General features: G+C 67.4%; 46 protein-coding genes and 1 riboswitch (2 of these 47 only partly in view). Of the genes, 38 read left to right on the top strand and 8 right to left on the bottom strand.

The features are described 5' to 3' along the window. The 14 genes from cueR to K7G19_RS14220 form a co-directional block, all read left to right on the top strand. Positions 1 to 392, top strand: partial view of a Cu(I)-responsive transcriptional regulator gene (gene cueR, locus K7G19_RS14285; protein WP_149317460.1) — the 3' portion only. 103 nt of this gene lie to the left of the window's left edge; only the last 392 of its 495 coding nucleotides appear in the window; its start codon lies off the left edge, out of view; it ends in the stop codon at positions 390 to 392. Between the two features lie 50 nt (positions 393 to 442). Further along, positions 443 to 1,333, top strand: coding sequence for an alpha/beta hydrolase (locus K7G19_RS14280; RefSeq protein WP_149317461.1), 891 nt, complete (start codon positions 443 to 445; stop codon positions 1,331 to 1,333). A 185-nt stretch (positions 1,334 to 1,518) separates the two neighbouring features. Then, positions 1,519 to 3,138 (top strand): GMC family oxidoreductase, encoded by a 1,620-nt coding sequence (locus K7G19_RS14275; protein WP_226107817.1) that lies wholly within the window; start codon positions 1,519 to 1,521, stop codon positions 3,136 to 3,138. A gap of 482 nt (positions 3,139 to 3,620) precedes the next feature. Beyond that, positions 3,621 to 4,397: an ABC transporter ATP-binding protein gene (locus K7G19_RS14270; RefSeq protein WP_149317463.1), complete on the top strand. Its 777-nt coding sequence runs from the start codon at positions 3,621 to 3,623 to the stop codon at positions 4,395 to 4,397. A gap of 20 nt (positions 4,398 to 4,417) precedes the next feature. Further along, on the top strand, positions 4,418 to 5,143 hold the full coding sequence (locus K7G19_RS14265; RefSeq protein ID WP_149317464.1) for an ABC transporter ATP-binding protein: 726 nt from the start codon (positions 4,418 to 4,420) through the stop codon (positions 5,141 to 5,143). A 93-nt stretch (positions 5,144 to 5,236) separates the two neighbouring features. Continuing rightward, a complete protein-coding gene (locus K7G19_RS14260; RefSeq protein WP_149317465.1) occupies positions 5,237 to 6,445 on the top strand; it encodes an ABC transporter substrate-binding protein in 1,209 nt (402 codons plus the stop codon). A gap of 156 nt (positions 6,446 to 6,601) precedes the next feature. Further along, positions 6,602 to 7,486, top strand: a complete 885-nt coding sequence (locus tag K7G19_RS14255) for a branched-chain amino acid ABC transporter permease (RefSeq protein WP_149317466.1) — start codon at positions 6,602 to 6,604, stop codon at positions 7,484 to 7,486. A 149-nt stretch (positions 7,487 to 7,635) separates the two neighbouring features. Further along, positions 7,636 to 8,553: a branched-chain amino acid ABC transporter permease gene (locus tag K7G19_RS14250; protein ID WP_223819598.1), complete on the top strand. Its 918-nt coding sequence runs from the start codon at positions 7,636 to 7,638 to the stop codon at positions 8,551 to 8,553. A 303-nt stretch (positions 8,554 to 8,856) separates the two neighbouring features. After that, complete coding sequence (locus K7G19_RS14245; RefSeq protein ID WP_223819578.1) at positions 8,857 to 9,396, top strand: hypothetical protein; 540 nt, start codon at positions 8,857 to 8,859, stop codon at positions 9,394 to 9,396. 166 nt (positions 9,397 to 9,562) lie between these two features. Next, a complete protein-coding gene (locus K7G19_RS14240; RefSeq protein WP_149317467.1) occupies positions 9,563 to 10,321 on the top strand; it encodes a TSUP family transporter in 759 nt (252 codons plus the stop codon). A 476-nt stretch (positions 10,322 to 10,797) separates the two neighbouring features. After that, positions 10,798 to 11,946 carry an ABC transporter substrate-binding protein gene (locus K7G19_RS14235; protein ID WP_149317468.1) on the top strand — a complete coding sequence of 383 codons (1,149 nt, stop codon included), beginning with the start codon at positions 10,798 to 10,800 and terminating at the stop codon, positions 11,944 to 11,946. 257 nt (positions 11,947 to 12,203) lie between these two features. Beyond that, positions 12,204 to 13,256 (top strand): branched-chain amino acid ABC transporter permease, encoded by a 1,053-nt coding sequence (locus tag K7G19_RS14230; RefSeq protein WP_226107816.1) that lies wholly within the window; start codon positions 12,204 to 12,206, stop codon positions 13,254 to 13,256. Further along, positions 13,256 to 15,157 carry an ATP-binding cassette domain-containing protein gene (locus K7G19_RS14225; RefSeq protein WP_223819597.1) on the top strand — a complete coding sequence of 634 codons (1,902 nt, stop codon included), beginning with the start codon at positions 13,256 to 13,258 and terminating at the stop codon, positions 15,155 to 15,157. The genes K7G19_RS14230 and K7G19_RS14225 overlap by 1 nt, the downstream gene beginning before the upstream one ends. Positions 15,158 to 15,168: 11 nt before the next feature. Beyond that, entirely contained in the window at positions 15,169 to 15,912 is a 744-nt protein-coding gene (locus K7G19_RS14220) for an ABC transporter ATP-binding protein (protein WP_226107815.1), read from the top strand. 156 nt (positions 15,913 to 16,068) lie between these two features. Here K7G19_RS14220 and K7G19_RS14215 read toward each other — a convergent pair whose 3' ends face one another. Beyond that, entirely contained in the window at positions 16,069 to 17,013 is a 945-nt protein-coding gene (locus tag K7G19_RS14215; protein ID WP_226107814.1) for a LysR substrate-binding domain-containing protein, read from the bottom strand. 188 nt (positions 17,014 to 17,201) lie between these two features. Between K7G19_RS14215 and K7G19_RS14210 the strand changes: the two genes are divergently transcribed. The 24 genes from K7G19_RS14210 to K7G19_RS14095 all read left to right on the top strand — a co-directional run bounded on the left by K7G19_RS14210 (position 17,202) and on the right by K7G19_RS14095 (position 48,611). Next, a complete protein-coding gene (locus tag K7G19_RS14210; protein ID WP_149317471.1) occupies positions 17,202 to 18,218 on the top strand; it encodes a tripartite tricarboxylate transporter substrate binding protein BugE in 1,017 nt (338 codons plus the stop codon). Beyond that, positions 18,218 to 19,072 (top strand): N-formylglutamate amidohydrolase, encoded by an 855-nt coding sequence (locus K7G19_RS14205; protein ID WP_226107813.1) that lies wholly within the window; start codon positions 18,218 to 18,220, stop codon positions 19,070 to 19,072. The genes K7G19_RS14210 and K7G19_RS14205 overlap by 1 nt, the downstream gene beginning before the upstream one ends. Positions 19,073 to 19,381: 309 nt before the next feature. Further along, on the top strand, positions 19,382 to 21,325 hold the full coding sequence (gene mnmG, locus K7G19_RS14200; RefSeq protein ID WP_226107812.1) for a tRNA uridine-5-carboxymethylaminomethyl(34) synthesis enzyme MnmG: 1,944 nt from the start codon (positions 19,382 to 19,384) through the stop codon (positions 21,323 to 21,325). Further along, positions 21,326 to 22,078, top strand: coding sequence for a 16S rRNA (guanine(527)-N(7))-methyltransferase RsmG (gene rsmG / locus K7G19_RS14195; protein ID WP_226107811.1), 753 nt, complete (start codon positions 21,326 to 21,328; stop codon positions 22,076 to 22,078). Between the two features lie 25 nt (positions 22,079 to 22,103). Continuing rightward, positions 22,104 to 22,886: a ParA family protein gene (locus K7G19_RS14190; protein WP_149317475.1), complete on the top strand. Its 783-nt coding sequence runs from the start codon at positions 22,104 to 22,106 to the stop codon at positions 22,884 to 22,886. 34 nt (positions 22,887 to 22,920) lie between these two features. Next, a complete protein-coding gene (locus K7G19_RS14185; RefSeq protein ID WP_149317476.1) occupies positions 22,921 to 23,823 on the top strand; it encodes a ParB/RepB/Spo0J family partition protein in 903 nt (300 codons plus the stop codon). 291 nt (positions 23,824 to 24,114) lie between these two features. Further along, entirely contained in the window at positions 24,115 to 24,672 is a 558-nt protein-coding gene (locus K7G19_RS14180) for an ATP synthase subunit I (protein WP_149317477.1), read from the top strand. Positions 24,673 to 24,935: 263 nt separating this feature from the next. Next, entirely contained in the window at positions 24,936 to 25,799 is an 864-nt protein-coding gene (gene atpB / locus K7G19_RS14175; protein WP_149317478.1) for a F0F1 ATP synthase subunit A, read from the top strand. A gap of 64 nt (positions 25,800 to 25,863) precedes the next feature. Beyond that, the gene (atpE, locus tag K7G19_RS14170; RefSeq protein ID WP_006579745.1) at positions 25,864 to 26,130 is read left to right on the top strand and encodes a F0F1 ATP synthase subunit C; all 267 of its coding nucleotides are present in this window, start codon (positions 25,864 to 25,866) and stop codon (positions 26,128 to 26,130) included. Positions 26,131 to 26,228: 98 nt separating this feature from the next. Continuing rightward, entirely contained in the window at positions 26,229 to 26,699 is a 471-nt protein-coding gene (locus tag K7G19_RS14165) for a F0F1 ATP synthase subunit B (protein ID WP_149317479.1), read from the top strand. Positions 26,700 to 26,701: 2 nt separating this feature from the next. After that, the gene (locus K7G19_RS14160; protein ID WP_053822841.1) at positions 26,702 to 27,244 is read left to right on the top strand and encodes a F0F1 ATP synthase subunit delta; all 543 of its coding nucleotides are present in this window, start codon (positions 26,702 to 26,704) and stop codon (positions 27,242 to 27,244) included. A 41-nt stretch (positions 27,245 to 27,285) separates the two neighbouring features. After that, positions 27,286 to 28,827: a F0F1 ATP synthase subunit alpha gene (gene atpA, locus K7G19_RS14155; RefSeq protein WP_149317480.1), complete on the top strand. Its 1,542-nt coding sequence runs from the start codon at positions 27,286 to 27,288 to the stop codon at positions 28,825 to 28,827. A gap of 84 nt (positions 28,828 to 28,911) precedes the next feature. Next, positions 28,912 to 29,787, top strand: coding sequence for a F0F1 ATP synthase subunit gamma (gene atpG, locus K7G19_RS14150; RefSeq protein WP_149317481.1), 876 nt, complete (start codon positions 28,912 to 28,914; stop codon positions 29,785 to 29,787). Between the two features lie 45 nt (positions 29,788 to 29,832). Then, a complete protein-coding gene (gene atpD, locus K7G19_RS14145) occupies positions 29,833 to 31,236 on the top strand; it encodes a F0F1 ATP synthase subunit beta (RefSeq protein ID WP_023264072.1) in 1,404 nt (467 codons plus the stop codon). Positions 31,237 to 31,323: 87 nt separating this feature from the next. Next, positions 31,324 to 31,740 carry a F0F1 ATP synthase subunit epsilon gene (locus tag K7G19_RS14140; protein WP_149317482.1) on the top strand — a complete coding sequence of 139 codons (417 nt, stop codon included), beginning with the start codon at positions 31,324 to 31,326 and terminating at the stop codon, positions 31,738 to 31,740. A gap of 696 nt (positions 31,741 to 32,436) precedes the next feature. Continuing rightward, positions 32,437 to 32,862 (top strand): CoA-binding protein, encoded by a 426-nt coding sequence (locus K7G19_RS14135; protein ID WP_226107809.1) that lies wholly within the window; start codon positions 32,437 to 32,439, stop codon positions 32,860 to 32,862. Positions 32,863 to 32,941: 79 nt separating this feature from the next. Then, positions 32,942 to 33,904 carry an alpha/beta hydrolase gene (locus K7G19_RS14130; protein WP_226107807.1) on the top strand — a complete coding sequence of 321 codons (963 nt, stop codon included), beginning with the start codon at positions 32,942 to 32,944 and terminating at the stop codon, positions 33,902 to 33,904. A gap of 183 nt (positions 33,905 to 34,087) precedes the next feature. Then, positions 34,088 to 35,188 (top strand): uroporphyrinogen decarboxylase, encoded by a 1,101-nt coding sequence (gene hemE / locus K7G19_RS14125; protein ID WP_226107805.1) that lies wholly within the window; start codon positions 34,088 to 34,090, stop codon positions 35,186 to 35,188. Positions 35,189 to 35,706: 518 nt separating this feature from the next. After that, positions 35,707 to 38,289 carry a primosomal protein N' gene (locus tag K7G19_RS14120; protein WP_226107803.1) on the top strand — a complete coding sequence of 861 codons (2,583 nt, stop codon included), beginning with the start codon at positions 35,707 to 35,709 and terminating at the stop codon, positions 38,287 to 38,289. Positions 38,290 to 38,534: 245 nt separating this feature from the next. After that, positions 38,535 to 42,524, top strand: coding sequence for a trifunctional transcriptional regulator/proline dehydrogenase/L-glutamate gamma-semialdehyde dehydrogenase (gene putA / locus K7G19_RS14115; protein WP_226107801.1), 3,990 nt, complete (start codon positions 38,535 to 38,537; stop codon positions 42,522 to 42,524). A 206-nt stretch (positions 42,525 to 42,730) separates the two neighbouring features. Continuing rightward, a complete protein-coding gene (locus tag K7G19_RS14110) occupies positions 42,731 to 43,882 on the top strand; it encodes a branched-chain amino acid ABC transporter substrate-binding protein (protein WP_149317487.1) in 1,152 nt (383 codons plus the stop codon). Between the two features lie 304 nt (positions 43,883 to 44,186). Next, entirely contained in the window at positions 44,187 to 46,115 is a 1,929-nt protein-coding gene (locus tag K7G19_RS14105) for a tetratricopeptide repeat protein (protein WP_226107799.1), read from the top strand. Between the two features lie 157 nt (positions 46,116 to 46,272). Beyond that, a complete protein-coding gene (locus K7G19_RS14100) occupies positions 46,273 to 47,496 on the top strand; it encodes a cation:proton antiporter (protein WP_226107797.1) in 1,224 nt (407 codons plus the stop codon). After that, positions 47,496 to 48,611, top strand: a complete 1,116-nt coding sequence (locus K7G19_RS14095; protein WP_149317490.1) for a YbdK family carboxylate-amine ligase — start codon at positions 47,496 to 47,498, stop codon at positions 48,609 to 48,611. Before K7G19_RS14100 ends, K7G19_RS14095 begins: the two co-directional genes overlap by 1 nt. Positions 48,612 to 48,695: 84 nt before the next feature. On the opposite strand, the gene K7G19_RS14090 is transcribed toward K7G19_RS14095, so the two are convergent. The 7 genes from K7G19_RS14090 to gcvT form a co-directional block, all read right to left on the bottom strand. After that, positions 48,696 to 49,436, bottom strand: a complete 741-nt coding sequence (locus K7G19_RS14090; protein ID WP_226107795.1) for an MBL fold metallo-hydrolase — start codon at positions 49,434 to 49,436, stop codon at positions 48,696 to 48,698. Between the two features lie 32 nt (positions 49,437 to 49,468). Further along, positions 49,469 to 50,629 (bottom strand): Rpn family recombination-promoting nuclease/putative transposase, encoded by a 1,161-nt coding sequence (locus tag K7G19_RS14085; RefSeq protein ID WP_226107793.1) that lies wholly within the window; start codon positions 50,627 to 50,629, stop codon positions 49,469 to 49,471. Positions 50,630 to 50,721: 92 nt separating this feature from the next. Further along, on the bottom strand, positions 50,722 to 52,098 hold the full coding sequence (locus K7G19_RS14080; RefSeq protein ID WP_226107791.1) for an L-serine ammonia-lyase: 1,377 nt from the start codon (positions 52,096 to 52,098) through the stop codon (positions 50,722 to 50,724). Positions 52,099 to 52,172: 74 nt separating this feature from the next. After that, a complete protein-coding gene (locus K7G19_RS14075) occupies positions 52,173 to 52,706 on the bottom strand; it encodes a DUF421 domain-containing protein (RefSeq protein ID WP_149317494.1) in 534 nt (177 codons plus the stop codon). A 150-nt stretch (positions 52,707 to 52,856) separates the two neighbouring features. Beyond that, positions 52,857 to 55,775 carry an aminomethyl-transferring glycine dehydrogenase gene (gcvP, locus tag K7G19_RS14070; RefSeq protein WP_226107789.1) on the bottom strand — a complete coding sequence of 973 codons (2,919 nt, stop codon included), beginning with the start codon at positions 55,773 to 55,775 and terminating at the stop codon, positions 52,857 to 52,859. 76 nt (positions 55,776 to 55,851) lie between these two features. Further along, a complete protein-coding gene (gcvH, locus tag K7G19_RS14065) occupies positions 55,852 to 56,232 on the bottom strand; it encodes a glycine cleavage system protein GcvH (RefSeq protein ID WP_006576219.1) in 381 nt (126 codons plus the stop codon). A 107-nt stretch (positions 56,233 to 56,339) separates the two neighbouring features. Next, entirely contained in the window at positions 56,340 to 57,467 is a 1,128-nt protein-coding gene (gene gcvT, locus K7G19_RS14060; RefSeq protein WP_226107787.1) for a glycine cleavage system aminomethyltransferase GcvT, read from the bottom strand. 100 nt (positions 57,468 to 57,567) lie between these two features. After that, positions 57,568 to 57,671: riboswitch (glycine riboswitch) on the bottom strand (it continues 43 nt past the right edge of the window).

Here is a 57,671-nt window from a genome sequence, read left to right as displayed (position 1 = left end):
GCTATCGGCGCTACGACGAGCGCGCGCTGCATACCTTGCGCTTCGTACGGCGCGCCCGTAATCTCGGGTTCTCGCTGGACGAGATCCGCAACCTGCTGCTGCTGTGGCAGGACCGCGGGCGCGCCAGCGCCGACGTCAAGGCACTGACGCTGCGCCATGTCGCCGAGCTGGAAACGCGCATCGCGGAACTGGCGGCCATGCGCGACACGCTGCGCGCGCTGGCCGAGGCGTGCAGCGGCGACGAGCGGCCGGATTGCCCGATCCTCGCCGACTTCGCCGAGCCCGGGAGCGCGCCGTCAGCGGGGGATAGGCGTCACGGCAGTTCGCGCGACGGCAATGCGGACGATGGCAATGCGTCCGACGGCAATGCGCGCCACGCCTGCCACTCTTGAACGCTGACCGGCGCGCGGCCGCGCCGCGCGCCGACGAGGAGAGCGATCGCATGGAAGCATCCAGGCCCGCCGCCATCGCGCCGGCCGACAGCCGCCAGCGCATGCGCGACGGCACCGAGCTGCTGCTGCGCACCTGGCTGCCCGACCCGCAACTGTGGCCCGAACCGTCGGGCACGCTGCTGCTGGTACACGGGCTGGCCGAGCACTGCGGCCGCTATGCGCATGTGGCGGCGCGCCTGTGCGCGCTGGGCCTGCGCGTGGTGGCCTACGACCAGCGCGGCCACGGCGCCAGCGGCGGCGCGCGCATGGTGGCCGAGCGGCCCGATGTCTTCCTCGACGACCTGGTGGAGATCTACGACGGCGTGGTGCAGCGCTGGCCCGAACTGCCGATCGTGCTCGGCCACAGCATGGGCGGGCTGGTCGCGGCGCGGCTGGCGACCTCGCGCGTGCGGCCGGTGCGCGCGCTGGTGCTGTCCTCGCCCGCGCTGGCGCTGCGCATCAGCGGCGCGATGCTGACGCTGCAGCGGATGCTGCTGACGCTGGCGCCGAACCTGCGCGTACCGAGCCCGATCCGTCCGACCGACCTCAGCCACGATCCCGCCGAAGTCGCCAGCTACCGCAGCGATCCGCTGGTACAGCGCACGCTGACGGCCGGCATCCTGCAGAGCATGCTGCTCGGCATCGAACGCGCGCAGGCCGACGCGCCGCTGCTCGAGGCACCCACGCTGCTGCTGGTGGCGGGCGCCGATCGCGTGGTCGATCCGGCGGGCAGCCGGCGCTTCTGCGACAATGCGCCGGCCGACCTGCACGAATGCATCTGGTTCGAGCACGCCTACCACGAGATCTTCAACGAGCAGGCGGCGTTGCGGGCGGAGGTGCTGGACGCGCTGAGCGACTGGCTGCGCCGTCATCTGCAGCCGGTGACGGATGCGGGTCGCTGACGCGCGCCACGCGTAGGCCGACGTGTATGCCGACGTGTATGCCGACGCGATGGCCGATATCGACGCAGCGCACGAAGACCAACGCAGGACGCACGACGCATAATCCCTGACGCCTCACGCTTGCCGGCCGTCCTCCCGCGGCGGACGGCCGTACCCCGATCGACTACCCAACCCAGAAGAAGAGCATGGAGACCTACGACTACATCATCGTCGGCGGCGGCACCGCGGGCTGCGTGCTGGCCAACCGGCTGACGCAGGACGCCGACGTCAGCGTGCTGCTGCTCGAGGCGGGCGGCAAGGACGACTACCACTGGATCCATATTCCGGTGGGCTACCTGTACTGCATCGGCAATCCGCGCACCGACTGGATGTACCGCACGGTCGCCGAGCCCGGGCTGAACGGCCGCTCGCTGATCTATCCGCGCGGCCGCGTGCTGGGCGGCTGCTCGTCGATCAACGGCATGATCTACATGCGCGGGCAGCGCGAGGACTACGACGAGTGGGCGCGCATCACCGGCGATGACGGCTGGCGCTGGGACAACGTGCTGCCGCTGTTCAAGCGCAGCGAGGACCATCACCGCGGCGCCAACGAGTTCCACGGCGCCGGCGGCGAATGGCGCGTCGAGCCGCAGCGCCTGCGCTGGGACATCCTCGAGCGCTTCATCGACGCGGCCGAGCAGACCGGTATCCCGCGCACCGACGACTTCAACCGCGGCGACAACTTCGGCGTCGGCTACTTCGAGGTCAACCAGCGCCGCGGCATTCGCTGGAATACCTCGAAGGCGTTCCTGCGGCGCGCCTCCGAACGGCCGAACCTGACCATCGTCACCGGCGCGCAGGTCAGCGAGCTGACCTTCGACGGACGCCGCTGCAGCGGCCTGCATTACGTCGGCGGCGGCCAGCCGCATACGGTGGCCGCGCGGCGCGAGGTGATCCTCGCCGCGGGCGCGGTCAACACGCCGCAGCTGCTGGAACTGTCCGGCATCGGCCAGCCCGAACGGCTGCAGGCGCTCGGCATCCCGGTGCGGCAGGCGCTGCCGGGCGTCGGCGAGAACCTGCAGGACCATCTGCAGCTGCGCATGATCGTCAAGGTCGAGGGCGTGCGCACGCTGAACACGCGGGTCGGCAACTGGTGGGGCAAGCTGGGCATCGGGCTGCAGTATGCGTGGAACCAGAGCGGGCCGATGAGCATGGCGCCGTCGCAGCTCGGCGCGTTCGCGCGCTCGGATCCGGAGCAGACGCGGCCCAACGTCGAGTACCACGTGCAACCGCTGTCGCTCGACAAGTTCGGCGAGCCGCTGCACACCTTCAACGCCTTCACCGCCAGCGTCTGCAATCTGCGGCCGACCTCGCGCGGCAGCGTCCACATCGACAGCCCGGACTTCCGCCAGGCGCCGGTGATCGCGCCCAACTACCTGTCGACCGACGAGGACCGCAAGGTCGCGGCCGACTCGCTTCGGCTGACCCGCCGCATCGTCGCCGCGCCGGCACTGGCGCCGTACCGGCCGCAGGAATGGCTGCCGGGTCCGCATGTCGAGGACGACGAATCGCTGGCGCGCGCGGCCGGCGATATCGGCACGACGATCTTCCATCCGGTCGGCACCTGCCGCATGGGCAGGCCCGACGATCCGCAGGCGGTGGTCGACCAACGGCTGCGCGTGATCGGCGTGCAGGGCCTGCGGGTGGTCGATGCCTCGGTGATGCCGCTGATCACCTCGGGCAATACCAACTCGCCGACCATCATGATCGCCGAGCGCGCCAGCGACATGATCCGCGAGGACTGGCGCAGCGGGGCGCGCGGCTGAGGCGGCAGACGCTGCGCCACGGTCTCGGCGCCACCGTCGGCACCGCCCGCGCGCGGCGCCGCACCGCACCGCCCCCTGCGCCCCCGCAGCGGTGTGGCAGCTTCTCCGAAGCTTGCCCATGTCCTGCTTGCGGCTTTCCCGCAGCCAGCCCGCACACGGCGGCCGCGCTGCCTGACAAACATGACAGCTGGTTCATGTTTCAGGCTCAGTGCAAACCCGGATGTTTTGCGACGCAACAGGTGCCCACAATAGACGCCGGACAGTCGTGATGCTGCGCTCACATCTGCGCATGCATCGGCGCTTGCATCCGACCGTGCCGCCGCTGCCACCCAGCGCGCTGCCACACACACCAATAAGACATTGCAGACAAGGCGATCCCCACCCGCGCTGATATTCGCGCAGCGCCGGCCGGGGTCGCGGGTCGAATCCGGGCACGACGGGCCAGAAGCCGGCGTCGCGCCGAACGAGGACGGGCAGGAGACATGAACCAGCAGGAAACCATCCTGGAGACGCGCAACCTCACCAAGGAGTTCAAGGGGTTTACCGCGGTCAGCGACGTCAATCTGCGGGTCAGGCGCGGGTCCATCCATGCGCTGATCGGCCCCAACGGAGCGGGCAAGACCACCTGCTTCAATCTGCTGACGAAGTTCCTGGTGCCGACCACCGGCACCATTCTGTTCAACGGCATCGACATCACCGGCGAGAAGCCCGCGCAGATCGCGCGCCGCGGCGTGATTCGCTCGTTCCAGATCTCGGCGGTGTTTCCGCACCTGACCGTGCGCGAGAACGTGCGCATCGGGCTGCAGCGCAAGCTCGGCACCGCCTTCCACTTCTGGCGCAGCGAACGCACGCTGTCGGTGCTCGACGACGAGGCGATGGCGCTGCTCGAGCAGGTGGGGCTGACCGAGTTCGCCGACACCGTGACCGTCAACCTGCCGTACGGCCGCAAGCGCGCGCTGGAGATCGCCACCACGCTGGCGATGGAGCCCGAGCTGATGCTGCTCGACGAGCCGACCCAGGGCATGGGTCACGAGGACGTCGACCGCGTCACGCAGCTGATCAAGAAGGTCTCGGCGGGCCGCACCATCCTGATGGTCGAACACAACATGAACGTGGTGTCGTCGATCGCGGACACGATCACCGTGCTGCAGCGGGGCGCGATCCTCGCCGAAGGGCCGTACGAGCAGGTGTCGAAGGACCCGCGCGTGATGGAAGCCTATATGGGCACGGCCGACGCCGAGCTGCAGGGCGCGCACTGAGAGCAATGCGGAGCGACGACATGACGACTGACAACACGCCCGCCCTCGAGATCCGCGGCCTGCAGGCCTGGTACGGCGAATCGCACATCCTGCACGGGGTCGACCTGACCGTGAACCGCGGCGAGGTGGTCACGCTGCTGGGCCGCAACGGCGCCGGCCGCACCACCACGCTGCGCGCGATCATGGGCCTGACCGGCACGCGCAAGGGCTCGATCAGGATCAACGGGCACGAGACGATCCATCTGCCGACGCACAAGATCGCGCACTACGGCATCGGCTACTGCCCCGAGGAACGCGGCATCTTCGCCAGCCTGTCCTGCGAGGAGAACCTGCTGCTGCCGCCGCAGCTCAAGGGCGCCGGCGCGCAGCAGGGCATGAGCGAGGCCGACATCTACGAGATGTTCCCGAACCTGGCCGAACGCCGGCAGAGCCAGGGCACGCGGCTGTCGGGCGGCGAGCAGCAGATGCTGGCGGTCGGGCGCATCCTGCGCACCGGCGCGAACCTGCTGCTGCTCGACGAGATTTCGGAAGGATTGGCACCGGTGATCGTGCAGGCGCTGGCCCGCATGATCCGGATGCTGAAGCAGAAGGGGTACACGGTGGTGATGGTGGAGCAGAACTTCCGCTTCGCCGCGCCGCTGGCGGACCGCTTCTATGTGATGGAGCACGGCACCATCGTCGAGCGCTTCGGCGCCGGCGAGCTCGAACAGAAGATGCCGGTGTTGCACGAACTGCTTGGGGTCTGATCCTTCGGGGTCGCAGGCATGGTCGAAGGTACGGTCGAACGTACGGTGGCAGGAACGGGCGGCGCGAGGCCGCCGAAACACAGGAGACAAGCAATGAAGATCAAACGGCTCGCAGCCGCGATGGCGGCCTTGGTGACGGGCATGGCGGCCGGAGCGGCCTCCGCGCAGGTATCGGGTGACTCGGTCAAGATCGGCTTCATCACCGACATGTCCAGCTTGTACGCGGACATCGACGGCAAGTCGGGCGTCGAGGCGGTCAAGATGGCGATCGAGGACGCCGGCGGCAAGGTGCTCGGCAAGCCGATCGAGCTGCTGTCGGCCGACCACCAGAACAAGGCCGACATCGCCGCGTCGAAGGCGCGCGAATGGATGGACCAGCAGGGCCTGGACATGCTGCTGGGCGGCACCAACTCCGGTACCGCGCTGGCGATGAACAAGGTCGCGCAGGAAAAGAAGAAGGTCTACATCAACATCGGCGCGGGCACGGCCCGCCTGACCAACGAAGAGTGCTCGCCGTACACGGTGCACTACGCCTACGACACGGTGGCGCTGGCCAAGGGCACCGGCAGCGCGGTGGTCAAGCAGGGCGGCAAGTCGTGGTTCTTCCTGACCGCGGACTACGCCTTCGGCCATTCGCTGGAGAACGACACCTCGGCGGTGGTCAAGGCCAATGGCGGCACGGTGGTCGGCTCGGTGCGCCATCCGCTGTCGGCGTCGGACTTCTCGTCGTTCCTGCTGCAGGCGCAGGCCTCGAAGGCGCAGATCCTGGGCCTGGCCAACGCCGGCGGCGACACGATCAATTCGATCAAGGCGGCCAAGGAATTCGGCATCACCAAGAACATGAAGATCGCCGGCCTGCTGATGTTCATCAACGACGTGCACAGCCTCGGACTGAAGAACACCGAAGGCCTGCTGATGACCGACAGCTGGTACTGGGACATGAACGACGAGACCCGCAAGTTCGCCAACCGCTTCTTCGCCAAGAACAAGAAGATGCCGAGCAGCCTGCAGGCCGCCGACTACTCCGCGGTGCGTACCTACCTGAAGGCGGTCGAGGCGGCCAAGACCGACGATCCGGACAAGGTGATGGCCGAGCTGAAGAAGGCGAAGATCGACGACTTCTACACCAAGGGCTATATCCGCGCCGACGGCCGCGCCATTCATGACATGTACCTGATGCAGGTCAAGAGCCCGGCCGAGTCGAAGAAGCCCTGGGACTACCTGAAGGTCGTGGCGACGATCCCGGGCGACCAGGCCTTCACGACGCCCGCCGAGTCGAAGTGCGCGCTGCTGAAGAAGTAAACGACGCCGGCCCGGCGGTGCGCGCCTCGCGCATCGCCGCGGCCCGATGAACGACCGGCGCCGCGTGCGCGTTCGCTGCCGCCGGCCCATGCCTTCCTCGACGGAGGGCGGGCCGGCGCGGAACGGGCCCGCGGCGCCGCATAGCTGACGCCTGCGATGGACATCTTCGGTATTCCCTTGCCCGCCATGTTGTCCCAGCTGTTGCTCGGGCTGGTCAACGGGGCTTTCTATGCGATGTTGAGCCTCGGCCTGGCGGTGATCTTCGGCCTGCTCAACGTCATCAATTTCGCGCACGGCGCGCTCTTCATGCTCGGCGCGGTGCTGGCCTGGATGGGCATGGAGTACGCCGGGCTCAACTACTGGGTGATGCTGCTGCTCGCCCCGGTAGTGGTCGGCGTGATCGGCGTGGTCATCGAGAAGACCATGCTGCGCTGGATCTACAAGCTCGACCATATCTACGGCCTGCTGCTGACGCTGGGCATCACGCTGGTGATCGAGGGCGTGTTCCGCTCGATCTACGGCGTGTCGGGCCTGCCGTATTCGACGCCGGAACTGCTGGCGGGCGCGACCGACCTGGGCTTCATGATCCTGCCGAACTACCGCGCCTGGGTGGTGGTGGCCTCGCTGGCGGTGTGCCTGGCGACCTGGTACATGATCGAGAAGACCAAGCTCGGCGCCTATCTGCGCGCCGGCACCGAGAACCCGAAGCTGGTCGAGGCCTTCGGCGTCAACGTGCCGCTGATGGTCACGCTGACCTACGGCTTCGGCGTCGCGCTGGCCGCCTTCGCCGGCGTGCTGGCCGCGCCGGTGATCCAGATCTCGCCGCTGATGGGGCAGAACCTGATCATCGTGGTGTTCGCGGTGGTGGTGATCGGCGGCATGGGTTCGATCCTGGGCTCGATCGTCACCGGTCTTGGCCTCGGCGTGATCGAGGGCCTGACCAAGGTGTTCTATCCGGAAGCGTCGTCGACCGTGGTGTTCCTGATCATGGTGATCGTATTGCTGCTGCGGCCGGCCGGGCTGTTCGGGAGGGAGAAGTGATGGACGGACAAAGCGCATCGCGCACACAGGGGCCCCAGGGCACGCAGGCTTCCGCGCCGGTGGAGGCGGGCGCCGCGCGCCGCGGCGTGCCGCGCACCGTGCCGCTGCTGTTGTATGGGCTGCTGCTGCTCGCGCTGATTGCCGCGCCGATGGCCGGCGCCTATCCGGTGTTCGTGCTGAAGGTGCTGTGCTTCGCGCTGTTTGCCTGCGCGTTCAACCTGCTGATCGGCTACACCGGCCTGCTGTCGTTCGGCCACGCGGCCTTCTTCGGCGGCGCCGGTTATGTGGCCGGGCATGCGATGAAGGTGTGGGGCGTGACGCCGGAGGTCGGGCTGGTGCTCGGCACGCTGGCAGGGGCGGCGATCGGCTACGTGGTCGGCGCGCTGGCGATCCGGCGGCAAGGCATCTACTTCTCGATGATCACGCTGGCGCTGGCGCAGATGCTGTTCTTCTTCTGCCTGCAGGCGCCGTTCACCGGCGGCGAGGACGGGCTGCAGGGCATTCCGCGCGGCAAGCTGTTCGGCGTGCTGTCGCTGTCGGACGACCTGACGCTGTACTACGTCGCGCTGGCGATCATCGTGCTGGCCTTCGCGCTGATCGTGCGCACGGTGCATTCGCCGTTCGGGCAGATCCTGAAGGCGATCAAGGAGAACGAGCCGCGCGCGATCTCGCTGGGCTACGACACCGACCGCTTCAAGCTGATGGCCTTCGTGCTGTCGGCCGCGCTGTCGGGGCTGGCCGGCGCGATCAAGGCGCTGGTGCTGGGCTTCGAGACGCTGACCGACGTGCACTGGTCGATGTCGGGCACGGTGATCCTGATGACGCTGGTCGGCGGCCTGGGTACCTTGTCCGGTCCGATCGTCGGCGCCTTCGTGATCGTCGCGCTGGAGAACAAGCTGGGCGATATCGGCAGCTTCCTGGCCTCGGCCACCGGCGTCGAGTGGTTCAACTCGCTGGGCGAGTCGGTGACGATGGTGACCGGCGTGATCTTCGTGATCTGCGTGCTGCTGTTCCGCCGTGGCATCATGGGCGAGCTGCAGGCGCTGTTCAGCCGGAGCCGGCATTAGCGCACCTCCGGAGGCCGCGGCGGGGAGTGGCCGCCGCGGTACATGCCCGTTTTTAGGGCTAGGGTTTTTTCTAGCTTGTTGGATACGCACCGCTTCGTTACATTGGAGCCACGGTTTTCGCAGGTTAAATGGAGGCGGAAGCGAGGAGACGACAGGCGCGCACCCACGATGAGCATTCCGTGAGGAAGCAGCGTTAAATAAGGAAAGGGCGTTGACGGGTGATCCTCGGCAACGCCCTTTTTAATTTGTGGCTTATTTGTCCGGTTCCTCCGTGAGACAATGCGCGCCTTGCCCGCGACCGCCATGCCGTCTCCGTCCGATCCCATTCTTTCCGGTTCCTCCGGTGCCCCCGGCGCCTCTGCGCCAACTCCCAACTATCTGATTCGACAGGCTTTTCCGGCCGACCAGCCGATGCTGGCGGACTGGTTGCAGGCGTGCGCGCCGGCGCCGGTGCTGCTGCAGCGCGGCCGCGCCGCGATGCTCGAGCGGCTGCTGCAACGGCCCGAGCTGGGCCTGTGCCTGCTGGCGTGGGAGGGCGCCGCGCTGGTCGGCTGCCTGCCGGTCCAGCTGGTGCCGCGCCTCGATCTGGGCGGTTTGGCGGCGATGGCCACCGAAGCCTGGTGCTTGCCCGGCACGCACGAAAGTGGTGCAATCCTCGCTTCTTGCCGCGACTGGCTCGCCGACTGGTGCCGCGCGCATGGCGTGCGCCATCTGCTGTGGGCCCCGGGCCTGCCCGCTGCCGGGGAGTCTGGCGAGCCCGGGAAGTCGGATCACGGCCTGAGCCGGCTGCCGTGCGGCCTGTGGCATCGCGACCTGGCGCCGGCGGTCAAGCAGCTGTCCTGATCCGACCGCGGAGTCCTTGCCCGTTCCTGTGTTTGGCGACGGCCCCGGATAGTCCGTCACACGCCGTCGCCTGCCCGGCCTGCGTCCGCCCCACGCCGTCGCCCGCTTTCGCTTCCTGCTTTCGTTTCTTTACCCCTGACTCGCTGACGCTTTCCCGGATGTTCCAATGGAGTTCGCCTTCCTGTTTGCCGCCGCCTTCCTGGCCGGCCTGATCGATGCGGTCGCCGGCGGCGGCGGCCTGGTGCAGATTCCCGCCATCTTCAGCGCCTACCCGAGCCACGCGCCGGCGACGCTGATCGGCACCACCAAGGTCGCCTCGATGGCCGGCACCTTCAACGCCGCGGTGCGCTACGCGCGCAGCGTGCGGATCTACTGGGGTGCCACCGGGCCGGCGGTGGCGGCTGCCTTCCTCTGCTCGATGGCCGGCGCCTACACGCTGACGCTGGTGCCGGCCGAACCGCTGCGCAAGCTGCTGCCCTTCGTGCTGGCGATCCTGCTGATCTATACGCTGGCCAGGAAGGACCTCGGTGCCGAGCACGCGCCGACGCTGTCGGGCGCGCGCGAGCGTTGGGTCGCGCTGATGGGCGGCGCGGCGATCGGCTTCTACGACGGCATCTTCGGACCCGGCACGGGCAGCTTCCTGATGATCATGTTCGTGCGGCTGTTCGGCTACGACTTCCTGCACGCCGCGGCCTCGACCAAGCTGGTCAACCTCGCCACCAATGTCGCGGCGCTGATGCTGCTCGGCTTCAAGGGGCACGTCTGGTGGGAGCTCGGCCTGGTGATGGCGGTGGGCAACGTCATCGGCAGCCAGCTCGGCAGCCGGCTTGCGCTGAAGCACGGCAGCCGTTTCGTGCGCAAGGTCTTCCTGCTGGTGGTCAGCGCGCTGATCCTGAAGACCGCCTGGGACGCCTTCGTCGGCTGAGGGCGCGCACGGCCTTCGCGTAGCCGCCGGGTACGTTTCGCGCAGGTCTCCGCGCGCTCCTCGCGGACGTCCCGAGGCAGGTCGCCGCGTGGTCCTGGGGCACGTCCCCACGCGGGTCCTCGCTGACGTCCCCGCGCACCGGTCGCTCCGCCGAAAGACGCGCCGATGCTGGCGATGCGGGTTAATCCTGCCTTGGCGGCAAGGGGCGCTGTGTTAGACTCGGTGCGAATTCCCGACCGCTCGGTCGGCGAATCAAATCCGGCGCCGGCCGCCTCCTCGCAAGCCTGTCTTCAGTACGGATTGCGCTGGAAGATCGGCCGCGACCCTTCGAAAAAAGAGGGCACGCGCGGACGGGATCGGGCACGACGGCGAAGCGCGGCGATCAAGCACCGCGGATCCGTCGGAACAACAAGCCAGGCGCGGACCGGCCCCAAGCCGGCTCGATGCCGACCGGTTTGAGAGAAGAAGGAGACACGATGAATTTCAAGCGCGCCAGCATGCTGGCCTTCGCCGCCGCCTGTCTGTGCGCCGGCGCTGCCCAGGCCCAGATCAAGATCGGGGTCACGGTATCGGCGACCGGTCCGGCGGCTTCGCTGGGCATCCCGGAAAAGAACACCTTCACGCTGCTGCCCAAGGAAATCGCCGGCAAGAAGGTCGAATACATCGTGCTCGACGACGCCTCGGACAGCACCACCGCCGTCAAGAACACCCGCAAGCTGATCAGCGAGGACAAGGTCGACGCCGTGGTCGGCTCGACCGTGACGCCGAATTCGCTGGCGATGGTCGACGTGGTCGCCGAGAGCGGCACGCCGATGATCACGATGGCGGCGTCGGCGCGCATCATCGAACCGATGGACGCCAAGCGCGCCTGGGTCTTCAAGACGCCGCAGAACGACTCGCACATGGCGACGGCGATCTCCGAGCACATGAGCAACAACAACGTGAAGACGGTGGCCTTCATCGGCTTCGCGGATGCCTACGGCGAGAGCTGGTCGCAGGAGTTCGCCAAGGTGGCGGACATCCGCAAGATCAAGGTCGTCGCCAACGAGCGCTTCGCCCGCACCGATACCTCGGTCACCGGCCAGGTGCTGAAGATCATGGCCAGCAATCCGGACGCGGTGCTGATCGCCGGTTCCGGCACGCCGTCGGCGCTGCCCGCCAAGGCGCTGAAGGAGCGCGGCTACAAGGGCAAGATCTACCAGACCCACGGCGTCGCCAACCCCGACTTCCTGCGCGTCTGCGGCAAGGACTGCGAAGGCGCGCTGCTGCCGGCCGGTCCGCTGCTGGTCGCCGAGCAGCTGCCCGACAGCAATCCGGTCAAGAAGCCGGCGATGACCTACAAGACCGCCTACGAGAAGGCCTTCGGCGGCCAGGTGTCGACCTTCGGCGGCCATGCCTGGGACGCCGGCCTGCTGCTCGAGCGCGCGATTCCGGTCGCGCTGAAGAAGGCGCAGCCGGGCACGCCGGAATTCCGCAAGGCGCTGCGCGATGCGCTGGAGCAGACCAAGGAGCTGCCGGTCTCGCACGGCATCATGACGATGAGCCCGACCGACCATCTGGGCCTGGACCAGCGCTCGCGCGTGATGGTGCAGATCGTCGACGGCAAGTGGAAGCTGCAGAAGTAGGAACGCCTGGCAGCTTCGCCGCGCGGCAGGGCGCATGGACGCACCATGCGCCTTTTTTGTTTTGCGGCCCCGGGGAAGGGGAACCGGTGAGGCAGAACCGGTGAGGCAAAACCGGTGAGGCAAAACCGGTGAGGCAAAACCGGTGAGGCAAAACCGGTCAAGCGGAACCGGGCGCTAGGGTTCGCGCGGATTTCCTCGAAGCGTAAGACCTTTACTATTTCGTAATTCGCTGCATCGCGGCAACCCCCGAGGAGATCATGGACCTCTCGATTGCGGCCATCCTGGCACAGGACGGCATCACCTCCGGCGCGATCTACGCGCTGTTGGCGCTGGCCCTGGTGCTGGTGTTTTCGGTGACCCGCGTCATCTTCATCCCGCAAGGGGAGTTCGTCGCCTACGGCGCGCTGACGCTGGCCGTGATGCAGGCGGGCCATGCGCCGCAGACCTCGTGGCTGCTGGTGGCGATGGGGGTGCTGACCTTCGTCTACGAGGGCGCCACCGTGCCGCGCAGCGCAGAACTGCGCCGCAGCGCCGGCCGCCGGCTGGCGGTGCTGGCCGGCAAGTACCTGGTCTTTCCGTTCGCGGTGCACTGGCTGACGCAGGCCTATGGCGCCCAGCCGCTGCCGATGCTGGCGCAGATCGCGCTGACGCTGCTGATCGTGGTGCCGATGGGCCCGATGCTGTATCGCATCGCCTACCAGCCGCTGGCCGAGGCCAGCACGCTGGTGCTGCTGATCGTCTCGGTCGGCGTGCACTTCGCGCTGGTCGGGCTGGGACTGGTGATGTTCGGCGCCGAGGGCTCGCGCACCACCGCCTTCTCCGATGCGCGCTTCGATGTTGGTGCGCTGTCGGTGTCCGGCCAGAGCCTGTGGGTGATCGGCGTGTCCGGGCTCTTGATCGCCGGCCTGTACTTCTATTTCGACCGCACGCTGACCGGCAAGGCGCTGCGCGCCACCGCGGTCAACCGGCTGGGCGCGCGCCTGGTCGGCATCGGCACCACGCAGGCGGGCCGGCTGTCGTTCACGCTGGCCGCCGCGATGGGCGCGCTGTGCGGCATCCTGATCGCGCCGCTGACCACGGTCTACTACGAGTCGGGCTTCCTGATCGGCCTGAAGGGCTTCGTCGGCGCCATCGTCGGCGGGCTGGTCAGCTATCCGGTGGCGGCCGCCGGCGCGCTGCTGGTGGGGCTGCTCGAATCCTATTCGTCCTTCTGGGCCAGTGCGTTCAAGGAGGTCATCGTGTTCACGCTGATCATTCCGGTGCTGCTGTGGCGCTCGCTGACCAGCAAACATGTGGAAGACGAGGAATGATGCAACGGCAAGCCACACGCACAACCGGGACGCAGCAGGCGTCCGACACGGCGGCGGCCGCAACGCCGACGCTCCCGGCGACGGCGCCGGCGACGACCCCGGCCCCGGCCTCCGGCAGCGCCAACCTGCGCAACCGGCTTCTGCTGATCGCGTTCGCGGCGATCCTGGCCCTGCTGCCGGTGCTCCCCACGCCTGAGTTCTGGATCACGCTGGGCAACTACATCGGCCTGTACAGCATCGTCGCGATCGGCCTGGTGCTGCTGACCGGCGTCGGCGGCATGACCTCGTTCGGGCAGGCGGCCTTCGTGGGCCTGGGCGCCTACAGCACCGCCTACCTGACCACGCAGTACGGGCTGTCGCCCTGGTTCGGCCTGCTGGTCGGGCTGGTGATCACGATGGCCTCGGCCTATGTGATCGGCCTGATCACGATGCGGATGTCGGGGCATTACCTGCCGCTGGCGACGATCGCCTGGGGGCTGTCGCTGTTCTTCCTGTTCGGCAATCTCGAATTCCTCGGCAAGTACGATGGCCTGAACGGCATCCCGGTGCTGTCGCTGCTGGGCTTCGAGCTGCAGTCGGGCCGCTCGATGTTCTATCTGATCTGGGTGGTGGTGCTGCTCGCGGTGGTGGCGATGCAGAACCTGCTCGATTCGCGTCCCGGCCGCGCGATCCGCGCGCTGAAGGGCGGCGGCGTGATGGCCGAGGCGATGGGCGTCAATACCGCGTGGATGAAGGTGGTGGTGTTCGTCGTCGCCGCGGTGCTGGCCTGTATCTCGGGCTTTCTGTACGCGCATCTGCAGCGCGCGGTGAACCCGACGCCGTTCGGCCTGAACTATGGCATCGAGTACCTGTTCATGGCGGTGGTCGGCGGTGTCGGCCACGTGTGGGGCGCGGTGCTGGGCGCGGGCATCCTGACCATCCTGAAGGACATGCTGCAGGGCGTGCTGCCGAAGCTGCTGGGCGCCAACGGCAACTTCGAGATCATCGTGTTCGGCGTGCTGCTGGTGCTGCTGCTGCAGTATGCGCGCGACGGGCTCTGGCCCTTCCTGCGCAAGGCATGGCCGAGCGGGCCGCCGGTGCGCGCGCCCGAACAGGCCGCCGCGCTGCCCGTACGGCAAAAGCCGCAGGCCGGCGAACTGATCCTCGACGTGCGCGCGGCGCGCAAGGAGTTCGGCGGACTGGTGGCGGTCAACGACGTCAGCTTCCAGGTCCGCGCCGGCGAGATCGTCGGACTGATCGGGCCCAATGGCGCCGGCAAGTCGACCACCTTCAATCTCGTCACCGGCGTGCTGCCGCTGACGCGCGGCGAAGTGCGCTATCGCGGCGAGGCCATCACCAATCTGCCGTCGCGCGAGATCGTCAAGCGCGGTATCGGCCGGACCTTCCAGCACGTGCATCTGCTGCCGACGATGACGGTGCTGGAGAACGTCGCGATCGGCGCGCATCTGCGCGGCGACTACCGGCCGCAGGGCGGCGTGTCGGCGGCGATCCTGCGCATGAACCGCGGCGAGGAGGCCAAGCTGCTGTTCGAGGCGAAGCGCCAGCTCGAGCGCGTGGGCCTTGCCGACTGCATGTACATGGAGGCCGGCAGCCTGGCGCTGGGCCAGCAGCGCATTCTCGAGATCGCCCGCGCGCTGTGCTGCGATCCCGCGCTGCTGCTGCTCGACGAGCCGGCTGCGGGCCTGCGCTACAAGGAGAAGCAGGCGCTGGCCGAGCTGCTGCGCAAGCTCAAGGGCGAGGGCATGAGCGTGCTGCTGGTCGAGCACGACATGGACTTCGTGATGAACCTGACCGACCGGCTGGTGGTGATGGAGTTCGGCACGCGCATCGCCGAGGGCGTGCCCGAGGAAGTGCAGAAGAACCCCGCGGTGCTCGAGGCCTATCTGGGCGGCGTGGAATAAGGGAGCGAGCGGTGAGCGTGATTCTCGAAGTGAAGGACCTGCATGTCCGCTACGGCAAGGTCGAGGCGGTGCACGGGGCCAGCCTGTCGGTCGAGGCCGGCAAGATCGTCACGGTGATCGGCCCCAATGGCGCGGGCAAGTCCACCATGCTGAACGCGATCATGGGGGCGCTGCCGCCGACCGGCTCGGCCAGCGGCATGGTGTCCTACCTGGGCCACGACATGGCCGGCATTCCGGTCGAGGGCCGGGTCGCGCGCGGCATGTGCCTGGTGCCGGAAAAGCGCGAGCTGTTCGGCTCGATGAGCGTCGAGGACAACCTGCGGCTCGGCGCCTTCCGCCGCAAGCGCGCGGGCGAGAAGAACTTCCTCGACCAGATGGACGTGGTCTACGAGCTGTTCCCCCGGCTGCGCGAGCGCGCGCGCCAGGATGCCGGCACGCTGTCCGGCGGCGAGCGCCAGATGCTGGCGGTCGGCCGCGCGCTGATGGCCAAGCCCGAACTGCTGATGCTGGACGAGCCCAGCCTTGGTCTCGCGCCGCTGATCGTCAAGGAGATCTTCCACATCATCAACGACCTGCGCGGCACGGGCGTGGCGACGCTGCTGATCGAGCAGAACGCGCGCGCGGCGCTGCAGGTGGCCGACTACGGCTATGTGATCGAGACCGGAGAGATTGCGATGGCCGGACCGGCCGACGAGCTGGCCGCCGATCCGCGCGTCATCGAGACCTATCTGGGGCTGGCGAAGAAGGCCGCTTGAAGACTGGCTTGAAAGCGTGGCCGGACAGCCTTGTCTGACCCTTCCATGCTACGAAAGAATAACGGCGCGCTTCGGTGCGCCGTTATCATTTGTCGCTCTTATGGTTGGCAACGTCAATTAGCATGATTAATGTTTCTTGCGTTGGATAACTCTTTGTCATCTATCCGGTGAATCATTACCCCTGACGCGGACCACATCCGGGTCCTGCGCCGCCGTTTCCAGCAGCCACTGCCGGAAACGGTTCAGCGCCGGATGGTCGCGCCGCTCCCGCGGCGCGCACAGGAAGTAGCCCCGCGTCAGACGGATCGGCAGATCGAAGGGCGCCACCACGCGGCCGGCCGCGATCTCGTCGCGTACCAGGCAGCGCTGCAGCACCGCGATGCCGATATCGGCCTTGACCGCCTGCACCAGAATCGACACCTGGTCGAACCCCGTGGCCAGCGTGGGCGCAGCGTTGGGTACGCCCGCCGCAACGAACCAGTGCTGCCAGTTGGCGGGCGCGCCGGTGTGAAAGAGCAGGGACTCCCGCAGCAGATCCGCCGGCGTCCGCCATTGACCAGCCTCCCGCCGCAGCCGTGCACGCTCCGGATGGCAGACCGGCACCATCTCGCTGCCGATTACGTAGTCCACCTGCAGATTGGGCCAGCTGTTGGCGGTGCCCGCCAGCAGCGCCGCATCGGGTGCGGGCCCCGAGAAATCCTCGTCGCGCCGGTATGGCACGAAGTCGAGGCGGATATCGGGATGGCGCCGATGGAAGTCCGGCAGGCGCGGCACCAGCCAGACGCTGGCCAGCGTGGGCAGGGCGGACAGCGTCAGATGGTGTTGCCGGTCGCCGGCGAGCAGCGCGGCGCTGGCCGATTCGATCGCGGCCAGCGGCTGGGCCACCGCCTCGAGGAAGCCGCGGCCCGCGGCGGTCAGCACCAGCCGATGCGCGTTGCGCTGGATCAGTGGCTGGCCGAAGTGCGCCTCCAGCCTGGCGATCGCCCGGCTGATCGCGCCTTGGGTCACACATAGCTCCTGCGCGGCGCGCGTGAAGCTGCCCAGCCGCGCCGCGGTGGCGAAGGCGTGCAGCTCGGACATCGACGGCGATCGCAGGCGCATGCGGGGCTTCTGCGCTCATCGGCGGATGGGCGCGGCGAGGATGAACTGAGGTAATGGAAGCGTGCAATATAGTCGTTTGTGCACGCTCGGTAAACTGGCCGACACTTGACGCGTCGTGGGCATCTTTGGCCCCGAATCGGCATCGTCCGCCACGTAAAAGACAAGGCAATTCCAAGGAGAACATCGCCATGAACCGAGCCGTGACCACGCGTCGTCGCTTTGTGCTGTCCGCCGTGACTACCGCCGTCACTTCCGCAGTCGCCGCCGCCGTGCTGCTGCCCGCCGCGGCCAGCGCCGCGCCGGCCAACTATCCCAGCCGTCCGATCCGCCTGATCGTTCCGTTCGCCGCCGGCGGCTCCACCGATCTGTCGGCGCGCCTGGTCGCCGAGTACGCTGGCCGCGAGCTGGGCCAGTCGATCGTGGTCGAGAACAAGGGCGGGGCAGGCGGCTCGCTCGGCATGGGCGAAGTCGCCCGCTCGGCGCCGGACGGCTACACGATCGGCATGGCCACGGTCAGCACGCACGGCTCGAACCCGGCGGTCTATCCGAAGCTGAGCTACGACCCGATCAAGGACTTCGTGCCGGTCACCAATGTGGTGGCGATCCCCAGCGTGTTTGCGGTCCATCCGAGCGTGCCGGCCAAGACCATGAAGGAGTTCATCGCGCTGGCCAAGGCCAACCCCGGCAAGTACAGCTTCGCGTCGCCGGGCGCCGGCTCGCTTGGGCACGTGAATATCGAGAACTTCATGATGCTGTCCGGTATCGATCTGCTGCATGTCCCGTACAAGGGCGCCGGCCTGGCGCTGAACGACGCGGTCGCCGGACAGGTCAACGCGATCACCGACAACCTGTCGTCGACGCTGCCGCACGTCAAGGGTGGCCGCCTGCGCGCACTCGCCGTGCTGGGTGCCGGCCGTTCGTCGCAACTGCCGGACGTACCGACCTATGCCGAGCTCGGCTTCAAGGACATGGGCGAGGGCGGCTGGTTCGGCATCGTGGCGCCGGCGGGCACGCCCGCACCGGTGGTGGCCAAGCTGAACGCCGCGATCCACAAGGCGATGCAGAACCCGGACTTCAAGCGCAAGGTCGAGGAATCCGGCGGGACGCTGGTGCCGACCACGCCCGAGCAGTTCAAGGCGCAGATCGAGCAGGCGATGGCCCGCTACGCGCGCGTGGCCAAGACCGCCAAGATCGAGCTGAACTGATGGCGGCGGCGTTCGAACCCATCGTCCGCCGCCTGCCCGAGGGCGAAGCGCTGCCGCTGGTCTGCGATTCGCCCCACAGCGGCACGCGCTATCCCGACGACTTCGGCGCGGCCGTGCCGATGGCGAGGCTGCGCGAAGGCGAGGACACCCACGTCGAGGCGCTGTGGGAGGCGGTGCCTGCGGTCGGCGGCACGCTGATCGCGGCGAACTTCCCGCGCGTCTATATCGATCCGAACCGGATGCCGGACGACCTCGACCCGGCGCTGCTGGACGGGCCTTGGCCCGAGCCGCTGGCCCCGGGCGAGAAGACGCAGCTGGGCTTCGGCTTGGTGTGGCGCAACATCGACGCGAATACGCCGATCTACGCCCGCAAGCTCGGCGTGGCCGAGGTGCGCAACCGCATCGAGCATTACTACCGCCCGTACCATGCGGCGCTGGCGGAAGCGGTAGACGCGACCTATCGCCGCTTCGGCGCCGTATGGCATCTGAACCTGCACTCGATGCCGAACAATGCCTACGAGCGGCTGAAGAAGGTCAGCCCGCACCCGCTGGCGGACTTTGTGCTGGGCGACCGCGACGGCACGACCTGCGATCCGGAGTTCGTCGGACTGATCGAATTGGGATTGCGCGACATGGGCTATACCGTCGCGCGCAACGACCCGTACAAGGGGGTGCAGTTGATCGCCCAGATCGGCCGGCCGGCGGAGCGCCGCCACAGCCTGCAGATCGAGATCCGCCGTCCCCTCTACATGGACGAGCGGACTCGGGAGCGCAATGCCAATTTCGGTACGGTGCAGCGGGATATGGGACGGCTGCTGGAGCGGGTGGCGGAGTACTTGCGGCAGCAGCGGTGATTCTTCGGCGCCCCAACTGGCCGGGTAGGGGAGCCGCAGCGTAGTGAGGCAGTGGAGAAGGCTGGGCCGATGGCCCGGCCTTTTTTGTTTCACGTGGAACATCGCCTCTGGCAGCGGTGATGGCTCGAGGTTTCACGTGAAACAGGGCGGTAGCCGTGTGACGCGGGCGTTGTTCCACGTGAAACACGGTCACGGCGGAAGCACAATGTTTCACGTGGAACGGGAGTGTGTCCGGAATGCCCTGGTGAATGCCGGTATAATTCCGCATCCCGTTTTTCCCTCTCCAGCCTCCCGGAGGAGGTGCCCCCCATGCTTTACCCGAAAGAATTCGATGTCATTGTCGTCGGCGGTGGCCATGCCGGCACCGAAGCGGCCTTGGCCGCGGCCCGCATGGGCTGCCAGACGCTGCTGCTGACCCATAGCATCGAGACGCTGGGGCAGATGAGCTGCAATCCGTCGATCGGCGGCATTGGCAAGGGGCATCTGGTCAAGGAAGTCGACGCGCTTGGCGGTGCCATGGCGGCCGCAACCGACGAGGCCGGCATCCAGTTTCGTATCCTGAACTCCAGCAAGGGCCCGGCTGTGCGCGCCACCCGCGCCCAAGCCGACCGCGTGCTGTATCGCAAGGCGATCCGCACCCGGCTGGAGAATCAACCCAATCTGATGCTGTTCCAGCAGGCCGTCGACGACCTGATGGTCGAGGGGGACCGCGTGGTTGGCGCCGTGACCCAGGTCGGCGTCCGCTTCCGCGCCCGCGCGGTGGTGTTGACCGCCGGCACCTTTCTGGATGGCAAGATCCACGTCGGCCTGGACAACTACACCGGCGGCCGTGCCGGCGATCCAGCCGCGGTCACGCTGTCGGCCCGCCTCAAGGAGCTGAAGCTGCCGCAGGGGCGCCTGAAGACGGGCACGCCGCCGCGTATCGACGGCCGCACCATCGACTTCTCGGTGATGGAAGAGCAGCCCGGCGACCTGGATCCGGTCCCGGTGTTCTCCTTCCTGGGCCGTCCGGAGCAGCATCCGCAGCAGCTGCCGTGCTGGATCACCCACACCAACGCCCGTACCCACGAGATCATCCGGGGTGGGCTGGACCGCTCGCCGATGTACACCGGCGTGATCGAAGGGGTAGGCCCGCGTTACTGCCCGAGCATCGAGGACAAGATCCATCGCTTTGCCAGCAAGGAAAGCCACCAGATCTTCCTGGAACCGGAAGGGCTGACGACGAACGAGTTCTATCCCAATGGCATCTCGACCAGCCTGCCGTTCGACGTGCAGCTGGAGCTGGTGCATTCGATCCGTGGCCTCGAGAACGCCCATATCCTGCGTCCCGGCTATGCGATCGAGTACGACTACTTCGACCCGCGTGCGCTGAAGGCCTCGCTGGAGAGCAAGGCAATCGGCGGGCTGTTCTTCGCCGGCCAGATCAATGGCACCACGGGTTACGAAGAGGCCGCGGCCCAAGGGCTGCTGGCGGGCATCAACGCCGGCCGCTACGCGCAGGAGCGCGAGGCCTGGGCGCCGCGCCGCGACCAGGCTTACCTTGGCGTGCTGGTCGACGACCTGATCACGCGCGGCGTGACCGAGCCGTACCGGATGTTCACCAGCCGCGCCGAATTCCGCCTGAGCCTGCGGGAGGACAACGCCGACATGCGGCTGACCGAGATCGGCCGCGAGCTTGGCGTCGTCGACGACGTCCGCTGGGACGCCTTCAATCGCAAGCGCGACGCTGTTTCACGTGAAACAGAGCGCCTGAAGAGCACCTGGGTCAATCCGGCCAGCCTGCCGGCGGAGGATGCCGTGCCGCTGCTGGGCAAGGCGATCGAGCGCGAATACAGCCTGGCGGACCTGCTGCGGCGCCCGGGCGTCGGCTACGACGCGCTGATGGCGCTGCAGGCCGGCCGCCATGCGCCGTCCGAGCCGCTGGCCGAGGACCCGCTGCAGGCCGAACAGATCCGCGAGCAGATCGAGATCGGCATCAAGTACCACGGCTATATCGCCCGCCAGGCGGCCGAGGTCGACAAGCTGGAAGCCAACGAGTCGACCCGGCTACCGGACGACTTCGACTACACCGAAGTGCGCGGCCTCGGCTTCGAGGTCAGCCAGAAGCTGAACCAGCATCGTCCGCAGACGCTTGGCCAGGCTTCACGCATCTCAGGCGTCACACCGGCGGCGATCTCGCTGCTGCTGGTACACCTGAAGAAGAAGGGCATGGGCCGCGGCAAGTCGGCCGGCTCGGGCCGTGAGGCGGCCTGAGTGGGCGGTTCGCACGCATCCCAGGCGCGGCGCCACGGCGCGGTCGACGAGGCCGCGCAGCGCCGCCGCCTCGAAGCTGGCCTGGCCGCCATCGGCCTGCCGCTCGACGACGCCCGTATCGAGACGCTGCTCGCCTATCTGGCCCTGCTGCGCAAATGGAACGCCACTTATAACCTGACCGCGATCCGCCATCCGGATGAGATGCTGACGCATCATCTGCTGGACTCGCTGGCCGCCGTGCCGGCGCTGGCCGAGGCGGCGCGTCGGCCCGAGGTCGCGCCTGGCGCGCGGGGCAGGGTGCTGGACGTCGGCTCGGGCGGCGGCATGCCGGGTCTGCCGCTGGTCATCGCCTGTCCCGACGTGTCGGTGCTGATGGTGGACATCGTGCAGAAGAAGACCGCCTTCCTGACCCAGTGCCGCGCCCAGCTGAGGCTCGGCAATGCGGCGGCGCATTGGGGACCGGTGGAGAAGCTGGCCGACGCCGACGGTTTTGCCGTGATCACGTCGCGGGCCTTCGCCGAGCTGACCGATTTCGTCACGCTCGCCGGCCACCTGCTGGCGCCGGGCGGACGCATGATCGCAATGAAAGGGGTCTATCCGCACGCCGAACTGGAGCGGATGGAGCAGGCCGGACTGATGTCGGCCTGGCAGGTCGAAGCGGTGCCGCAGCTCGCGGTGCCCGAACTGGACGCGCAGCGCCACCTGGTGGTGCTGTCGCGCCGTGGCGAGCGCAGCGATGCGCGCGCCGACTGAATACAAGCGAGGAGCTGCAGAACCCATGGCAAAGGTATTCGTGATCGCAAACCAGAAGGGCGGGGTGGGCAAGACCACCACCACGGTGAACCTCGCCGCTGGCCTTGCCGCGCAAGGGCAGCGCGTGCTGCTGGTCGATCTCGATCCGCAAGGCAATGCATCGATGGGTTCGGGCATCGACAAGCAGGGGCTGGAGCACAGCGTCTATCAGGTGCTGGTCGGCTTCGCCACGATCCCGCAGGCACGCCAGCGCTCGGAGTCGGGCAAGTACGACGTGCTGCCGGCCAACCGCGAGCTGGCCGGTGCCGAGGTCGAACTGGTCGAGCTCGAGCATCGCGAGCGCCGGCTGCGCCAGGCGCTGGCCGAGGTCGAGGGCGAGTACGATTTCGTGCTGATCGACTGCCCGCCGTCGCTGTCGCTGCTGACGCTGAACGGCCTGTGTGCGGCGCATGGCGTCATCGTGCCGATGCAGTGCGAGTACTTCGCGCTGGAGGGGCTGTCCGACCTGGTCAATACGATCAAGCAGGTGCACGCCAACCTGAACAAGGACCTGAAGGTCATCGGCCTGCTGCGTGTGATGTTCGATCCGCGCGTGACGCTGCAGCAGCAGGTTTCCGCCCAGCTGGAAGCGCATTTCGGCGACAAGGTCTTCAAGACGATGATCCCGCGCAATGTGCGGCTGGCGGAGGCGCCGTCGTACGGCATGCCGGGCGTGGCCTTCGATCCGGCGTCGAAGGGCGCCAAGGCCTATCTCGATTTCGGCGCCGAGATGATCGCGCGCGTCAAGCAACTGGGCCAGATCGCCTGAGCCGGCGAGCGGCAGCAAGCAAGGAGCCACCACCATGAGTACCGCGAAGAAGAAGGGCCTGGGCCGTGGGCTGGAAGCCCTGCTGGGCGGCCCGGCGGAGATCGTCGAGGCGGCGCGCCAGGACGGTTCGCCCACCGTGCTGCGCGTGGATCAGCTGCAGCCCGGCAAGTACCAGCCGCGCACGCGGATGGACGAGGGTGCGCTGCAGGAGCTCGCAGCGAGCATCCGCGCGCAGGGCCTGATGCAGCCAATCCTGGTGCGGCGCGTGGCCGAGCCCGATCGCTACGAGATCATTGCCGGCGAGCGCCGTTTCCGCGCCTCCAAGCTGGCGGGGCTGGACAAGGTGCCGGTGCTGATCAAGGACGTGGCCGACGAGGCCGCGGCGGCGATGGCGCTGATCGAGAACATCCAGCGCGAGGACCTGAACCCGCTGGAAGAGGCGCAAGGCATCATGCGCCTGATCCGCGAATTCAAGTTCACCCACGAACAGGCCGCCGAGTCGGTCGGCCGCTCGCGCAGCGCGGTGTCGAATCTGCTGCGCCTGCTGAACCTGGCGCAGCCGGTGCAGACCATGCTGATGGCCGGCGATCTCGACATGGGCCATGCGCGCGCGCTGCTGGCGGTGGACGGCGCGCACCAGATCACGCTGGCCAACCAGATCGTCAACAAGCGGCTGTCGGTGCGCGAGACCGAGAAGCTGGTGACCTCGACGCTGAAGCCCTTCGATCTGAAGTCGCTGAAGCAGAAGACCGGGCAGGGCGCGCGCGACGTCGCGCGGCTGGAGGAGGAACTGTCCGACGCGCTCGGCATGCCGGTGCAGATCAAGCTCGGCGCGCGCGGCAAGGGTCAGCTCACCATCCAGTTTTCCAGCAACGACGCGCTCGACGGCGTGCTGGCCCGCTTGCGCGACCCCGCCGCGGGACGGCAGGTCGCATGAGCGCGGTTGGGCGATGATCGCCCAATGGAACAGCGCGAATGGCGCCGGGTTCTTCCCCCGGCGCCATTTTTTTGCTACGCAATCCGATTACGTGTCAGGTCATTGCCGCGCAATATCCGCGCAAGCATGATCGAAGCGAGATAGCAAGAGTTGTGGTGTTTTGCCTTGCAAGGCAACTGTAAGCAGATTGACTCGTTATCCGCATTCCCCGTAAAATCGTGCGGTTTGAATACTGGCCGAGGACGAAAAGTTCCCGGCCAGAACTGCAAGCAGGCAGACCGACAAGTTGTAGTGGCGACAGACCCAAAGCCGCCTCGCGCGGGATCGAATACCGACCGTACCGAGCGGACTTCCGGGCGTCAGGCCGACGAGTGGGATCGCGACGCTTGGGACCGTGACGACTGGCGCGACGACGCGTCCGACGACGGCCCCGCCGCGCCGATCCAGCCGCTGTCGCACGACGACGCGGTGTCGCTGTTCGGCGAACGCGCGCTACGGCCCTCGCGGATGACGCCGGGCAAGGTGGTGCTGGCGCAAGTCGCGGTGACGCTGCTGTCGGCGATCGGCTGGGCGGTGTTCGGCCCCGAGGCCGGACCGTACGGCTGGTCGGCGCTGTTCGGCGGCGCGGTGTGCTGCGTGCCGAGCGCGTTCTTCGCCTTCCGGCTTTGGCTCGCACGGGACCGCGCGTCGATCGGCGGGCTGGTGGTCGGCGAGGCGATCAAGGTGATGGCCACCGTCGCGCTGTTCGTGCTGGTGGTGGTGCTGTACCGCGATCTGCGTTGGGTGCCGATGCTGGTCACGTTCCTGCTTGCGTTGAAGACGTACTGGGTGGCGCTGGCGATTCGATAGATTTTCGAATTGCCGAATTACGGATCGCCATGCCCCGAACCGGTGCCGCGTTGTTCTGATTCAGGGCAATTGAGGGCCGGATTCGAGAAAACAAGATTGGGATGCCGCGCCGATTTCGAATCGCGCGCGGCATCGGGAAGTTACGAAGCGACTTGCATTGCGGTGACCGGCCGACGAGCCGAAGGCGGTGCAAGAAGCATACCGAGCGTTCGCGATGGCGAATGCAGGTCAAACAGGTTTCGCAATATACGGTTCGATTCGACATGGCAACTGCTCAAGGCGCTGAAAACGCGCTCACCCCATCCGGCTATATCGCCGAACATTTGCAGAACCTGAATTCGATCGGCGGCAAGCAGGCCTCCGTGGTCGACTTCGGCGTGATCAATTACGACACCGTCTTCTGGTCGGTGCTGTGCGGCGCGATCGCCGTGCTGTTCCTGTACCTGGCCGCGCGTCGCGTTACCGCCGGCGTGCCGGGCCGCTTCCAGGCCTTCGTCGAAATGATCGTCGAGATGGTCGACGATCAGGCCAAGGGCATCATCCACGGCGACCGTTCGTGGATCGCGCCGCTGGCGCTGATGGTGTTCTGCTGGATCACCATGATGAACGCGATCGACCTGATCCCGGTTGACTGGGTCCACGGCCTGAACCACCTGCTGGGCGTGTTCGGCGTCCACCTGCCGCACCACAAGGCCGTGGCGACCGCCGACCTGAACGGCACGCTGGGCATGTCGTTCGCCGTGCTGATCCTGATGATCTACTACAGCTTCAAGATCAAGGGCGCGGGCGGCTTCGTGCACGAGCTGCTGTCGGCACCGTTCGGCGGCAAGTGGTACCTGGCCCCGTTCAACCTGGTGCTGAACGTCATCGAATTCCTGGCCAAGGCCGTTTCGCTCGGCATGCGACTGTTCGGCAATATGTACGCCGGCGAACTCGTGTTCCTGCTGATCGCGCTGCTGGGCTCGATGTGGACCTTCGGCGCCGACCTGTCGGCTCTGGGCTTCGTCGGCCACGTGATTGCCGGCGCGGTCTGGGCGATCTTCCACATCCTGATCGTGCTGCTGCAGGCCTTCATTTTCATGATGCTGACGCTGGTGTATCTCGGCCAGGCACACGACAAGCACTGATTTCCGGTTTTTTGGTTTTTGGTTTTTTTGGTTCTAAGTCTCTTCTCAAATTAAAGGAGTCGTCATGCAAGAATTTCTCGCCAACATCCAGGGTCTGACCGCCATCGGTATCGGCATCATCATCGGCCTGGGCGCGATCGGTGCCTGCCTGGGTATCGCTCTGATGGGTGGCAAGTACATCGAAGCCTGCGCGCGTCAGCCGGAACTGATGAACCCGCTGCAGACCAAGATGTTCCTGCTGGCCGGCCTGATCGACGCGGCATTCCTGATCGGTGTGGGCGTGGCCATGCTGTTCGCGTTCGCCAACCCGCTGCTGGCCGTCATTCAGTAAATCTTTTCGGTCTGCATGATGCTGACGGGCGGCGCAGGCCACTAGCCTGGCCGCCTTTGCGCATTTATCTGTAGTTTGTTTACCGAAAGGAACACACCATGAATCTGAACGCAACGTTTTTTGCGCAGATGGTCGTGTTCTTCATCCTGTGGTGGGTTGTCGCCAAATTCATTTGGCCGCCGCTGGTGAAGGCGCTCGACGAACGCGCAAAGAAAATCGCCGACGGTCTCGCGGCTGCCGAAAAGGGCAAGGCCGAACTCGAGCTGGCCAACAAGCGCGTGGACGTGGCCCTGGCCGAAGCCCGCGCCGAAGGTGCGCAACGCGTCGCCGACGCGGAGAAGCGCGCCCAGATGGTCGCCGAAGAGATCAAGCGCAACGCCCAGGCCGAAGCCGCACGCATCATCGCGCAAGCGAAGGCCGATGCCGAACAGCAGGTCACCAAGGCACGCGAGCAGCTGCGCGACCAGGTCGCCGTGCTGGCCGTCAAGGGTGCAGAGCAGATCCTCAAGCGTGAAGTGAATGCGCAGGTCCACGCCGACCTGCTCAACCAACTGAAGGCCGAGCTCTAATCATGGCAGAAACCGCAACCATTGCCCGTCCCTACGCCGAGGCGCTGTTCCGCGTCGCCAGCGAGGCCAACGCCGGCAATCTGGGTGCATGGTCCGAGCTGGTTTCGGAAATGGGGCAGGTCGCGGCCACCCCGGAGATCAAGGCGCTGGCCGACGATCCGAACGTTCCCGGCGACAAGCTGGCCGAACTGTTCCTGTCGGTGCTGAAGTCTCCGGTCAACGACGAGGCGCGCCGCTTCGTGCAGTTGCTGGTGGACAACGACCGCCTGACCGTGCTGCCGGAGATTGCCGAGCAGTTCCATGCGCTGAAGAACGCCCAAGAAGGTTCGGCCGACGTCGAAATCACCAGCGCGTTCCCGCTCGACGGCGCGCCGCTGACCGATCTGGTCGCCTCGCTCGAACGCAAGTTCGGGCGCAAGCTGGTGCCGACCGTGACGGTCGACCCCTCGCTGATCGGCGGCGTTCGCGTCAAGGTGGGCGACGAAGTGCTGGATACCTCGGTGCGCGCGCGCCTGGCCGCCATGCAAGCCGCGCTGACCGCCTGATGTGCGGACAGCCGACGGATTGAAGAATTAGGAGCATTGTGATGCAACTGAACCCCTCAGAAATCAGCGAGCTGATCAAGTCCCGCATCTCGGGCCTTGGCGCCGAAGCTGAAGTGCGCAACACCGGCACGGTGATTTCCGTGACCGATGGCATCTGCCGCGTGCACGGCCTGTCCGGCGTGATGCAGGGCGAGATGCTGGAATTCCCCGGCAACACCTTCGGCCTGGCGCTGAACCTCGAGCGCGACTCTGTCGGCGCCGTGGTGCTGGGCGACTACGAACACATCTCGGAAGGCGACCAGGTCAAGTGCACCGGCCGCATTCTGGAAGTGCCGGTGGGCAAGGAACTGCTGGGCCGCGTGGTCAACACGCTGGGCCAGCCGATCGACGGCAAGGGCCCGATCAACGCCAAGCTGACCGACGTGATCGAGAAGGTCGCCCCGGGCGTGATCGCGCGCCAGTCGGTGAGCCAGCCGGTGCAGACCGGCCTGAAGTCGATCGACGCGATGGTGCCGATCGGCCGCGGCCAGCGCGAGCTGATCATCGGCGACCGCCAGACCGGCAAGACCGCCGTCGCCGTCGACGCGATCATCAACCAGAAGGGCAAGGGCGTCTATTGCGTCTACGTGGCAATCGGCCAGAAGGCTTCGACGATCGCCAACGTGGTGCGCAAGCTGGAAGAGACCGGCGCGATGGAATACACCGTCGTGGTGGCCGCCGCCGCTTCGGACTCGGCCGCCATGCAGTACCTGGCCGCCTACGCCGGCTGCACGATGGGCGAGTACTTCCGCGACCGCGGCGAAGACGCGCTGATCGTCTATGACGACCTGACCAAGCAGGCCTGGGCCTATCGCCAGGTGTCGCTGCTGCTGCGCCGCCCGCCGGGCCGCGAAGCCTACCCGGGCGACGTGTTCTACCTGCACTCGCGCCTGCTGGAGCGCGCCGCCCGCGTCAACGCCGACTACGTCGAGAAGTTCACCAATGGCGAAGTCAAGGGCAAGACCGGTTCGCTGACCGCGCTGCCCGTGATCGAAACGCAGGCCGGCGACGTGTCCGCGTTCGTGCCGACCAACGTGATCTCGATTACCGACGGCCAGATCTTCCTGGAAACCGACCTGTTCAACGCCGGTATCCGTCCCGCGATCAACGCCGGTATCTCGGTGTCGCGCGTCGGTGGCGCTGCGCAGACCAAGGTCGTCAAGAAGCTGTCCGGCGGTATCCGTACCGACCTGGCCCAGTACCGTGAACTGGCTGCGTTCGCGCAGTTCGCCTCGGACCTGGACGATGCCACCCGCAAGCAGCTCGAGCGCGGCCGCCGCGTGATGGAACTGCTCAAGCAGCCGCAGTACCAGCCGCTGCAGGTGTGGCAGCTGGCCGCGTCGCTGTACGCCGCCAACAATGGCTTCCTCGACAACGTGGAAGTGAAGGACATCCTGCCGTTCGAAAAGGGCCTGCACGACCACCTGAAGACCAAGTACGCCGATCTCGTCAACCGTATCGAAGACACCAAGGATCTGTCGAAGGACGACGAAGCTGCCCTGCGTGCCGCGATCGAGGATTTCAAGAAGTCCGCCGCGTTCTAACCGCGTGATTCCACGGACCGCGCAACCGGCGTCGGCCTGAAAAAGGGCGACGGCCGGGCGCGCGGCACGACTGGAGAGGAAGATATGGCCGGAACGAAAGAGATTCGAACCAAGATCAAGAGCGTGCAGAACACGCGCAAGATCACCAAGGCGATGGAAATGGTCGCCGCATCCAAGATGCGCAAGGCGCAGGAGCGGATGCGTGCTGCCCGCCCGTACGCCGAGAAGGTGCGCAACATTGCCGCGCACCTGGCCACGGCCAACCCGGAGTTCAAGCATCCGTTCCTGCAGGCGCGCGACGTCAAGCGCGCCGGCTTGATCGTGGTGACGACCGACAAGGGGCTGTGCGGCGGCCTGAACACCAACGTGCTGCGCGCCGTCACCAACGAGCTGCGCGACTGGCAGAACCGCGGTGTGCAGGTGCAAACCACCGCGATCGGCACCAAGGGGATGCAGTTCCTGGGCCGCGTTGGCGCCAAGGTGGTCTCGCACGTGGTGCATCTGGGCGATACGCCGCATCTGGAAAAGCTGATCGGCGCGATCAAGGTCCAGCTCGACGCCTTCACCAATGGTGAGGTGGACGCCGTGTACCTGGCGTACACGAAGTTCGTCAACACCATGAAGCAGGAGCCGATGGTCGAGCAGCTGCTGCCGCTGTCCGCCGAGCGGATGGCGCAGACCGAAGAGGAAAAGCGCGCTTACTCGTGGGATTACATCTACGAGCCCGACGCCCAGACGGTGGTGGAAGACCTGCTGGTCCGCTACGTCGAAGCGCTGGTGTACCAAGCCGTGGCCGAGAACATGGCGTCCGAGCAGTCGGCGCGCATGGTGGCCATGAAGGCGGCGTCCGACAACGCCAAGAACGTGATTGCAGAACTGCAGCTGGACTACAACAAGACCCGCCAGGCAGCGATCACCAAGGAATTGTCGGAAATCGTCAGCGGTGCGGCAGCCGTGTAACTGACGAGACTGGGCGTCAAGAATTCAAGCTATCGGAGATACGAAATGAGTATCGGAAATATTGTGCAGTGTATTGGCGCCGTGGTGGACATCGAGTTCCCCCGCGACGCGCTGCCGAAGGTGTACGACGCGCTGGTGCTGGAAGAGAGCAACGAAGCGTCGTTCGCCGAGAAGGGCCTGACCTTCGAAGTGCAGCAGCAGCTCGGTGACGGCGTCGTCCGTACCATCGCGCTGGGCTCGTCCGACGGCCTGCGCCGCGGCATGGCCGTGAAGAACACCGGCGCGCCGATTTCGGTGCCGGTCGGTCACGGCACGCTGGGCCGCATCATGGACGTGCTGGGTCGTCCCATCGACGAAGCCGGCCCGATCGCCGCGGACGAAGTGCGCGCGATTCACCAGAAGGCCCCGCAGTTCGACGAACTGTCGCCTTCGGTGGACCTGCTCGAAACCGGCATCAAGGTGATCGACCTGGTCTGCCCGTTCGCCAAGGGCGGCAAGGTTGGCCTGTTCGGCGGCGCCGGCGTCGGCAAGACCGTCAACATGATGGAACTGATCAACAACATCGCCAAGCAGCACAGCGGCTTGTCGGTGTTCGCCGGCGTGGGCGAGCGTACCCGTGAAGGGAACGACTTCTACCACGAAATGAAGGACTCGAACGTGCTCGACAAGGTGGCCATGGTGTTCGGCCAGATGAACGAGCCGCCGGGCAACCGTCTGCGCGTGGCGCTGACCGGCCTGACGATGGCCGAGCGTTTCCGCGACGAAGGCCGCGACATCCTGTTCTTCGTCGACAACATCTACCGCTACACGCTGGCCGGTACCGAAGTGTCGGCACTGCTGGGCCGTATGCCTTCCGCCGTGGGCTATCAGCCGACGCTGGCTGAAGAAATGGGCAAGCTGCAGGAGCGCATCACGTCGACCAAGACCGGCTCGATCACCTCGATCCAGGCCGTGTACGTGCCGGCGGATGACCTGACCGACCCGTCGCCCGCTACCACCTTCCTGCACCTGGACTCGACCGTCGTGCTGTCGCGTGACATCGCCGCGCTGGGTATCTACCCCGCCGTCGATCCGCTCGACTCGACCTCGCGCCAGCTGGATCCGCAGATCGTCGGTACCGAGCACTACGAAGTGGCCCGCCGCGTCCAGCAGACGCTGCAGCGCTACAAGGAACTGCGCGACATCATCGCGATTCTGGGCATGGACGAACTGTCGCCGGAAGACAAGCTGGCGGTGGCGCGTGCACGGAAGATCCAGCGTTTCCTGTCGCAGCCCTTCCACGTCGCGGAAGTGTTCACGGGTTCGCCGGGCAAGTACGTGCCGCTGAAGGAAACCATCCGCGGCTTCAAGATGCTGGTGGACGGCGAGTGCGATCACCTGCCCGAGCAGGCGTTCTACATGGTCGGCTCGATCGACGAAGCCTTCGAGAAGGCCAAGAAGCTCCAGTAAGCCTCGCCAGGCGACGGCGCGCCGGCACGGTTTCCGTGCGCAGGCGCGCCGCCGTTCCAAGCGAAGCGACTGGACAAAGGAATTCACATGGCAACCATTCTTGTAGACGTCGTCAGCGCGGAAGCCTCGATCTTCTCCGGCCAGGCGAAGTTCGTGGCGCTGCCGGGCGAGTCGGGTGAGCTGGGCATCCTGCCCGGGCACACGCCGCTGATCACGCGCATCCATCCGGGTGCGGTGCGGATCGAGAAGGAAGACGGCAGCGAAGAGTTCGTGTTCGTCGCCGGCGGCATTCTGGAAGTCCAGCCCAAGCACGTCACCGTGCTGGCCGACACCGCGATCCGTGGTACCGACCTCGACGAGGCCAAGGCGCAGGAAGCAAAGCGCGCCGCCGAGGAACTGCTGCAGAACCAGAGCAGCGAGTTCGACCTGGCGCGTGCGCAGAGCGAGCTGGCGGTTGCGGCCGCCCAGCTGGCGGCCATCGCCCGCCTGCGCCGGAAGAAGTAAGCAGGACCCCGTCCAGGCGTTGCTTTTTCGTCAGCGCGAAGGAAAAAGGCAGCCGCGAGGCTGCCTTTTTTCATGATGCGAGCTATGCTGTTGGCTGAAGTCAGACAAACACTGACAAAAAACTAAAAACACAAAAAAAAAAGCGCGCGGGCCGGGGAGGCGCCGCGCGGACGGGAAAATCCCTTCGAGGGGTCAATTCGAAGGAACGGGTTCGGTCGGGCGACGTGTAGCGCGTCCTGTTGCAGGGACAGCCTGTCTCGCAGGCTTCGCTACCGTTCGCCACAGCACCGGCATCCGATCTGGCGCATACTCGACTACTATTCGCGCCGTTTATCGGGACACCGGCAATACATTCTGCTGCTGGGCTTTCTTCAGGGCGCCTGCGGCTCTCTGGCCTGCGGCGCCGTCACAAAGTTCACAATGTGTCAAAGCATTGTGGGGGAAACTTCCCCCTATGGCAGTAACAAAGTGTATCGGTTTGCAAGTAGTTGAAAGCGAAAAGACGGCAAATTGGCCGCAATAGCCACAAAAATTGGCACACTCTGTTGGCTATCGCACGCTGGCATCGTTCTGGTGCATGACTATTTCCGTTTCGGCACTGCTCGCCGGATCACCTCGTCGGGGTTGACGCCCGGTGCGTGCACCGGCAGTGTTCCATCGCTGCGGGTGTCTTGCCCGCCTGCCAAGGAGCACTGAATGGATACCATGCAGGCCGATATCGAAGGCATGCTGAAGCTGCGCACGGTCGCCGTGGTTGGGCTGTCCGACAAGCCCGAGCGCGCGAGTCACGAGGTGGCCGCCTTCCTGCAGCGGCACGGTCACCGCATCGTCCCCATCAACCCGAACCACGCCGGCGAATCGATCCTGGGCGAGCGCTGCCATGCCTCGCTGCACGACGCCGCGCAAGTGTTGGCGGCGGAGGGCGCACGCATCGAGTGGGTCGATATCTTCCGGCGTTCGCCCGATGTGCCGCCGGTCGTGGAGGAGGCGATCGCGATCGGTGCGCGAGGCGTCTGGCTGCAACTGGGCATCGTCAACGACGAGGCGTTGGCCCGCGCGAAGGACGCCGGGCTGATGGCGGTACAGGACCGCTGCACCAAGATCGAAACGATGCGCGGTTGAGCGGCGTCGCCGCGTATCATTCGACCCCTTCGCTTTCCGTCTTCCATCCTCACCTCCCACGAATTCGCCCAGGGACGCCATGGCCATCGACCCCGACCTGCTTGCCTACTATCGCGGACTCGCCGAGCGCTATGCCGGCGCGCCGGTGCCCGCCGATGCGCTCGAGCGGCGCGCCCGCTTCCGCGAGGTTGCGGCGCTGTCGTATCGTCCCGATCCGGAAGGGCTCGCCGTGTCCGAGCTGCCTATCGCGCTGGAGGGCAGGACGCTGAACGCACGCCTGTTCCGGCCCACCGCGGTGGCGAGGCCGCGTCTGCTGGTCTATTTCCACGGCGGCGGCTGGGTCGTCGGCTCGCACGAGACCCACCACGGCGTCGCCGCGGCGCTGGCGCTCGATACCGGCTGTGCGGTCGTCAGCGTCGACTACCGGCTCGCACCCGAGCATCCGTATCCCGCGCCCTGCGACGATGCGCTCGACGCCTTGCGATGGCTGGCGCAGCGGCGCGACGCCCTCGAAGTCGATCCGCGCTTTCTGGCGGTCGCTGGCGACAGCGCCGGCGGCCACCTGGCGGCGCAGGCCGCCGCGCTCGCCAATGCCGATACGCCGGGCCTGGTGCGCGCGCAGTTCCTGATCTATCCCGTCACCGCACCCCGCTTCGCCAGCGAGAGCTATCGCGCCTTTGCCGCCGGCCCCGGCCTGACGCGAGACGAAATGACGTGGTACTGGACGCAGCTCATCGGCGAAGCGCGGCTCGCCGACGGCACGGCAATGGACGATCCTCGCCTGCATCTGATGGCGGCGCTCCCCGGCCGCTCCACCGCGGTCCCGCCGGCGACGGTGGTGCTGGTCGCGGCGCATGACGTGCTGCGCGACGACGGCCTCGCCTACGCCGATCATCTGGTGCGCGAGGGCGCCGCCGTGATCACCATCGAGGCGAGCGGCATGACCCATGGCTTCGCCCGCCTGCAGGGCGAATCGCCGCGGGCACGGGAATGGATGCGGCGCGGCGCCCAGGCCTTCGCCCAGTTGCTGGACGAGGAATGACGCTCGACGGGATGACGCTCGACGAGATCGAGGATGGACGAGGAGGGCGGTCTGAAAAGAATGAGGCAGAACAAGCAATGAAGCCGGGCGCACCGGCGCGCGGAATCACCGGGGCGCCATGCCCGTAATACTGCCGGCGGCGGTGTGGCGATCCCGTAGAATGGCGGGCTGACGAGGACCACCATGACCGCACTGCAGAACGACATCTTCCTGCGCGCGCTGCGCCGCCAGCCGACCGAATACACGCCGCTGTGGCTGATGCGCCAGGCCGGGCGCTATCTGCCCGAATACAACGCCACGCGCGCACGGGCCGGCAGCTTCCTTGGGCTGGCCAAGAATCCGGCCTTTGCCACCGAAGTCACCCTGCAGCCGCTCGACCGATTTCCGCTCGACGCCGCGATCCTGTTCTCGGACATCCTGACCGTACCCGACGCGATGGGCCTCGGCCTGTCGTTTGCCCAGGGCGAAGGCCCGCGCTTCGCGCGGCCGCTGCGCACCGAGGCCGATGTCGCCAGGCTGGCGGTGCCGGACATGGGCGAACTGCAGTACGTGTTCGATGCGGTCGCGTCGATCCGGCGTGCCCTGGTACAGGACGGACGCCAGCGCGTGCCGCTGATCGGCTTCTCCGGCAGCCCCTGGACGCTGGCCTGCTATATGGTCGAAGGCGGCGGCTCGGACGACTTCCGGCTGGTCAAGGGCATGATGTACGCCCGCCCGGACCTGATGCACCGGATCCTGGAGATCAATGCGCAGGCCGTGTCCGCCTATCTGAACGCGCAGATCGAGGCGGGCGCCCAGGCCGTGATGCTGTTCGATACCTGGGGCGGCACGCTGGCCGACGGCATGTACCAGCGCTTCTCGCTCGACTACATGCGCAAGGTCATCGCGGGCCTGCGCCGCGAGCATCAGGGCGAGAACGTGCCGGTGATCGTCTTTACCAAGGGCGGCGGCCTGTGGCTGGAGCAGCTGGCCGACAGCGGCGCCGATGCCATCGGCCTGGACTGGACGGTCAATCTGGCCGCCGCGCGCCGGCGTACCGGAGGCCGCGTGGCCCTGCAGGGCAATCTGGACCCGACCGTGCTGTTCGCCGACGAGGCCGGCATCCGCGAACAGGCTCGCAGGGTGCTGGACGATTACGCGGCCGGCGGCGGCAGCGATGGCCATGTCTTCAACCTCGGACATGGAATCTCGCAATTCACGCCGCCCGAGAGCGTAACGGTGCTGGTCGACGAAGTGCACCGCCACAGCCGTGCGCTGCGGCAGCGCGACGGCGCCCAGGCATAGGCCCGCGCACGCCGGTGCCGGTGCGTCTGCGCTGCCGAATCGTGTGCATGCGGGGCGCCATCGTGGCGCTTCGGCGATGAATCGATGCCTGTCAAGGCTTGACTTATGCACACAAATGGGCTTTCCGCAGTGCACGACGGGGTTATCACTTAACACAATCGGGGGATATTGCTAAGTCATTGATTTTTAATGGCTTGACAGCAGGCGCTGGAGCATGGTCATGGTCCCGAAAGCCTTGTTTCGCGCGCCTTTACGGCAAGTTGGCCCGAGTTTTCAACAAAGTTATCCACAGGCGATGTGGAGAGAGGGGAAAACTGGTCATCTATCATCGACTTAGCCCCACATTTGAAGTTTTACTTTAAGTTGATGCTGCACCGCACCCAACGACCGGCACGCCGTCCTCGTGCCCCCGGCCTCGCCCCGCCGATGCAGAGTTTCGGCAACGAAGTGTCGTGTATGGTGCACACTTCGGTGCCGGCGGAATTTGCCGGCCGTCCTCGCCCCCGCCCCCGCTGATCGTGTCGTCCCCGTCCTCATCCCTGGCAAGCCCGCCGCCGCAGAACGAAGTCGGCGGCGCTGCGTCGCCGCTGGTGCAGATCGCGCTGGACACGCCCGCAGACGACCGCTTCGATTATCTGAACGCCGAGCTCGACGGCAGGCACGTCCGTCCGGGCGAGCTCGTTGCCGTGCCGTTCGGCCGGCGCGAGATGGTGGGGGTCGCGATTGCGGGTACCGATCGCAGCGAGGTGCCCGCCGACCGGCTGCGTCCGGTATCGCAGCGGCTGGGCTGGCTGCCGCCGCTCAATGCGCACTGGCTGGCGCTGGCCTCTTTTGCGGCCGCCTATTACCACCGGCGTCTGGGCGAGGTGATCCTGCCCGCCTTGCCGCCCGGTTTGCGCGACGCGCAGGCCTGGCCCCGGCTGGCGGCGCGCGCGCGCACCGAGCGGTTCCGGGTGCGCGAGGGCTGCGCCGAGGCGCTGCTGGCCGCGGTGCCGCCGCGCGCCCGCTCCGTTGGCGCGCTGGCCAAGGCGCTGGTCGATGCCGGCTCGCAGGGGCAGTGGCTGACCCAGCAGGCCGCGCGCCTGCTGTGCACCGCCGCGCCGGCGCGGCTGGCGCAATGGGTCGAGGCGGGTTGGGTCGACTGCGAGACGGTGGACCGGCCGCTGCTGACCGCCGCCGAGCCAGGCGGATCCGATGAATCCGCTGATCCCTGCGAGCCCGGCATCCTCAGCCACGACGGCGGCCCCCGCCACTCCGGCGGACCCGGCGGACCCGGCGGACCCGGCGGACCCGGCGAACCCGGCGAACCCGGCGAACCCGGCGAACCCGGCGAACCCGGCGAACCCGGCGAACCCGGCGAACCCGGCGAACCCGGCGACTCGGGCCCCGGTCGCGGTGGCGACCGCCGCGATCCGGCCGATCCTGCCGCAACGGCCGAATCGACGGCCGCAGTACGTCCCCCCACACCCGCCCTGCACCCGGAACAGCGTCAGGCCGTCGACGCCATCGCCGCCGCGATCGGCTTCGCCCCCTTCCTGCTGCACGGCGTCACCGGCAGCGGCAAGACCGAGGTCTATCTGCACGCGATCGCGGCCGCACTGGCGCGCGATCCCGCGGCCCAGGTGCTGATGCTGGTGCCCGAAATCAATCTGACGCCGCAGCTGCAGGCACGCATCGCCGCGCGCTTCCCGGCGGCGCCACTGGCCGTCCTGCACAGCGGCATGGCCGATCAGGAGCGCACGCTGCACTGGCTGGCGGCCCATCGCGGCGAAGCGCGTATCGTGCTGGGCACACGGATGGCGGTGATGGCGTCGCTGCCGACGCTGGCGCTGATCGTGGTCGACGAGGAGCACGACACCTCGTACAAGCAGCAGGAGGGCCTGCGCTACTCGGCCCGCGATCTGGCGGTCTGGCGCGCCAAGCAGCTCGGCATCCCGGTGGTGCTCGGCTCGGCCACGCCGTCGATGGAATCCTGGTGGCGCGCCGAGCAGGGGGCCTACCGCAAGCTGGTGCTGCGCGAACGGGCCCAGGCCGACGCGGTGCTGCCGACCGTGCGGCTGGTCGACCTGAATCACGAGCGGCAGCGCCAGCGGCCGCTCTACGAGGGCCTGTCGGCGCCGCTGCTGCAGGCGATCGAGGCGCGCCTGGCCCGCGGCGAGCAAAGCCTGCTGTTCCTGAACCGGCGCGGCTATGCGCCGGTGATCGCCTGCGACAGCTGCGGCTGGCTGTCCGGCTGTCCACGCTGCTCCGCGTACCTGGTGCTGCATCGCCCCGAGCGCTGCCTGCGCTGCCATCACTGCGGGCTCGAGGCCCGCATCCCGCACCACTGCCCCGACTGCGGCAACGTCGACATCGCGCCGCTGGGCCGCGGCACGCAGCGGATCGAGGAGGCGCTGGCCGCGCGCTTCCCGCAGGCCCGCATTGCCCGGATCGACGCCGATTCGACCCGCCGCAAGGGCAGTGCGCAAGCGATGTTCGACGAGGTCCACGCCGGCGAGGTCGACATCCTGGTCGGCACCCAGATGATCGCCAAGGGCCACGACTTCCAGCGCGTGACGCTGGTCGGTATCGTCCATCCCGACGCGGCGATGTTCAGCCACGATTTCCGCGCGGCCGAGCACCTGTTCGCGTCGCTGATGCAGGTGTCGGGCCGCGCCGGCCGCGCCGGCCTGGCGGGCGAGGTGCTGATCCAGACCGGCTATCCGGATGCCCCGGCGCTGCAGGCGCTGGTACGCCACGACTACGACGGCTTTGCGGCCACGCAGCTGCGCGAACGGCGCCAGGCCGGACTGCCGCCCTTCGTCCATCAGGTACTGGTGACGGCCGAACATGGGCAGTTGCAACGGGCCCTGGACTTCCTGCATGCCGCCCGCGAGCGGGCCGACGGCATGGTGCTGGGCGCCGAGGTGCAACTGCACGACCCGGTACCGATGTCGATGGTGCGAATCGCCAACCGGGAGCGCGCCCAGATGCTGATCGAAAGCGGATCGCGCATGGCACTGCAACGCTTTGTCGGAGAGTGGACGCAAACTTTCAGTGAAGTCGGGACGAGCGTCAAAGGAGTACGCTGGCAGCTGGAGATCGACCCGTTGCGGATCTGACCACGGGCGCACCAAGCCCACCATCGCCTCTCGGCACACCGGCGGTGCAACCGCATGGAGCCGGTGCCTTCATGGCAGTTGCACCTAGTGGGTTATACCAAGTTGCACCCTGGTTTTCTCCGGGAGTATGATCGCGCCAATTTGCATCACATCGCGCGACTTCCGCACGACCGTCCGGGCTCCATTGAGCGACCCACGGCGGGCGATTGAGAGGCGGCAAGCGCGTTCCTCGGAGATCTCCTCGCATGGCCACCACCACCCTCGGCGTCAAGCTCGACGACGCCTCCCGCGACCGCCTGAAGCGCGTTGCCCAGTCGATCGACCGCACGCCCCACTGGCTGATCAAGCAGGCGATCTTCTCCTACCTGGAGCAGATCGAGCGCGGACAGGCGCCGCACGAGGCGAACGGCAGCGGCCAGCCCGACGCGGACGGGGCCGACACGCTCGACGCGGTGGCCGGCGAGGGCGCGCCACAGCCCTTCCTCGAATTTGCCCAGAGCATCCAGCCGCAGTCGGTGCTGCGCGCGGCGATTACCTCCGCCTACCGCCGGCCCGAAACCGAATGCGTGCCGGTGCTGCTGGAGCAGGCCCGCCTGCCGCAGCAGCAGGCCGACGCCGCGCTGGCGATGGCAAAGAAGCTGGCCCTGAACCTGCGCCAGCAGAAGGGCGGCAGCGGCCGCGAAGGGCTGGTGCAGGGGCTGATCCAGGAATTCTCGCTGTCGTCGCAGGAAGGCGTGGCGCTGATGTGCCTGGCCGAGGCGCTGCTGCGCATTCCCGACAAGGCCACCCGCGACGCGCTGATCCGCGACAAGATCAGCGGCGCCAACTGGCAGTCGCACCTCGGCCAGAGCCCGTCGCTGTTCGTCAACGCCGCCACCTGGGGCCTGCTGGTCACCGGCAAGCTGGTCTCGACCCATAACGAGGCCGGCCTGACCCGCGCGCTGACGCGCATCATCGGCAAGGGCGGCGAGCCGCTGATCCGCAAGGGCGTCGACATGGCGATGCGCCTGATGGGCGAGCAGTTCGTCACCGGCGAGACCATCTCCGAGGCGCTGGCCAACGCGCGCAAGTACGAGGCCCAGGGCTTCCGCTACTCGTACGACATGCTGGGCGAGGCCGCGATGACAGAGGCCGACGCGCAGCGCTATCTGGCCTCCTACGAGCAGGCCATTCACGCGATCGGCCAGGCCTCGCGCGGCCGCGGCATCTACGAGGGCCCGGGCATCTCGATCAAGCTGTCGGCGCTGCATCCGCGCTACAGCCGCGCCCAGCACGAGCGCGTGCTCGGCGAGCTGTACGGGCGCCTGAAGTCGCTGACGCTGCTGGCCCGCCAGTACGACATCGGCATCAACATCGACGCCGAGGAGGCCGACCGGCTGGAAATCTCGCTGGACCTGCTGGAACGGCTCTGCTTCGAGCCCGAGCTGGCCGGGTGGAGCGGCATCGGCTTCGTCGTTCAGGGCTACCAGAAGCGTTGCCCGTTCGTGATCGACTACCTGATCGACCTGGCGCGCCGCAGCCGCCATCGCCTGATGATCCGGCTGGTCAAGGGCGCCTACTGGGACAGCGAGATCAAGCGCGCCCAGGTCGACGGCCTGGAGGGTTACCCGGTCTACACGCGCAAGGTCTACACCGATGTGTCGTACCTCGCCTGCGCGCGCAAGCTGCTGTCGGTGCCGGACGCGATCTATCCGCAGTTCGCCACCCACAACGCGCACACGCTGGCCGCGATCTACCAGATCGCCGGCCATAGCTACTACCCCGGACAGTACGAATTCCAGTGCCTGCACGGCATGGGCGAGCCGCTGTACGACCAGGTGGTCGGCCCGGTGGCCGAGGGCAAGCTGAACCGGCCGTGCCGCATCTACGCGCCGGTCGGCACGCACGAGACGCTGCTGGCCTACCTGGTGCGGCGCCTGCTGGAGAACGGCGCCAACACCTCGTTCGTCAACCGCATTGCCGACGACACCATCTCGCTGGACGAGCTGGTCGCCGACCCGGTCGCGCAGGTCGAACGGATGCACAAGGAAGAGGGCACGCTTGGCCTGCCGCATCCGCGCATTCCGATGCCGCGCGGCCTGTACGGCAAGGCACGCGCCAATTCGGCGGGCCTCGATCTGTCGAACGAACATCGCCTGGCCTCGCTGTCGTCGGCGCTGCTGCACGGCGCGACCGAGCGCCTGAGCGCCGAGCCGATGCTGGGCGTCGACCCCGTGGGCGGCGGCGACACTGCGCCGGTGCTCAATCCCGCCGACCATCGCGATGTGGTGGGGCAGGTCACCGAGGCCAGCGCGGCCGATGTCGAGGCCGCGCTGCAGGCCGCGGTCAATGCCGCGCCGATCTGGCAGGCCACGCCGCCCGAGGTCCGCGCCGCGGCGCTGGAGCGCGCCGCCGACCTGATGGAAGCGCAGATGCAGGCGCTGATGGGCGTGATCATGCGCGAGGCCGGCAAGACGTTCTCGAACGCCATCGCCGAGGTCCGCGAGGCGGTCGACTTCCTGCGCTACTACGCGGTGCAGGTGCGCGAGCATTTCTCCAACGACTCGCATCGCCCGCTGGGGCCGGTGGTCTGCATCAGCCCGTGGAACTTCCCGCTGGCGATCTTCACCGGCCAGGTCGCCGCGGCGCTGGCCGCCGGCAACACGGTGCTGGCCAAGCCCGCGGAGCAGACCCCGCTGATCGCGGCGCAGGCGGTGCGCCTGCTGCGCGAGGCCGGCGTGCCGGCCGGCGCGGTGCAGCTGCTGCCGGGCCGTGGCGAGACCGTCGGCGCGTCGCTGGTCGGTGATGCGCGCGTCAAGGGCGTGATGTTCACCGGCTCGACCGAGGTCGCCCGCCTGCTGCAGCGTAATCTGGCCGGCCGCCTCGATGCCGCCGGCCGCCCGGTGCCGCTGATCGCCGAGACCGGCGGCCAGAACGCGATGATCGTCGATTCGTCGGCGCTGGCCGAGCAGGTGGTCGCCGATGTCGTGAGCTCGGCGTTCGATTCGGCCGGCCAGCGCTGCTCCGCGCTGCGCGTGCTGTGCCTGCAGGAGGATGTGGCCGACCGCGTGCTGGAGATGCTCAAGGGCGCGATGGCCGAGCTGACGATGGCCAACCCGGATCGCCTGTCGACCGACGTCGGTCCGGTGATCGACGAGGAGGCGCGCGCCGGCATCGTCAAGCATATCGAGGGGATGCGCGCCAAGGGCCGTCGCGTGCATCAGGCGGATGCCAACGCGGCGCTGTCGCCGTCGTGCCGCCATGGCACTTTCGTGCCGCCGACGCTGATCGAACTGAACCATATCGGCGAGCTGCAGCGCGAGGTGTTCGGCCCGGTGCTGCACGTGGTGCGCTACCAGCGTTCGCGCCTGGATGCGCTGCTCGACCAGATCAATGCCACCGGCTACGGCCTGACCATGGGCGTGCACACCCGCATCGACGAAACGATCGAGCACATCGTGTCGCGCGCCCATGTCGGCAACCTCTACGTCAACCGCAATATCGTCGGCGCGGTGGTCGGCGTGCAGCCGTTCGGCGGCGAGGGCCTGTCAGGCACCGGTCCGAAGGCCGGCGGTCCGCTCTATCTGCACCGCCTGCTGTCGACCTGCCCGCAGGACGCCTTCGTCGCCGTGGCCCGTGCGGCCGCGGCGGCCGACGCGCCGGCTGCGGAGCCGCGTGCGGCCCTGCGCCCCGAGGCCCAGGCCGCCTTCGATGCCTTCCGCCAGTGGGCGGCATCGGACACAGCCCCGGCGCCGGCGCTGGTGGAGCAGTGCGACCGCTTTGCCGCGGCCTCGACCTCGGGCATGACGGTGACGCTGCCCGGCCCGACCGGCGAGCGCAATACCTACACGCTGCTGCCGCGCGACACCGTGCTGTGCCTGGCGCCGAACGAGGCCGACCTGGCCACGCAGCTGGCGGCGGTGCTGGCGGTCGGCGCCGGCGCGTTGTGCCCGGACGCCGAGCCCGCGCGGACCCTGTATGCGCGGCTGCCGAAGGCAGTACAATCGCGCGTCCGCCTGGTTGCCGACTGGAGCGCGGCCGACGTCGCCTTCGACGCGGTGCTGCACCACGGCGATTCGGACCAGCTGCGCGCGGTGTGCGAACAGGTCGCGCAGCGGCCCGGTCCGATCGTCGGCGTGCAGGGGCTGGGCCACGGCGACACCGGCATCGCGCTGGAGCGTCTGCTGATGGAGCGCTCGCTGTCGGTCAATACCGCGGCGGCCGGCGGCAACGCGAGCCTGATGACGATCGGCTGACCGCGGGGACCGACGGCAACGACAACGATTGACCGCCCGAGCCGGTCCGACGTATCGGTCGGACGTCCGGGTTGGGCGCCAGACAGGCGCAGGTGCGGCGGCGATCCCGCCCTCGCTGCGCCACCGAGAAAGCGTGGTCCGCAGGGGCGGGCCGAACGCTTCCAAGAGTGCAGTGAACCGGCCTACAGGCTACCCAAGGAGAACGGATGAACACGACCTTCCACAAGACGGCGCTGACCGTCGCACTGACGATCGCCGGCCTGACCGCGGCGTCCGCCGCGTTCGCGCAGGCGCAGGAAATCAAGCTCGGCTTTGCCGCGCCGATGACCGGTGGTCAGGCGCAGTACGGCAAGGACATGCAGAACGGCGTGGTGCTGGCGATCGAGCAGATGAACGCCACCAAGCCCAAGATCGGTGGCAAGGAAGTCAAGTTCGTGCTGCTGTCCGAGGACGACCAGGCCGATCCGAAGACCGGCTCGGTGGTGGCGCAGAAGCTGGTCGACAACGGCATCCAGGGCATGCTCGGCCATTTCAACTCGGGCACCAGCATCCCGGCCTCGATGGTCTACAACCGCGCCGGCATCGCGCAGATCGCGATGGCGACCGCGCCCGAATACACCCGCCAGGGCTTCAAGACCACCTTCCGCATGATGACCTCCGACACCCAGCAGGGTTCGGTGCTCGGCAACTACGTGGTCAAGAAGCTCGGCGCGAAGAACATCGCCATCGTCGATGATCGTACCGCCTACGGCCAGGGCCTGGCCGACGAGTTCGAGAAGGCCGCCAAGGCCGCCGGCGGCAAGATCGTGCGCCGCGAGTTCACCAACGACAAGGCGGTGGACTTCAAGGCCGTGCTGACCAACATCAAGCGCAGCAACCCGGACATCATCTTCTTCGGCGGCGCCGAGACGCAGTCCGCGCCGATGGCCAAGCAGATCAAGGAACTGGGCCTGAAGTCGCCGCTGGTGTCGGGCGAGATGTCCAAGACCGACAACTTCCTGAAGCTGGCCGGTCCCGCAGCGGAAGGCACGGTGGTGTCGCTGGCCGGCCTGCCGCTGGAGCAGATGCCGGGCGGCGCCAAGTATGCGCAGGACTACGAGAAGCGTTTCAAGAGCAAGGTCCAGACCTACTCGCCGTATGCCTACGACGGCGCCACCGCGCTGATGACGGCAATGGTCAAGGCCGGCTCGGCCGATCCGGCGCGCTATCTGCCGGTGCTGGCGGCGACCAACATGCCGGGCGTCACCACCAAGACGCTGGCCTACGACGCGCGCGGCGACCTGAAGGACGGCGGCATCACCGTCTACAAGGTCGTGGGCGGCAAGTGGACCGTGCTGGAAACGCTGGGCGGCAAGTAAGCCCGGGTTTTCCACAGCGGGTCGACATTGGGTCCACTGTCCCGGAATTCCACAGTTCCACAGTTGGGCTGTGGTGCGGAACGCCACCCCTCGGGGTGGCGTTTTCTTTGGCCGCCGCATCACCGCCGCATCACCACCGCACTGGCCGCGGCGTTGGCCGCCGGCTTGACCACCAGGGCGGCGGCATCCGGCCGGCTCGACCCGCTTCCACGGCCTTGCCTCCCGCGTGGCGCATAATCGCGGTCTTGCCGTTTCCTCGCTATCCCAGTTGTCCCTCTTTGCCCATCACCCTGAAGGAGTACCCGTGTCCGCGCAGCCAGTCAGCTACGACCACGCCATCGAGCTTGCCACGCAGGAGCGCTACGACGAAGCGCTGGCGGTGATCGACGCGTTGGCGCGCCAGCGGCCCGAGGTCGTCGATTACGAGGCGCTGCGCGCCCGGTTGCTGTTCGACAAGGGCGAGCCCGAGCAGGCGCTGGCCGCGCTCGAGGCGGCGCTGTCCCGCCTGCCCGAGCTGCCGCTGCATCCCGCGCACCGCTGGGCCTCGCGCGGCGTGCTGGCGCATCGCTACGGCATGCTGCTGATGAACCAGCAGCGTTTCGCCGAGGCGCTGCCCTGGCTGGAAGAGGCGGCCCGGCGCAACGGGCTGGCCACCGGCGAATGGAGCGCGCAGCTGCATGCGGGGCTGGCGCACTATCGGCTGCGCCAGTTCGCCGAGGCCGGCCGCTATTGGTACGACCTGCTGTATCGCGCGCCGGACCTGGGTGCGCACGACATCCTGAGCCTGGCGGCCGCGCACGTGCAGGGCGCCGAGTCCGAGGGACAGCGCGCCGAACCGATGCTGCGGCTGTGCCTGGCCCGCATCGGCCTGGACAATGCCGATCTGCTGGAGATGAGCGAGGAGCAGGGCGACGCGCTGGCCGCGCAGCAGGCGCAGATGGTGCTGGCCGAGAACCCGGACCATCCGCACGCGCGCCGCATCCTCGCGCCGCTGCGGCTGCGGGCCGGCGATCTCGCCGGTGCGCGCGACGACCTGGCGGTCTACCAGCGCCAGGTGCCGGACCCGAAGGCGCAGATACGCGAGCTCGAGTGGCGCCATCAGGGCGGCGAGGCCGAGCCCTGGCGCGACTTCGTGCTGACCGACGCGGCCACCGACGCGCATGGCTACTACCTTGCCGGGCTGGCGCTGGCCGACTTCATCGAGCGCGTGCCGGCGTCGGCGGAAGCGCTGCGGCCACAGCTGCTGCGCGCCTGGCAAACGGGCCTGGCCCGCTTCGAGCAGTATTTCGCCACCGGGGAAGGCGGCTACGATGACGCCGACCCGCATATCTATTCGCTGCTGTGCGACCGGCTGGCGCGCCGGCTCGATCTCGACGATGCCGCGCAGCGCGACGAACGCATCGCGCTGCATGAGAAGGGCATTGCCGTCAGCGATTTCATCGAGCACTGGCTCGATCTGCTGGCCTGCCACGACGCCGCCGGACGCCATCAGCGCGTGGTTGAGATCGCCGGCGAGGTGCTGAACCGCTATCCGCTGGATCGCCATGCGGGCCACGTGACCTGGGTGTTCAGCCGGCTGATCCACGCGTGGAAGGCGATCGGTGGCAGCGAGGCGATCGGCGCGGCGCGGGCCGCGATCGCCCATATGGAGGCGCGGCTTGACGCGCTGCCGGTCGAGGAACGCAGCGAGGCGGCGCTGTCGATGGCCCATGCGCGCACGCATTTCGCCACGCTGCTGGGGAATTCGGCCGGATCGATGGAAGCGCGCGAACGCGCGCTGGCGCTGGACGAGATCGAGGCCCTGCAGGCGCGCGCGGTGGTGGTCGAGGACGCCTGGGTCTACGACGCCTTCGGCCGCATCTGGCGCGGCCTGGCCGACAACGAGCGCGCCTTGCCGCTGTTCGAGCGCGCCATCGCGCTGACCGAGGGCGATGCCGAGGACCAGGCCGCGGCGCGGCTGCAGCGCGGGCTGATCCGGCTCGACGCGCAGCAGTACGCCGAGGCGCTGACCGACTTCCATGCCGCCTTCGCGGTGCGCGACGACTGGGAGGCGGACGTGCATCTGCATGCGGCGCAGGCCGCGCTGGGTCTGGCGAGGCGCGAGGAGGCGCGCGATCTGTTTCTGCAGGCCCGCGCGCGCGGGGCCGCGCAAGGGCGTACCCGCGCGTTGTATGCGAAGGTCGAAAACGCACTGAAGGCCACGCGGCCGGCGTGGAAACTGTGGGGCGTCTAAGCCTGAGGTGCAGGCCGCGCGCGTGAGTGTGGACGCGCCGGAGACGCGATGGAGACGCGATGGAGACGCGATCCGATAGCGCGTCGGCGGAAACCTCAGCAAAACTCGTGCCTTGTCGGACAAACCCGGACACGGGTTCAAAGGCCCTTCCGTTAGGATGTCACCCATGAATGGATTGAGCCAACTATTTCCGACCTGGCCGCTCGCACCCAGCGGGCTGTTCTGGGTCGGCCTCGCGCTGGTAGGCGCGGGCCTTGCCGGCGAAATTTGCCGGATGTATCTGAGATTGCCGCGTATCGTCGGTTATGCCGCCACCGGTCTGCTGGCCGGCACGCTGGGCCGCCCCATCGTCGATCAGACGATGATCGCGCAGACCCGCATCCTGATCGACATGGCGCTGGCGCTGGCCCTGTTCGAACTCGGCCATCGCCTGTCGCTGGTCTGGCTGCGGGCCAATCGCTGGCTGCTGTTTACCAGTGCCTCGGAGAGCCTGCTGACCTGGGGCCTCGTCACCGCGGTGCTGCAATGGATCGGCGTGAGCCCGACCGTCGCCATCCTCGCCGGCGGCATCGCGGTCAGCACGTCGCCGTCGATCGTGCTGCAGCTGAAGAACGAATTGCGTGCCGAAGGCCAGGTCACCGAACGGCTGATGGCGATGACCGCCCTCAACAGCATGTATGCCGCGGTAATCGTGCAGCTGGCGACCGGCTGGCTGCATTCGGAATACGGCAATCTGGGCGCGGCGCTGCTGCATCCGCTGTATCTGCTGGTCGGCTCGTGCCTGCTGGCGTGGCTGGTCGGCAAGCTGAGCCAGGCGGTCTATGCGCGGATGCCGGCCGACGATCAGTACAGCTTTCTGGTGCTGGTCGGCATCGTGCTGTTCACGCTGGCGCTGACGCGGCTGCTGAAGCTGTCGATGCCGTTGACGCTGCTGCTGGCTGGCGTCGTCTTCAAGCATCAGGACAATCAGCCGCGCGTGTGGCCCGCGCACTTCGGCAGCGCCGGTACGCTGCTGATCATCGTGATGGTGGTGTCGCTGGGGCTGCCGGTGACCGTGCGCGACTGGTCCATCGCCGGCGTCGCCGCGATCGTGCTGGTGCTGCTGCGGCATCTGGCCAAGCTCGGCGGCGTGGTGTCGCTGGGTTCGTTCTCGGGCCTTAGCATCCGGCAGTGCGTGGCGCTTGGCGTGGCGCTGGGGCCGATGTCGGGTCTGGCTTACCTGCTGATGAGCGATGTGGCGCGGCTCTATCCGGAAACCGGGGAAATGCTCAACGCGATCGTGCTGTGCGCGCTGGCGATCGAGCAGATCGCGGCGCCGGTATTGGCCGCATGGGCACTTCGCTATGCCGGCGAGGTCAGAGGCAATGGAGGAGGGCGCTGATGTCACTCGAACCGTTCAAGCAATCCGAGGCGCTGACCTTCGGCGTCGAGCTGGAAATGCAGCTGGTCAATCGCCATGACTACGATCTGGCGCCGTTCGCGCCCGATTTGCTGCGGCTGCTGAAGGGCGCCCAGCATGCGGGCGATATCAAGCCGGAGATCAGTCCGTCGATGATCGAGATCAGCACCGGCATCTGCCATGACTACGCGCAGGCGCTGTCCGAGCTGACCACGATGCGCGACCTGATGGTCGAGGCCTCGCATTCGCTGAACCTGGGCATCTGCGGCGGCGGCACGCATCCGTTCCAGCAGTGGGCCGATCGCACCATCTCCGACTCGCCGCGCTACCAGTACATCTCCGAGCTGTACGGCTACCTGGCCAAGCAGTTCACCGTGTTCGGCCAGCACGTGCATATCGGCTGCCCGACCGCCGACGATTCGCTGTTCCTGCTGCATGCGATCGGCCGCTACGTGCCGCACTTCATTGCGCTGGCGGCGTCGTCGCCGTATGTGCAGGGCGTCGATACCGGCTTCGCTTCCGCGCGACTGAATTCGGTCGCTGCCTTCCCGATGAGCGGCCGCGCGCCCTTCATGCTGACCTGGGACGCCTTCACCGCGTACTTCGAGAAGATGCGCAAGACGGGCGTGATCGAGAGCATGAAGGACTTCTATTGGGATATTCGCCCCAAGCCGGAATTCGGCACCATCGAAGTCCGCGTCATGGACACGCCGCTGACGGTCGCGCGCGCCTGCGACATTGCGGCCTATATCCAGGCGCTGGCGCGCTATCTGCTGCTGTCGCGCCCCTTCATGCCGGAAGAGGACGACTACCTGGTCTATACCTTCAACCGCTTCCAGGCCTGCCGCTTCGGACTCGACGGCGAGTACGTGCACCCCAACGAACTGACGCGGATGCCGATCGCCGACCATATCCTGTCGATCTGCGACGTGCTGGTGCCGCACGCCGAAGCGCTCGGTTCGCTGGAGGCCTTGGCCAATATACGCATGCTGGCCGCCAGCCGCAGCGGCGACGCCGAATGGGCGCGCCAGGTCGATGCCGATACGCGCAGTCTGCGCGAGGCGGTGCGGCAGAGCTGCGATCGCTGGGCAGGGTAAGAGAGTCCTTGTGCCGGGCCGCGCCGCTGCCATCCTTGCCTTCCCTGCGATAACAGCAATCGCTGCGATCGCGGGGAGCGGCGGTCAGACCCCGTGCGGGATGCTGTCGCCGTCGCCGAGCCCGAGCCGCTGGTTCGCCGGCACCGCCACCGCCAGCAGCTTCGGCGGCGGCAGGTTCAGCCCCTTCATCATCTCGATGAACTCTTCGCGTGTGCGGCCGCACAGCCGGCTGTTGGTGGCCCGTTCGTGACCGATGGTCGAATGGGTGCGGCCCTTGTAGTCATGGGCCGGATATACCAGCGTGTCGTCGGGCAGCGCAAACAGCTTGCGCGTCAGGCTGTCGTATAGCGTGCCGGCGTCGCCGGACTGGAAGTCGGTGCGTCCGCAGCCGTCGATCAGCAGCGCATCGCCGGTAAAGACCCGGCGCACCACGCCGCCGTCCGGCTGCGCCTCTTCCCACAGATAGCTCATGCTGCCGGCGGTATGTCCCGGCGTATGGATGGCGCGCAGCGTTTGCGTGCCGAACGGGATCGTGTCGCCGTCGATCAGCTGCTTCAGCGCCGGCCGGATATCGCAGCCCGACGGCGCGGCGGTATGCGCGCCGGTGCGTTGCGCGAGATGGCCGGCAGAGGTGATGTGGTCGGCGTGCGCATGGGTCTCGATGACCCAGGCAAGCCGTACCCCGGTCTGCTGCACCAGCGCCAGATCCCGTTCGAGCTGACGGTCGACCGGATCGATCAGCGCGGCGTCACGTGTCGCCGCGTCGATCAGCAGGTAGGTGTAGGTACTGGACTCGCGATCGAAGAGTTGATGGAAGGTTTGCATCTGCGGGAATACTAACGAAGCGCCGCCTGGCGCTAGTCTTCGAATACGTCGGCGAGGTGCTGGGCGCTCAGCAGTCTTTCTCCCCAGGCTTCCAATTGTTCAAGCCGGGCGCTGTTCAGCCGTGATTCGAGTTCGGCTGGCAGAGGGCCGAAGCGCTTGGCAAGCAGATTTCGCAGGAGCATGGCCTGACCCTGTTGCAGGCCCTCCTGCAGACCTACCTGCCGGCCCTCCTGCAGACCTGCCTGCAGACCTACCTGCCGGCCCTCCTGCAGACCTGCCTGCCGGCCCTCCTGCAAACCTACCTGCCGGCCCTCCTGCAGACCTGCCTGCCGGCCTTCCTGCAGACCTGCCTGCCGGCCTTCCTGCAGACCTACCTGTCGGCCTTCTCGCCGGCCTTCCTGCAGACCTACCTGCCAACCTTCCTGCAGGCCTTCCCGCTTGTAATTGGCCTTCCACTGCGCAATATTCGTCGACAGCGACATTTCAGCCTCCATCAGGTTGTGTATGTCCGTTAAATACAAACCGGCCCGGCGATGCCGTGAGCCTACATGCTTCAGCCATCGTACGAAAGTGTCCTCCAGGACCGGGTCGTCGGCCACGCGCAGCCTGATCCAGCGAACCGCTTCGAGCATCGCCGTCTCCGTCTCCGCGTTCTCGAAGCGGAACACCGCGGCGACGAGATTGTCGAGCGTGGCCAGTTCCTCATCTGAATATCGCCGCGCGTCCACCAGAAGATATTCGCAGCGCGGCTGGCAGCGGCACAAGTCATCCGGCAGCCGCGGCGACAGATCCGCGATATCGGTCTTTGCCGTCCAGCTGCCTTCCCCGTTGTAGACCACGATCGGCAGCACCGGCGGCAACTGGCCGTCTGGCAGTATATTCCGCCCACGGATCAGCTCCAGATCCAACGACGTGACGTAATTCGTCATGCGAATCGCCATATGGCGATCGATGGTGCTCTGGAATTCGATCAGCAGATAGAGGTAGACCCACTCGCCGCCGGCCTGGATGCGCCAGACCATGTCGCTGGCGCGCTGGCGAAGGCGGTCCGTAACGTAGTTGCTCGAGATACGTTCGAGGGTGTCGAAGTCCAGCGCGCGGACCCACGCGCTCGGCACGAAATCCCGCAGCAGATCACGGACGAATTCCGGTGTGGAGAACAACAGCTTGTAACAGGCATCGTGGCTCGGCATGGCTCGCGCATCGCAGTTGCGGTGCCGAGAGAATGCCGCGCCGAAGGGCCGCGAGATTCCACAAAAGTGCGTGCTACTTTAGTGTTCGAGCTTCAGCACTCGACGATATTGACGGCGAGCCCGCCGCGCGCCGTTTCCTTGTACTTGGTCTTCATGTCGGCACCGGTCTCGCGCATGGTCTTGATCACCGAATCGAGCGAGACATAGTGATTGCCGTCGCCGCGCAAGGCCATGCGCGCGGCGTTGACCGCCTTGACCGAGGCCATCGCATTGCGCTCGATGCAGGGAATCTGCACCAGCCCGCCGACCGGATCGCAGGTCAGCCCCAGGTTGTGTTCCATGCCGATTTCCGCGGCATTCTCGACCTGCTCCGGCGTGCCGCCGAGCACGGCCGCCAGCGCGCCCGCTGCCATCGAACACGCGACGCCAACCTCGCCCTGGCAACCGACTTCGGCGCCGGAGATCGATGCGTTCAGCTTGTACAGCAGACCGATCGCGCCGGCCGTCAGCAGGAAGTCGATCACGCTGCGCTCGTTCGCACCGGGCACGAAGCGATCGTAGTAATGCAGCACGGCCGGGATGATGCCCGCCGCGCCATTGGTCGGCGCGGTCACCACGCGGCCACCGGCCGCGTTCTCCTCGTTGACGGCCATCGCATAGAGGTTGACCCAGTCCATCACCGACAGCGGGTCGGACAGCGTCCGTTCGGCGCGCTCGGTCAGATTGCGGTACAGCTCCGGCGCGCGCCGCTTGACCTTGAACGGGCCCGGCAGCTCGCCATCGGTGCGGCAGCCGCGCGCGACGCAGGCCTGCATCACCTGCCAGATATGCAACAGGCCGGCGCGCACATCGGCTTCGCTGCGCCAGGTGCATTCGTTTTCGAGCATCAGCTGCGCGATCGACTTGCCGCTGCTGCTCGCCATGTCGAGCATCGCGCGGCCGCTGCGGAAGGGATGCGGCAGTTGCCGGTCGGCCTCGAGCACCTGCGTGTTCGCCGCACCCGCGCTGACGACGAAGCCGCCGCCGACCGACAGATAGCGGCCTTCGCGCAGCGTCGCGCCGGCGGCATCGAAGGCATGGAATTTCATGCCGTTCGGATGCTCGGCCAGCGCTTCGCGCCGGTAGAACGCGATATGTTCCTTTTCGACGAAGGGAATCGGATGCTTGCCGAGCAGGGACAGCGTGCGCGAAGCGCGCAGCGCTGCCAGCCTGGCGTCGATGGTGTCCGGATCGATGGTATCGGGCGCCTCGCCGAGCAGGCCGAGAATCACGCCCTTGTCGGTGCCGTGCCCCTTGCCGGTCGCGCCGAGCGAGCCGTACAGCTCGACCCGCACGCTGGCCACCTGCGGCAGCAGGCCGTCGCGCTCCAGTCCATGCGCGAACATGCCGGCCGCACGCATCGGTCCCACCGTATGCGAGCTGGACGGCCCGATGCCGACCTTGAACAGGTCGAATACGCTGACAGCCACGTTGGTCTCCTATCGTTTGCCGGCGGTTTGCCGGCTTCCGCCGCGGCTTGCCGTCCGGCCAGGCGCGATACGGGCTAGACCGGCCGATCGTCCTCGGGGCGTTCCCACAACGAGACGCCGGGGCCGGGCGGTTCCTCCGGCAGTTCCTTGCGCTTGAGCACGCTGATGGCGCCGTCGTTCTCCAGGATCGCGATATAGACGTCGTCCAGGCTGGCGCAGCCCTCGCGCCGCAATACCTTCATCAGATCGTCGCTGGTCAGCCGCGCGCCGTGCATGACCTTGTCGATCACCTTGCCATGGCGGATCAGCAGCTGGGGGTGGCCCTCGACCGCGTACTCGAACTTGCGGCTGCGCCAGCTGAGCCAGCTGACCAGCACGTTGATGCCGATCAGCGTGGCGGCGAGGATCAGGCCTGCGGATACCGACTTGTCATCGCCGACCATGGCGTTCTGCACGCCTTCGGACAGGATCAGCAGCAGGATCAGATCGAACGGGGTCATCTGTCCGATCTGCCGCTTGCCGCCCAGCCGCATCATGATCAGCAGCGCGAAATAGACGATCAGTCCTCGGACGATAAATTCCCACCACGGTGCGCTCATCTCCCACATCGACAGTCTCCTTACCGATGACAGCCCCGGCGCGAATGCCGGGAACTCAGGCCCGGACGCGGAACCGCGTCCGGGCGGCGATGGAGCCGCCGTGCCGGGATCGCCCGCAGTGCCCGCCGACTATGTGCCGACTGCCCGCGGACTGCCTGCTTACTCCTCGTACGCGCTCATCGGCACGCACGAGCAGAACAGGTTGCGATCGCCGTAGACGTTGTCGGCACGGCCGACCGGCGGCCAGTACTTCTGCGTCCGCAGCGAGGCGACCGGATAGGCGGCTTCCTCACGAGTGTACTTGTGGTTCCACTCATTGGCAGTGATGACCGCGGCGGTGTGCGGCGCGTTCTTCAGCGGGTTGTCCTCGCGGTCGAAGCTGCCGTCCTCGACACGGGCGATTTCCTTGCGGATCGCGATCATCGCGTCGATGAAGCGGTCCAGCTCGTGCAGCGCCTCGCTCTCGGTCGGCTCGATCATCAGCGTGCCCGGCACCGGGAAGCTCATGGTCGGCGCATGGAAGCCATAGTCCATCAGCCGCTTGGCGACATCCTCGTTGCTGATGCCGGTCGCCTTCTGGATCGGACGCAGGTCGAGAATGCACTCGTGCGCGATATGGCCGTTGCCGCCCGTGTACAGTACCGGGTAGTAGTCCGACAGCCGCTTGGCGACGTAGTTGGCCGCCAGGATCGCGTTCTCGGTGGCCGCCGTCAGGCCGCGCGCGCCCATCATCGCGATATACATCCACGAAATCGGCAGGATGCTGGCCGAGCCGTAGGGCGCGGCCGAGATCGCGCCGATGCCGTCTGCCGCGCGGCGGTAGCCGCTGCTGGCGTGGTTCGGCAGGAACGGCGCCAGATGCGCGCCGACCGCGACCGGACCCACGCCCGGGCCGCCGCCGCCGTGCGGAATGCAGAAGGTCTTGTGCAGGTTCAGGTGCGACACGTCGCCGCCGAACTGCCCCGGCGCCGCGGTGCCCACCATCGCGTTCATGTTGGCGCCGTCGACATAGACCTGCCCGCCGTGGCTGTGCACGATCTCGCAGATGCGCTGCACGCCTTCCTCGAACACGCCGTGCGTGGACGGATAGGTGATCATGATCGCCGCCAGGTTCTTGCTGTGCTGCGCGGCCTTCTTCTCCAGGTCGGCCAGATCGACGTTGCCGTCCTCGTCGCAGGCCACCACGACCACCTGCATGCCGGCCATCTGCGCGGACGCCGGATTGGTGCCGTGCGCCGACGACGGGATCAGGCAGATATTGCGATGGCTCTCGCCGCGGCTCGCGTGGTAGGCGTGGATGATCTGCAGGCCCGCGTACTCGCCTTGCGAGCCGGCGTTCGGCTGCAGGCTGACGGCGGCGTAGCCGGTGGCCGCGCACAGCATCGCCTCGAGCTGGGCGATCATTTCGCGGTAGCCGACGGTCTGGTCGTCCGGCGCGAACGGATGGATGCTCGAAAACTCGGGCCAGGTGACCGGAATCATCTCGCTGGTCGCGTTGAGCTTCATCGTGCAGGAGCCCAGCGGGATCATCGTGCGATCGAGTGCCAGGTCCTTGTCGGCCAGCATGCGCAGATAGCGCAGCATCTCGTGCTCGGCGTGATGCGTGTTGAAGACCGGATGCGTCAGGTAGGCGCTCTGGCGCGACAGCGCGGCCGGATAGCCGTCATCGGCCGCGGCTTCCAGGGCGTCGAAGGCCGGCACCGGCTTGCCCTGCGCGAAGATCTCCCACAGCGCGACCACATCGTCGCGGGTGGTGGTCTCGTCCAGCGAGATGCCGACATGCGCGGCACCGGCGCGGCGCAGATTGATGCCGCGCGCGGCGGCCGCGGCGTGGATCGCCTCGGTGTCGGCGCCGGTCTCGATCGTCAGCGTGTCGAAGAAGGTCGCATTGCTGCGCGCGTAGCCCAGCGCCTGCAGGCCGCCGGCCAGCGTCGCGGTCAGGCGATGCACGCGTTGCGCGATGCGCTTCAGGCCCTGCGGACCGTGGTAGACCGCGTACATCGACGCCATGACGGCCAGCAGCACCTGCGCGGTACAGATGTTCGAGGTCGCCTTTTCGCGGCGGATATGCTGCTCGCGCGTCTGCAGCGCGAGCCGGTAGGCCGGGTTGCCCTGCGCGTCGACGGTGACGCCCACCAGGCGGCCCGGCATCGAGCGCTTGTAGGCGTCCTTCACAGCCATATAGCCGGCGTGCGGGCCGCCGAAGCCGAGCGGCACGCCGAAGCGCTGCGAATTGCCGACGGCCACGTCGGCGCCCCAATCGCCGGGCGCGGTGAGCAGCGTCAGCGCCAGCAGGTCCGCCGCGGCGACCACCAGGCCGCCGGCCGCGTGGACCGCATCGGCGATCGCGCGGTAGTCCGCCACGTCGCCGTTGACGCCCGGGTATTGCAGCAGCACGCCGAAGGCATGCGCCTGCGCCGCGTCGGCGGCGGGACCGACCTTGACCTCGATGCCGAGCGGCAGCGCGCGCGTGCGCACCACTTCGATCGTCTGCGGCAGCACGTCGTCGGCCACATAGAAGGTATTCGACGCGTGCTTGTTCACGCGCTGCAGCAGCGTCATCGCCTCGGCCGCGGCCGTGCCTTCGTCGAGCATCGACGCGTTGGCGATATCGAGGCCGGTCAGGTCGGTGACCATCTGCTGGAAGTTCAGCATCGCTTCCAGGCGGCCCTGCGAGATCTCCGGCTGGTACGGCGTGTACGCGGTGTACCAGGCCGGGTTCTCGAAGATATTGCGCAGGATCACGCCCGGCGTCAGCGTGTTGTAGTAGCCCTGGCCGATGAAGCTCTTGAACACCTTGTTCTTGCCGGCGATGCCGCGCAGCTTGGCCAGCGCGGCTTCCTCGGTCAGCGGCTCGGTGAATTCGCCCAGCGGCATGCCGTCGCGGCGGCGGATCGCGGCCGGGATGATGGCATCCATCAGCGCGGCGCGGCTGTCGTAGCCCAGCACCTTCAGCATGTGCTGCTGTTCGGCGGCGTCGGGACCGATATGGCGGTGGGAGAAGGCGTCGCGAGCTTCGAGTTCAGCCAGCGAAGGGCGAGCGGATTGAGCGGCGTTCATGGGCAGGGGAGCGTTCATGGCAAGTGACTCGGAGAGGCGGGCCGGGACATGGTGGTCAGCCATGGCCCCCGGCGCCGCGGGCGGGGCGCCGGGCTCAGGCGCCGACGCTGGCCTTGTAGGCGTCGGCCGTCATCAGGCCGTTGACGTCGTCGCCGTTGGCCGGCTTGATCTTGAACAGCCAGGCGTCGAAGGCGTTGGCGTTGACGCTCTCGGGCGCGTCCTTGACGGCGTCGTTGACGGCGACCACCTCGCCGGCCACCGGCGCGTAGATGTCCGACGCGGCCTTGACCGATTCGACCACGGCCAGCGCGTCGCCGGCGCCGACCGTCTTGCCGACCTCGGGCAGTTCCAGGAAGACGATGTCGCCGAGCGCATCCTGCGCGTGATCGGTGATGCCGATCGTCAGCGTGCCGTCGGTTTCGACGCGCACCCATTCGTGCGACTCGGTGTACTTCAGGTCAGCGGGGAAATTCATCGAGATTCTCCAATTTCAGATTCTTGTGTCGCGCCGCCGCGTGCCATCGGGATGAAGGGGGCCGCGGGGCGCAGCGTGACCGGGTGGACGATGTCCGATGCGAGCTGTCAGCTCACGAGTGCCTTGCCATTGCGCACAAACGGCAGTTTAACCACAGTCGCAGTCAGTTTGCGGTCGCGGATCAGCACCTGGACTTCGCTGCCGAGCGCCACATCCTTGGGCAGGCGCGCGAAGGCGATCGATTGGGACAGCGTCGGGCTGAAGGTGCCCGACGTGATCTCGCCCTCGCCGGCGGCGGTCAGCACGGTCTGGTGCGCGCGCAGCACGCCGCCCTTGTCCCGCAGGATCAGGCCGGCGAACTGCTGGCGCTGGCCGTTGGCCACCAGCGCGGCCTTGCCGACGAAATCGCGCTCGCTCTGCAGGTCGACCGTCCAGGCCAGGCCCGCGTCGAGCGGCGAGGTGTGGATGTCCATGTCCTGGCCGTACAGATTCATGCCGGCTTCGAGGCGCAGCGTGTCGCGTGCGCCGAGGCCGGCGGGGCGCACGCCGGCGGCATGCAGCTTTTCCCAGACCGCGGCGACGTTGTCGGCCGGCACCACCAGCTCGAAACCGTCCTCGCCGGTGTAGCCGGTGCGGGCCACCATGATTTCGCCGATCGCGGGGTCCTCGACCACCATCGCGTTGAAGGGCTTGAGCGATTCGCTGGGCTGGGTCGACGGGAATGCGCTCCAGACCTTGGCACGCGCATTCGGGCCCTGCACGGCGACGATCGCCAGCGGGGTCGCGCTATCGAGAGCGTTATCGGTACGGCGCGGGGTGACCGTCACGCCGGCGCCGGTGTCGGCGTTGCGCTGGCGGATCCAGTCGATATCGCCGGTCGCGGTGCTGGCGTTGACCACCAGGCGGAAGCGGTCCTCGGCGAAGAAGTAGACGATCAGGTCGTCGATCACGCCGCCGTTCGGGTCGAGCATGCAGGAATACAGCGCCTTGCCCGGGGTTTGCAGCTTGTCGACGTTGTTGGCGAGCAGTCCGCGCAGGAAGGCGCGGGTATTGGGGCCGGCGAGGTCGACGACGCACATGTGCGAGACGTCGAACATGCCCGCATCGCTGCGCACCGCGTGGTGTTCCTCGATCTGCGAGCCGTAGTTGACCGGCATGTCCCATCCGCCGAAATCGACCATGCGGGCGCCGAGGGCGCGGTGGATGGCGTTGAGGGGCGTGGCCTGAAGCGTCATGGATTCCTCGGAGCGTGGCATCGTTCGGTCCGGCGCGCGCGGCGCGCCAAACAAAAAAAGGGTCATCCGTCGCGCGGCTCGGTGCGAACCGTCGCGACGGATGACCCCCTCTGTCCTCGATACCTGAGAGATTACGGCCCGGCTTGCCGTCCTCGTCGGACTGACTGGCCACGCCGTGCGCCCCTTCGGTGGACACGCTCATCA

Source organism: Cupriavidus sp. DB3 (assembly GCF_020418465.1).
GTDB classification, from domain to species: Bacteria; Pseudomonadota; Gammaproteobacteria; order Burkholderiales; family Burkholderiaceae; genus Cupriavidus; species Cupriavidus cauae.
The sequence above is the reverse complement of the archived record's forward strand: the minus strand, read 5'-3'. Positions and strand labels throughout refer to the sequence as shown.

Coding starts and splice junctions, on each gene's coding strand:
- K7G19_RS14090 (WP_226107795.1), bottom strand. CDS start 49,436: ATGCAAACCTTCCATCAACTCTTCGATCGCGAGTCCAGTACCTACACC.
- K7G19_RS14235 (WP_149317468.1), top strand. CDS start 10,798: ATGAATTTCAAGCGCGCCAGCATGCTGGCCTTCGCCGCCGCCTGTCTG.
- K7G19_RS14260 (WP_149317465.1), top strand. CDS start 5,237: ATGAAGATCAAACGGCTCGCAGCCGCGATGGCGGCCTTGGTGACGGGC.
- gcvH (WP_006576219.1), bottom strand. CDS start 56,232: ATGAATTTCCCCGCTGACCTGAAGTACACCGAGTCGCACGAATGGGTG.
- K7G19_RS14140 (WP_149317482.1), top strand. CDS start 31,324: ATGGCAACCATTCTTGTAGACGTCGTCAGCGCGGAAGCCTCGATCTTC.
- K7G19_RS14255 (WP_149317466.1), top strand. CDS start 6,602: ATGGACATCTTCGGTATTCCCTTGCCCGCCATGTTGTCCCAGCTGTTG.
- K7G19_RS14210 (WP_149317471.1), top strand. CDS start 17,202: ATGAACCGAGCCGTGACCACGCGTCGTCGCTTTGTGCTGTCCGCCGTG.
- K7G19_RS14245 (WP_223819578.1), top strand. CDS start 8,857: ATGCCGTCTCCGTCCGATCCCATTCTTTCCGGTTCCTCCGGTGCCCCC.
- K7G19_RS14265 (WP_149317464.1), top strand. CDS start 4,418: ATGACGACTGACAACACGCCCGCCCTCGAGATCCGCGGCCTGCAGGCC.
- K7G19_RS14280 (WP_149317461.1), top strand. CDS start 443: ATGGAAGCATCCAGGCCCGCCGCCATCGCGCCGGCCGACAGCCGCCAG.
- atpB (WP_149317478.1), top strand. CDS start 24,936: ATGGCAACTGCTCAAGGCGCTGAAAACGCGCTCACCCCATCCGGCTAT.
- K7G19_RS14275 (WP_226107817.1), top strand. CDS start 1,519: ATGGAGACCTACGACTACATCATCGTCGGCGGCGGCACCGCGGGCTGC.
- gcvT (WP_226107787.1), bottom strand. CDS start 57,467: ATGACGCTTCAGGCCACGCCCCTCAACGCCATCCACCGCGCCCTCGGC.
- K7G19_RS14225 (WP_223819597.1), top strand. CDS start 13,256: ATGCAACGGCAAGCCACACGCACAACCGGGACGCAGCAGGCGTCCGAC.
- atpG (WP_149317481.1), top strand. CDS start 28,912: ATGGCCGGAACGAAAGAGATTCGAACCAAGATCAAGAGCGTGCAGAAC.
- K7G19_RS14250 (WP_223819598.1), top strand. CDS start 7,636: ATGGCCGGCGCCTATCCGGTGTTCGTGCTGAAGGTGCTGTGCTTCGCG.
- K7G19_RS14130 (WP_226107807.1), top strand. CDS start 32,942: ATGGCCATCGACCCCGACCTGCTTGCCTACTATCGCGGACTCGCCGAG.
- K7G19_RS14240 (WP_149317467.1), top strand. CDS start 9,563: ATGGAGTTCGCCTTCCTGTTTGCCGCCGCCTTCCTGGCCGGCCTGATC.
- K7G19_RS14185 (WP_149317476.1), top strand. CDS start 22,921: ATGAGTACCGCGAAGAAGAAGGGCCTGGGCCGTGGGCTGGAAGCCCTG.
- atpE (WP_006579745.1), top strand. CDS start 25,864: ATGCAAGAATTTCTCGCCAACATCCAGGGTCTGACCGCCATCGGTATC.
- K7G19_RS14100 (WP_226107797.1), top strand. CDS start 46,273: ATGTCACCCATGAATGGATTGAGCCAACTATTTCCGACCTGGCCGCTC.
- K7G19_RS14165 (WP_149317479.1), top strand. CDS start 26,229: ATGAATCTGAACGCAACGTTTTTTGCGCAGATGGTCGTGTTCTTCATC.
- mnmG (WP_226107812.1), top strand. CDS start 19,382: ATGCTTTACCCGAAAGAATTCGATGTCATTGTCGTCGGCGGTGGCCAT.
- atpD (WP_023264072.1), top strand. CDS start 29,833: ATGAGTATCGGAAATATTGTGCAGTGTATTGGCGCCGTGGTGGACATC.
- K7G19_RS14075 (WP_149317494.1), bottom strand. CDS start 52,706: ATGTGGGAGATGAGCGCACCGTGGTGGGAATTTATCGTCCGAGGACTG.
- K7G19_RS14095 (WP_149317490.1), top strand. CDS start 47,496: ATGTCACTCGAACCGTTCAAGCAATCCGAGGCGCTGACCTTCGGCGTC.
- gcvP (WP_226107789.1), bottom strand. CDS start 55,775: ATGAACGCTCCCCTGCCCATGAACGCCGCTCAATCCGCTCGCCCTTCG.
- hemE (WP_226107805.1), top strand. CDS start 34,088: ATGACCGCACTGCAGAACGACATCTTCCTGCGCGCGCTGCGCCGCCAG.
- K7G19_RS14230 (WP_226107816.1), top strand. CDS start 12,204: ATGGACCTCTCGATTGCGGCCATCCTGGCACAGGACGGCATCACCTCC.
- K7G19_RS14085 (WP_226107793.1), bottom strand. CDS start 50,629: ATGCCGAGCCACGATGCCTGTTACAAGCTGTTGTTCTCCACACCGGAA.
- putA (WP_226107801.1), top strand. CDS start 38,535: ATGGCCACCACCACCCTCGGCGTCAAGCTCGACGACGCCTCCCGCGAC.
- K7G19_RS14190 (WP_149317475.1), top strand. CDS start 22,104: ATGGCAAAGGTATTCGTGATCGCAAACCAGAAGGGCGGGGTGGGCAAG.
- K7G19_RS14215 (WP_226107814.1), bottom strand. CDS start 17,013: ATGCGCCTGCGATCGCCGTCGATGTCCGAGCTGCACGCCTTCGCCACC.
- K7G19_RS14205 (WP_226107813.1), top strand. CDS start 18,218: ATGGCGGCGGCGTTCGAACCCATCGTCCGCCGCCTGCCCGAGGGCGAA.
- K7G19_RS14160 (WP_053822841.1), top strand. CDS start 26,702: ATGGCAGAAACCGCAACCATTGCCCGTCCCTACGCCGAGGCGCTGTTC.
- atpA (WP_149317480.1), top strand. CDS start 27,286: ATGCAACTGAACCCCTCAGAAATCAGCGAGCTGATCAAGTCCCGCATC.
- K7G19_RS14135 (WP_226107809.1), top strand. CDS start 32,437: ATGGATACCATGCAGGCCGATATCGAAGGCATGCTGAAGCTGCGCACG.
- K7G19_RS14110 (WP_149317487.1), top strand. CDS start 42,731: ATGAACACGACCTTCCACAAGACGGCGCTGACCGTCGCACTGACGATC.
- K7G19_RS14270 (WP_149317463.1), top strand. CDS start 3,621: ATGAACCAGCAGGAAACCATCCTGGAGACGCGCAACCTCACCAAGGAG.